The 42,996-nt window shown below is 38.4% G+C and carries 36 protein-coding genes and 1 other annotated feature (1 of these 37 cut by a window edge); of the genes, 9 read left to right on the top strand and 27 right to left on the bottom strand.

All coding sequences use genetic code 11. From position 1 onward, the window contains the following. Positions 1 to 61 precede the first annotated feature (61 nt). From A3H37_06050 to A3H37_06025, 6 genes are all read left to right on the top strand, one after another. Positions 62 to 1,411 (top strand): hypothetical protein, encoded by a 1,350-nt coding sequence (locus A3H37_06050; protein OGL48624.1) that lies wholly within the window; start codon positions 62 to 64, stop codon positions 1,409 to 1,411. A gap of 71 nt (positions 1,412 to 1,482) precedes the next feature. Further along, complete coding sequence (locus A3H37_06045; GenBank protein OGL48623.1) at positions 1,483 to 2,412, top strand: hypothetical protein; 930 nt, start codon at positions 1,483 to 1,485, stop codon at positions 2,410 to 2,412. A gap of 94 nt (positions 2,413 to 2,506) precedes the next feature. Further along, complete coding sequence (locus A3H37_06040; GenBank protein ID OGL48622.1) at positions 2,507 to 3,799, top strand: hypothetical protein; 1,293 nt, start codon at positions 2,507 to 2,509, stop codon at positions 3,797 to 3,799. Positions 3,800 to 3,880: 81 nt separating this feature from the next. Next, positions 3,881 to 4,128 (top strand) — a binding site (cobalamin riboswitch). Positions 4,129 to 4,223: 95 nt separating this feature from the next. Continuing rightward, complete coding sequence (locus A3H37_06035; GenBank protein ID OGL48621.1) at positions 4,224 to 6,242, top strand: hypothetical protein; 2,019 nt, start codon at positions 4,224 to 4,226, stop codon at positions 6,240 to 6,242. 226 nt (positions 6,243 to 6,468) lie between these two features. After that, positions 6,469 to 7,572 (top strand): hypothetical protein, encoded by a 1,104-nt coding sequence (locus A3H37_06030; GenBank protein OGL48620.1) that lies wholly within the window; start codon positions 6,469 to 6,471, stop codon positions 7,570 to 7,572. A 116-nt stretch (positions 7,573 to 7,688) separates the two neighbouring features. Further along, positions 7,689 to 8,483 carry a hypothetical protein gene (locus A3H37_06025; GenBank protein ID OGL48619.1) on the top strand — a complete coding sequence of 265 codons (795 nt, stop codon included), beginning with the start codon at positions 7,689 to 7,691 and terminating at the stop codon, positions 8,481 to 8,483. 49 nt (positions 8,484 to 8,532) lie between these two features. Here the strand turns inward: A3H37_06025 and A3H37_06020 are convergent, their stop codons facing one another. From A3H37_06020 to A3H37_06010, 3 genes are all read right to left on the bottom strand, one after another. Continuing rightward, positions 8,533 to 9,330 carry a hypothetical protein gene (locus A3H37_06020; protein ID OGL48618.1) on the bottom strand — a complete coding sequence of 266 codons (798 nt, stop codon included), beginning with the start codon at positions 9,328 to 9,330 and terminating at the stop codon, positions 8,533 to 8,535. 22 nt (positions 9,331 to 9,352) lie between these two features. Further along, entirely contained in the window at positions 9,353 to 10,333 is a 981-nt protein-coding gene (locus A3H37_06015; protein ID OGL48643.1) for a hypothetical protein, read from the bottom strand. A 182-nt stretch (positions 10,334 to 10,515) separates the two neighbouring features. Then, a complete protein-coding gene (locus tag A3H37_06010) occupies positions 10,516 to 11,451 on the bottom strand; it encodes a hypothetical protein (GenBank protein ID OGL48617.1) in 936 nt (311 codons plus the stop codon). 257 nt (positions 11,452 to 11,708) lie between these two features. On the opposite strand from A3H37_06010, the gene A3H37_06005 reads away from it, so the two are divergent. The 3 genes from A3H37_06005 to A3H37_05995 all read left to right on the top strand — a co-directional run bounded on the left by A3H37_06005 (position 11,709) and on the right by A3H37_05995 (position 13,903). Then, complete coding sequence (locus A3H37_06005) at positions 11,709 to 12,071, top strand: hypothetical protein (GenBank protein ID OGL48616.1); 363 nt, start codon at positions 11,709 to 11,711, stop codon at positions 12,069 to 12,071. Positions 12,072 to 12,075: 4 nt separating this feature from the next. Beyond that, on the top strand, positions 12,076 to 12,558 hold the full coding sequence (locus A3H37_06000) for a hypothetical protein (protein OGL48615.1): 483 nt from the start codon (positions 12,076 to 12,078) through the stop codon (positions 12,556 to 12,558). A gap of 199 nt (positions 12,559 to 12,757) precedes the next feature. Then, entirely contained in the window at positions 12,758 to 13,903 is a 1,146-nt protein-coding gene (locus A3H37_05995; protein OGL48642.1) for a 7,8-didemethyl-8-hydroxy-5-deazariboflavin synthase subunit CofH, read from the top strand. Here the strand turns inward: A3H37_05995 and A3H37_05990 are convergent. The 24 genes from A3H37_05990 to A3H37_05875 form a co-directional block, all read right to left on the bottom strand. After that, positions 13,869 to 14,204: a hypothetical protein gene (locus A3H37_05990; protein ID OGL48614.1), complete on the bottom strand. Its 336-nt coding sequence runs from the start codon at positions 14,202 to 14,204 to the stop codon at positions 13,869 to 13,871. The two genes, A3H37_05995 and A3H37_05990, sit on opposite strands and share 35 nt — an antisense overlap. A 57-nt stretch (positions 14,205 to 14,261) precedes the next feature. After that, complete coding sequence (locus A3H37_05985; GenBank protein ID OGL48613.1) at positions 14,262 to 14,654, bottom strand: hypothetical protein; 393 nt, start codon at positions 14,652 to 14,654, stop codon at positions 14,262 to 14,264. Positions 14,655 to 14,715: 61 nt separating this feature from the next. After that, positions 14,716 to 15,381, bottom strand: coding sequence for a hypothetical protein (locus A3H37_05980; protein OGL48612.1), 666 nt, complete (start codon positions 15,379 to 15,381; stop codon positions 14,716 to 14,718). Beyond that, positions 15,382 to 16,131: a hypothetical protein gene (locus A3H37_05975; GenBank protein OGL48611.1), complete on the bottom strand. Its 750-nt coding sequence runs from the start codon at positions 16,129 to 16,131 to the stop codon at positions 15,382 to 15,384. A gap of 24 nt (positions 16,132 to 16,155) precedes the next feature. Continuing rightward, positions 16,156 to 17,184, bottom strand: a complete 1,029-nt coding sequence (locus tag A3H37_05970; protein ID OGL48610.1) for a rod shape-determining protein — start codon at positions 17,182 to 17,184, stop codon at positions 16,156 to 16,158. 262 nt (positions 17,185 to 17,446) lie between these two features. Beyond that, complete coding sequence (locus tag A3H37_05965; GenBank protein OGL48609.1) at positions 17,447 to 19,648, bottom strand: 1,4-alpha-glucan branching enzyme; 2,202 nt, start codon at positions 19,646 to 19,648, stop codon at positions 17,447 to 17,449. A gap of 83 nt (positions 19,649 to 19,731) precedes the next feature. Then, the gene (locus tag A3H37_05960; protein ID OGL48608.1) at positions 19,732 to 20,097 is read right to left on the bottom strand and encodes a hypothetical protein; all 366 of its coding nucleotides are present in this window, start codon (positions 20,095 to 20,097) and stop codon (positions 19,732 to 19,734) included. Between the two features lie 60 nt (positions 20,098 to 20,157). Further along, positions 20,158 to 21,009, bottom strand: coding sequence for a hypothetical protein (locus tag A3H37_05955; protein OGL48607.1), 852 nt, complete (start codon positions 21,007 to 21,009; stop codon positions 20,158 to 20,160). Positions 21,010 to 21,435: 426 nt separating this feature from the next. Continuing rightward, on the bottom strand, positions 21,436 to 25,554 hold the full coding sequence (locus A3H37_05950; GenBank protein ID OGL48606.1) for a hypothetical protein: 4,119 nt from the start codon (positions 25,552 to 25,554) through the stop codon (positions 21,436 to 21,438). A gap of 158 nt (positions 25,555 to 25,712) precedes the next feature. Next, positions 25,713 to 26,093 carry a TIGR03987 family protein gene (locus A3H37_05945; GenBank protein ID OGL48605.1) on the bottom strand — a complete coding sequence of 127 codons (381 nt, stop codon included), beginning with the start codon at positions 26,091 to 26,093 and terminating at the stop codon, positions 25,713 to 25,715. Positions 26,094 to 26,292: 199 nt separating this feature from the next. After that, positions 26,293 to 28,743, bottom strand: a complete 2,451-nt coding sequence (locus A3H37_05940; GenBank protein ID OGL48604.1) for a hypothetical protein — start codon at positions 28,741 to 28,743, stop codon at positions 26,293 to 26,295. 312 nt (positions 28,744 to 29,055) lie between these two features. Then, positions 29,056 to 29,496: a hypothetical protein gene (locus A3H37_05935; protein ID OGL48603.1), complete on the bottom strand. Its 441-nt coding sequence runs from the start codon at positions 29,494 to 29,496 to the stop codon at positions 29,056 to 29,058. 231 nt (positions 29,497 to 29,727) lie between these two features. Next, entirely contained in the window at positions 29,728 to 30,981 is a 1,254-nt protein-coding gene (locus tag A3H37_05930) for a hypothetical protein (GenBank protein OGL48602.1), read from the bottom strand. A 175-nt stretch (positions 30,982 to 31,156) separates the two neighbouring features. Next, on the bottom strand, positions 31,157 to 32,425 hold the full coding sequence (locus A3H37_05925) for a hypothetical protein (protein ID OGL48601.1): 1,269 nt from the start codon (positions 32,423 to 32,425) through the stop codon (positions 31,157 to 31,159). Positions 32,426 to 32,432: 7 nt separating this feature from the next. Further along, complete coding sequence (locus A3H37_05920) at positions 32,433 to 33,920, bottom strand: lysine--tRNA ligase (protein ID OGL48600.1); 1,488 nt, start codon at positions 33,918 to 33,920, stop codon at positions 32,433 to 32,435. 199 nt (positions 33,921 to 34,119) lie between these two features. Further along, a complete protein-coding gene (locus A3H37_05915; GenBank protein OGL48599.1) occupies positions 34,120 to 35,184 on the bottom strand; it encodes a peptide chain release factor 2 in 1,065 nt (354 codons plus the stop codon). A gap of 77 nt (positions 35,185 to 35,261) precedes the next feature. Further along, entirely contained in the window at positions 35,262 to 36,059 is a 798-nt protein-coding gene (locus A3H37_05910; GenBank protein ID OGL48641.1) for a hypothetical protein, read from the bottom strand. 5 nt (positions 36,060 to 36,064) lie between these two features. Continuing rightward, positions 36,065 to 36,838 (bottom strand): di-trans,poly-cis-decaprenylcistransferase, encoded by a 774-nt coding sequence (locus A3H37_05905; GenBank protein ID OGL48598.1) that lies wholly within the window; start codon positions 36,836 to 36,838, stop codon positions 36,065 to 36,067. A 213-nt stretch (positions 36,839 to 37,051) separates the two neighbouring features. Continuing rightward, the gene (locus tag A3H37_05900; protein OGL48597.1) at positions 37,052 to 37,222 is read right to left on the bottom strand and encodes a ferredoxin; all 171 of its coding nucleotides are present in this window, start codon (positions 37,220 to 37,222) and stop codon (positions 37,052 to 37,054) included. 98 nt (positions 37,223 to 37,320) lie between these two features. Next, positions 37,321 to 37,878 carry a ribosome recycling factor gene (locus tag A3H37_05895; GenBank protein OGL48596.1) on the bottom strand — a complete coding sequence of 186 codons (558 nt, stop codon included), beginning with the start codon at positions 37,876 to 37,878 and terminating at the stop codon, positions 37,321 to 37,323. 1 nt (position 37,879) lies between these two features. Further along, a complete protein-coding gene (locus A3H37_05890; GenBank protein ID OGL48595.1) occupies positions 37,880 to 38,605 on the bottom strand; it encodes a UMP kinase in 726 nt (241 codons plus the stop codon). Between the two features lie 148 nt (positions 38,606 to 38,753). Beyond that, the gene (locus A3H37_05885) at positions 38,754 to 39,359 is read right to left on the bottom strand and encodes a translation elongation factor Ts (protein ID OGL48594.1); all 606 of its coding nucleotides are present in this window, start codon (positions 39,357 to 39,359) and stop codon (positions 38,754 to 38,756) included. A 17-nt stretch (positions 39,360 to 39,376) separates the two neighbouring features. Further along, positions 39,377 to 40,162, bottom strand: coding sequence for a 30S ribosomal protein S2 (locus tag A3H37_05880; protein OGL48640.1), 786 nt, complete (start codon positions 40,160 to 40,162; stop codon positions 39,377 to 39,379). A 215-nt stretch (positions 40,163 to 40,377) separates the two neighbouring features. Beyond that, positions 40,378 to 42,996, bottom strand: the 3' portion of a protein-coding gene (locus tag A3H37_05875) for a pyruvate, phosphate dikinase (GenBank protein ID OGL48593.1). Its footprint extends 234 nt past the window's final position; only the last 2,619 of its 2,853 coding nucleotides appear in the window; the start codon falls outside the window, past its right edge; its stop codon occupies positions 40,378 to 40,380.

Raw genomic sequence — 42,996 nt, 5'->3', positions numbered from 1 at the left:
TAAATATCTCAATTTTTTTTACCCAATTTTTATACGGTTGCTAACGTTCTGGAGAGTTTTAATGAGGAAGATATTTTTCCTGAGAGTAACTCCTTTTTTAATCTTTCTATTTCTTTTAAGCGGTTCAGAAATTTCTGCCAAAGAATATAGTTTGAATACAAGGTCAGTTTATGATTTCAATTCGATTCATTATAAATCAGGACGTGGTAACGACTATGACCACGATTTTTACCAGTATATAAATTTCAGCTCTGACGGATATGGTCTTGAAAACCTGACAACCTATTTTTCTATGCGCTACGAAAAAGACCTGGATGGCACAGAGCAGAGAAATTATTTTAAGGATATTACAGACACCTATGATTCCAATGACCAGTTCAAAATTTATAATGCTTATGCGAAACTGAATGATTTATTGAAAACCCTTGATTTAACCCTTGGGAGACAATATTTCTATGGCGCTGAGATAGCACATTTTGATGGCGGTAGAATTGATTTAAAAAAAATAGGTCCTGTTGATTTAAGCCTTTTTGGCGGAAGAAGGGTTACATTTTATGAACACCCTGAAAGATTTGGAATATGGGGAGCAAATCTTTCAGTTTACCCGCTTGAAGGGACAAAATTTACTGCGAGGATGGTAAAATACATAGACTTAAGCTCTGATTTTTCAATCTATCAGGACATAACCCCAGAAATTTATTTTTCAGGAACCTATTCTCTTATAAATAATGACCAAAGAGATTTAAAACTTAATTTAAATTACAGGTCTTATGATTTTGGAACTCAGGCAGTGATTTCCTATTACAGAAAGCTTGGCGGCAGCAGGGCTGATGATTTTGATTTTAATTACTCATCATCTAATAAAAGCGGGGGGAGGTATCTTGTAGAGAATTTTAACATTGGAGATTTGGACCCCTATCAGGAATATTACCTGCTCTTGCATCAGAGAATTTACAAAGGCTTGGGAGTTGGAATAACTTACACAAAACGGGATTTAATAAATAGTAACGAAGGAGACCAGTATAATAATTCCTTTGATGAATTTACTGTTGGTTTTGACTGGTCTGATTTTATTTTTAATGGAACTGACATTCTTGTAAACTGGAAATATTTTAAAAACGACAGACACACAAAACACTTTGAAACTGAATCTAATATATTTGAAGGACAGGTGGCACAGAGGTTGAGCGATAAATTATTTATTAGTGCCGGAGGCTTTTATAAGTTTTATGACTACAATAACAGGAATTTGGATACATTTGGATTCAATGGCGACATAAGGGCATACATTACGAAAAATATCGATTTCAGAATAAAATATGCTTATGAAGAGGATGACCCTGCTCTTTTGCCATTTTCACAGATTGATTACATACAGAATGTTACATTTGAGGTAGGGTTTAAGTTTTGAAAGTGATTAGAAAGATTTATGTTAGATTACAGGGATTAGATTAAAACGCAGGGTTAAACCGGGAGACTTAGATGTCAAAAAATTTAAAAATATTTTTACTGATAATTATTCCTTTTACAATTATTGCTTTTTGGTTTGTTTCTGGATGCAGAGAGGATGAGATGGGGTTAAACTTTTCCCATAAAAAGCATACGGGGGCGGAAGAACTAAATATCGCCTGCGATACATGCCATAAGATTGCAGATGACGGAATAAAATCTAGTATTCCGACTCATGAGGAGTGCAGCCAGTGCCATGATATAGATGAAAAACAACCTTCTGAGGAATGCCTGATATGTCATTCGAGGAAGGATAAAAAAGTAGAAGTCAGAAAAAAGATAAGTACTGTTGAAGATTTGATTTTCTCTCACCAGATACATATAGACCAGGGTTTTGAATGCGATGCCTGCCATGTGAAAATAAGAAAAACTTTGAAGTTTGTTATTCCTGATATTCCAAACATGGCAATTTGCATGAAATGCCACAAGGAAAAGGGAGGGTCGCTTGAGTGCAAAACATGCCATAAGAGGATAAGAGAAGGGACAATGCCTAAGTCTCACGGGCTTGCTGAGAGCCCGATTTCGCATAATGCAACATGGAGAATAATGCACGGTAGCGAAGTAGAGAAGGATGGAAAGAAATGTTATATGTGCCATCAAAAGTCAGATTGTGATGAGTGCCATACATCCCAGAAGCCAAAATCTCACACATTAACATGGAAACAGGAAGTTCACGGCAGGTTTGCAACAATGGACAGGTATAAATGCGTAGTCTGTCACGAAGCGGATTTCTGTAGCCGCTGTCATCAGGAAAGACCAACAAGTCATTATTCGTCAAACTTTATTCTCACCCATAAAAATGTTGCTGGGATGAATGCGAGGTCATGTGTTGTTTGCCATGAAAGGGATTTCTGCCAGAGTTGTCATAGAGGGAAGCTGAAGATTGACAAGCTGGTTAGGTAAAAAAGTTCGGAGTTTGGAGCAGAAGAATCAGGATTTTAAATTAAGGATTAGGAATTAAATATAGGGAATTACTAATGGCTTGGGAGAGTTTTTAATGAGCAGGGTTCTAAAACGTTTTTTAACTTTATTATCAATTTCATTTTTTATTTTTCTTATATCTTCCAATAGAAGTGTTAGTTCAGAAAACTATAAAACTGAAAACAAGGATAACACAAAAGCCCCGTTTTTAGGAAAAAAATATTTGGGAATTGATGTATGTGAAATATGCCACCCGGGAAAAATAAAAGGATGGAAAACAACAGCACATTCTAATGCTTTTAGCCTGCTTGAGGCAATTGGACAGGATGAAAACGATACCTGCCTGAGATGCCACACAACAGGGTTTAATGAATCTGTTAAAAACGGTGGATACGATGAAATACGGAGCAAGGAATTAATAAATGTTCAGTGCGAGGCATGCCATCAGGCAGGCGCATCTGTTGGGCATGGGGAAAGCAGGAAGTCGTCTTACAAATCAAGTATTATTGCTTATTCCAGAGCCTGTGGCTATTGCCATACAAAGACTGTCAAGGGGTCTCGTTCGCAAGGAGAGTTTGACCAGTGGAAAAATAGCAAGCACAAGAACGTTTCTGTTGGATGTCCTTCCTGTCACTTCCCTCATTCAGCAAAGAATACTTTTCAGCTAAAATTCTTCGGTGATATAAAGCTGGCTAACGGGACAGAAGTAAAAGCAGATATTGCGGCAATGTGCATGAAATGCCATAGCGATAAAATTAAAAATGCAGATATATCAGCAGAAGCTGAAAAGATGCCCCAAAAACCTCAGGCTGAGATGTTTAGCGGTACAGGCGGAGTTGAGTATGATGGAGAAACCTATTCAAGCTCATATCATACCACTGATAGTTTCAAAATCTCAGGCAAGGATGCAAGGGAGAAGTGCGTAACCTGCCACATGTATGATACTCCGGCAAAAGGAGAAGCAGGAAATAACACTGTTGGACAGCACAGTTTTGCTATGCGGGATAAGAATGATAACATCAATATAAAAGCCTGCCAGCAATCAGGATGCCATTCTGCATCATCAGTTCCAAATTTTGACAGAAAGGCATTTGTGGATTATGACGGTGATGGAACTAAAGAAGGGGTGCAGACAGAAATTGAAGGGCTTCTTGAGAAACTCAAAGGTGCCATAGTAGTAGGTGGCAATATAGTTTTTTCTGATTCCTCAGGAGAACCTGAATTTGAAGTTTCCAGCAGTGCTACTTCAGGCGAGAAAAAAGCGGTTTTTAACTGGCTTTTTATTTATAATGACGGGAGCAGGGGAATTCATAATACGGCTTATGCTGTCAAACTTCTTCAGGTGTCATACAAAAAACTGACAGAATAATCCCAGAGACAAACTTTTTATCAACAAATTATTTTTCCTCATTTTCTGTTTGACAATTCGTAAAGACTCGTTTAGAAAGTATCTCAGGAATGTTTTACAGGGTTCCTTGTTTTTTACAAGGATTTGAGGGAATCTCGTTAAAAGCGAGAGCGGTCCCGCCGCTGTAACTCCGATTCTGAGGTTTTAAAACTCGGAATGAATGCTTTATCCAGAAAAGCCACTATTCAGATAATCTGTTTAAACGTTTAGAAATGGTTTAAACGGCTGTTGATGGGAAGGCGGATAAGGTCGGAGAAGCCAGAAAACCTGCCTGTAGAACCTGTAACCTAATCATTCCTCTTCGTGGTAAAGAGGATGAGGGTAATATGCCGGGTTTTAAAAGGTAGATAATCCCCATCCTCTTGAAAGAGGGTGGGGATTTTTTTTGGGAAAATTAAAGCTTTCAAAAAATTTTTGCGTTTATGTCATCTTCTTCCTTCTAATGAAGCAGATTTTATTTGCTTCAGAACCAGAGGACCTCGGGGAGATAAAAGTAGTTGAATCCGGAAAAGAAGAGTCTGAGTTAACTGAGAAAACGCGTACTTCCTTTGTAACTGTTATCAGAAAGGAAGAATTAGACAGAGGGTTTAATGACCTTCCAGAAGTGCTTGAGAAAAGCGTTGGTGTAAGGATTAAAAAGTCAGGTGGGCTTGGAGATTTCAGCACTATTTCAATCCGCGGTTCTTCATCAGAACAGGTTCTTATATATCTTGACGGAATTTTACTGAATGAATCTCAGGGTGGCGGAGTTAATTTAGGAGATATACCGTTTTCCAATATAGATTCCATTGAGATTTATCGAGGCAGTTCTCCTGTGGTTTTTGGGGCATCAGGAATTGGCGGGATAGTCAACATAAAGACAAAATTCCCTGAAAAGAAAAGAAATATTTTTGCCCGGTTTCAGTATGGTTCTTTTGAAACATACAGGACAGATATTTTTCTCTCACACAAGCCAGGGAAATATGATTATTTTATAGGGATAGACTATACAGGCAGTGACAATGATTTTAAATTTGAAGATGACAACGGCACAAAATATAACAAGAGAGATGATGAAACAAAGAGAAGAAAGAATAACGATTTCAAATCTTTAAGTTTTCTCGCCAAGTTTGGATACGATTTTAACAGCCTGACAAGAATAAAACTTACCAACAACCTTTTCAGAAATTACAAAGGAATTCCTGGAATTTCAAATTATCAGTCAGAAAATGCAGACCTGAGGATTCTTGAGAACCTGAGCTCGATGGATTTTACAAAGGAGGCTCTATGGGTTGACCAGATGAATTTTTATTTAAATCTATACGGCAGTTATAAAAAGCAGGAGTTTGATGACAGGTTGGGAGAGATAGGCGTTGGAAGGCAGGATAATAAGAATGTAACGCGTTCTTACGGGGCAAACTTAAATCTGAAATATTTTCTTGATGAGATTAACACTCTGAATCTTCTCATCAGCTTAAAAAATGAAACATACCATCCTTTTGATAAATTCCGCAAAATTCAATCCGGAAAGAGTTCAAGGCTGACTTTTTCATCAGGAATTGAGGATGAAATTTCACTTTTCAATGACCATTTTATTGTTGTCCCAAGTTTCAGAAAGGATTTTATAAAGAATAGATTCAGGGGAGAGAATGGAGGGCTAATTTTTGCCAAGTCTGAAGATGATGAGAGTTCTGAGGAATATTCTACATGGCAGACAGGGTTTAAGGTGCCGGTTACTGAATGGTTTAGCCTCAGGGCTAATCTTGGAAGGTATTACAGGGTGCCTAACTTCTTTGAATTATTCGGTGACAGAGGAGGAATAATAGGGAATTCAAAGCTGGTTGCAGAAGAGGGATGGAACAGGGACATAGGATTCAGATTAGCAGGAGATATTTCAAATTATATCAAATCATTAAGCCTGGAAGCAGTATATTTTGAGAATAAAACTGAGAACCTGATACTTTTCATACAGAATTCACAAAGGACTTCAAGACCTGAAAATATCAGCAAGTCAGAAAACAGAGGATGGGAGCTAACCGGCTCTGTTCTATTGATAGAGCACCTGCGTCTCAGCACAAACTACACAAGGCAGGACCCAAAAGATAAGGGTAAGATTCCGAGCAGAAGGAATAAAATTCTGCCAGGAAGAGCAAAGTCAGAGTTTAACAGTGAGGTTGAGTTATTCAACAGTTTTGGGAAAATTTTTTATTCATATAACAAGGTAGAAAAGATTTACCTTGATCCGGCAAACCTTTTACCAATCAGGATAAGAGAGATTCACAACATTGGCATTTCTGCATTTTTTGAAAAAAAATTTTCAGCCACATTTGAAGTTAAAAACATCAGTGATAACAGAGTTGAGGATACAACAGGTTATCCATTGCCCGGAAGGTCCTATTTTTTAACGATGATGTGGAATTTTTAGAAAGGAGGCGATGAGCAGGATTATTAATTTGAAGGGTTTTAGTAATGTTTGTATCGCAATGTCATTGCGATGGAGCAGAGCCTGCCTACCGCAGGCAGGCGACCGAAGCAATCTCATTACAAATGAGAGCTGAGATTGTTTCGCTTACGCTCGCAATGACAAAAAGGATTATGACAAAACCTTAAATTGATTTTATTTTAACTTAAAAACTTTAAAGGAGAAGCTTATGCTTAAAAAATTATTAATTTATGTTTTTTTATTTACTCTCACTATTGGACTCTGTTATCAGTCAATGGAATCAAGTGAAGCCGGAGAGACTGCTTTTATTATAGCTACAGACTTTCAATCTGGCACTTTAGCTTCAATAGATACTAAAACAAAAAACGTATCAAAAGAACTGCTGCTTATAAATCCGGATTCTGTAGTTAAAAGTTACGGTAAATATTTATACGTGGTTCAAAGATTTGGTGGTGATAGTATTATAGTTGTTGACCCTAAAAATCCAGGCAATGTAGTTAAAGAATATTCTACAGGCAATGGCTCAAATCCTCAGGATATTGAATTCAAAAGCAGTAAAAAGGCTTATATATCGTTGTTGGGAGAGAATAATTTGCTGGTTGTTAATCCAAAGACAGGCAAAATTAAAAAGAAGATAGACCTTTCTGAGTTTGCAGATGAAGACGGACTTGTTGAAATGGGAGAGATGGTGATTGTGAAAAATTACCTCTATGTCTCGCTTCAAAGGCTTACAAATTTTTCTGCGGACAATACAAGTTTTGTTGTCGTTATTGATACAAAGAAGGATAAGATAGTTGACCTTGACAAATCCACTCCGGGGAACCAGGCTATAGAGCTTGAAGGAAGGAATCCTGGAAACATGGTTTATAACGAGAAAAGCGGAAAGATCTACCTCTCACTTTCAGGAACATATAACACCGGAGATGATTTTGGTGGGATCGAGGTAATAAACCCAGAAACTAATGCCTCAGAGGGAATTCTGATAAAGGATGAAGACCTGGGTGGGTTTACCGGAGCGCTCGCAATAAAATCTTCCAAGCGGGGATATATTGCGGTTTCTGATTCAAATTTTGTTGTATATTCTGTTATTCCTTTTAATCCATCAACAGGAAAAGTGTTTAAAAAACTTGATGACACTGGTTTAGGATATATACCAGCTTTAGCAATTGACAGCAAGGGATTCTTGTATGTCGCTGACCGTACAACTGAAAATCCCGGAATAAGGATTTTCAATACAAGAAAAAACCAGATTATAGAAGGACCAATTGATGTCGGGTTACCGCCATTCAGTATAATTTTTGTGAAGAATTAAGGTCAAATCCCCCTTGCCCTCTTTTCCCTGCCTGACGGCAGACAGGTAAAGGGGGGATGGTGGGGATTAAAAACAGAACAATAATGATTTCTTAACCCTGCAAAAAGTATTTTAAAATGAAAATAAAGTTCAATTTTGTTGGAGCATTGCTTAGTTCTCTGTTATTTCATGCCTTGTTTTTTCTCATCGTATTTTACATTTCCTCTCTGGTTCAGAGAATTATTCCAGATGAAAAATATGAAAATATCAAAGTTATTCTTAGAATTCCTGAAGAAACTTTATTATCAGGTTTTGAAGGGAGGAAAAACCTGAATAGCTATGAGGGGAGAAAAAGCAATGCTAAGAAGATAAGTACTGGAACACAGAACATTCTTAAAGTCACTGAAAGAACAGAACCAGAACCTGCTGAATTGGAAACTAAAAATAATGATGAGAAAAATATAATTTTAGAAAATCAGATTTTCTCAACCACTCCAATAAACTTTGCAGGAAATATTTCTGGCTATGGAACCGGAGGTACAGGAACAGGTTCAGGAGGTTTTGGAAACGGTAACGTTGCCTTAATAGGTAACGGCTATGGAGGAATTGGAAGCGAGCTTGGTAATAGCGGTTTTGAAGATGCTAAAAAACATTATAAAGAGCTGGTAACAAAACTTATATATGAAAAAAAATCATATCCAAGTCTTGCTAAGAAGATGAGGGCTGAAGGTGAAGTTGTAGTGCTTTTTAGCGTTACCCCTTCTGGTGAAGTTGAGAACATTCAACTGAAATCCCCTTGCGAATGGGAAATTCTTAATAATGAGGCTATTGAATGTATCAGAAGAGCTTCTCCTTTCCCAAAGATGCCTTTTGTTATTAAAGAACCTCTTTTTTTAAGTATAAAAATTGTGTTCGAACTGCAGCGAGGTTAATCTAATGCAAGATGCCAAGGCTATTTTATGGATAAATTTATAAAACAGGTCAAGTATTTTTATTGAGGGTTTTATTGTTTCCAATGATAGTTATTCTTGGCTTTGAGGAAAAGGGATTTGAATCGATGAAGGCATCAATTTCGTAAACCTTTTTCAGATTATCGTTTGTAATAACTTTATCAGGCGTTCCTTTGTCATGGATTGCCCCATTCCTGAACAGAATAAGCTGATTACAGTATTCAGAGGCAATGTTAAGGTCATGAGAAACAATCAGAACTGTTAGATTCCTTTCTGAATTAAGTTTTCTCAGTAATCTGTAACATTCTAATTGGTGTTTTAAATCAAGGTGAGAAGTTGGTTCGTCAAGAAGCAGTATTTCCGGTTCCTGGGCAATTGCTCTTGCAATCAGAACTCTTTGCCTTTCACCGCCACTTAATTTGTTAAAATATTTTTCTTTAAAGTGGCTAATATCAAGCAGTACCATTATTTTGTTAACAATTTCTACATCTTCTTTTTTCTCAAAACTAATTCCTCTTGTCTGAGGATACCTTCCCATCATAACTATTTCAAAAACAGTAAAAGGAATATTGGAGATATCTCTCTGTGGCACCACTCCTATTTTTTTTGATATTTCACTGCGTTTAATTGACTCTTTTCCAAAAAGCCTGATATTTCCTTCCAGAGGCTTGATTGCCTTATAGATTAATCTCAGAAGGGTTGTTTTGCCGCAGCCATTGGGACCTAAGATTCCAGCCATGTCTCCTTTACACACATTAAACGAAATGTTCTCAAGAACCCATCCGTTTCCATAGCTGAAAGAAACATTGTTTAGTTCTATTTGTTTCATTTTAGATTTTGTAATTTTTCCACTACAATATCTCTGTTCTTCCTTTTCTCAGCAAATAAAGGAAAAAGGGTGCTCCGATAATTGCAGTTATTACTCCAACAGGAATTTCTGATGGTGCCCTCAAAGTTCTTGCGAGCGTGTCTGAGAATAAGAGATAAATGCCGCCTGTAAAAAAAGATGCCGGAATCAAAATCCTGTGGTCAGATCCAAGTATTAGTCTTACAATGTGAGGGATGATAAGACCTACAAAACCAATCAACCCGCTCATTGAAACTACTGTTGCTGTAAGAAGAGAAGCAAGTATCAGGATTAACCTCCCATATACCTTTGCATTGACCCCAAGCTGCAGTGCGACTTCATCTCCGAGTGATAAAAGATTAAGTTTTCTTGACAGGAAGAATGAAATTATTGTTCCTGTCAGAACAACCGGAAAAACTACTTCCAGGTTTTTATATGAAGCCTGGCTCAAATCTCCCATTAACCAGAAAACAACGCTCTGAATTTCTCCTCTTGAAGCAATGGAAAGAAGAAACATTACAATGGCTGAGAAAAAAGCGTTGATTATTACTCCTCCAAGAAGCAGAACAGAAGCTGACATTTCTCCCCCGAGGGTTGAAATAAAAATGAGAACCACTACTGAGATAAGTGCTCCGGTAAAAGAAAAAACAGTCAGATAGATTCCATAGGATAGACCAAAAATAATTGCTATTATCGCGCCTACAGCAGAGCCTCCTGAAACTCCGAGAATGTAGGGTTCTGCCAATGGATTTTTAAGGATTACCTGAAAAAGTATTCCTGCGATTGAAAGGCTTGCGCCAACAAGGAAGGAGAAGATTATTCTGGGTATTCTGATTTCAAGAAGTATTATTTCCTTGTCACTCATTTGACCGTTTACTGCATTGCCAGTTAATCTTTTTAAAATTATATCAAAAGCTTCTTTGAATCTTATATCTGCAATACCTGAAACAGAAGAAAAAATGATGGTTAATAAAGAAATTATCATTAAAATTGAGATTACCAGCAATACTTTTCTTAAAGTTAAGACTTTCAAGTAGTTTCCACTTTTTTCATTTAAGTTGAAAACCTATATAAATACTAAATCCTAATATCTAAATTCTAAACAAATCCAAAATTAAAATCACCTAAATTCAAAACAATTTCAAACATTTGGATTTTTGATTTTGGTCATTGTTTAGGATTTAGTATTTTGAATTTAGGATTTAATGTTTTCCACGCTTCAGGATGGATAATCCTTGCAAGTTTGTCCAAGCCATCAACAATTCTTGGCGAGAGGCGGTCAGCCAAGTCAGATTCTATTTCAAATATTCTGTTATTCCTGTAGGCAGGAGTTGCTTTGACAGCAGGATTGTTTTTAAATTCATTAAACAGCTTTTTGAAATCTTCACGATGGTTTGAAACTATTATGACTTCAGGTTCTTTATTAACTATTTCTTCCATGCTTATTTTCGGGTATCTGTCTGGAGATGAGTTTTCTATATTTTCTCCTTTTGCAAACTCAATTAGCTCTCCGTGAAAAGAATTTTTGCTCACAGAAATCAGGGGTTTTAAGTCTAACAGAAACAGAACTTTTGTTTTTTTTACTCCATTGAGCTGTTTTTTAAGGAAGTTAAGTTTTTTCTTCATGCCAGCGACCAGTTCTTCAGCATTTTTATTTTTACCACATATATTGCCTATGTTGATTATTGAATCAAATATTGTTTCAATTCTCTGTGGACTGATTATGAAAATCTTTAACCCGAGCTCTGAAAGTTTAAGGAATGTTTGTTTGTTTTCTCCCTCTGTGTTCCATATAATCAAATCAGGCTTTAGCGATATGATTTTTTCAAGGCTTGGATTCAATAACATTCCGACTTTTTCCTTTGACTTTGCCTCTTCAGGGAAATTACAGAAATTTGTAACTCCAACAATTTTATCTCCCAAACCGAGAGCAAAAAGAATCTCAGTGACATTTGGGGCTAATGAAACGATTCTTTCAGGATTTTTTTCAAGGGTAACTTTCCTTCCAAGCTCATCTGTGAAAACCTGGCTGGCTTTGCCTGTTATTGATACTGTAACAGAAAAGAGGAGAAAGAATATAGGAATTAAGTAAAAATTTTTCATTTTTTAAAATCAACTTCTATAAAAATGCCGGGTTAGACTTCGTCGTGACAGCCTCATATTTTATCTTAGAATTTCAGTAATCTTTTAAAGGGAGGTTAATGTGGTGTCAATTGAAAAATATCTCCTGTTTTTTTGTAATAATATTTTCTGTTAAATATATTATTTAATTTTTTAATTATATCAATAAAAAGTCTTGACTTCTCGATGGTTTTTTAGAATTAAAGAAACAGGTCTTTTAATAAAAAGGAGGGAAATCAATGAAAAAAAATATATTTTTACCGGCACTTCTTGGTATATCATTAACTTTAATTATCCCTTTTAAATCGTATTCAGAAGAAGCTGTAACAGTGACCGGAGAGATTATTGACACATATTGCTATGCACTGATGGGAGTAAAAGGGGAAAGCCACAAGCAGTGTGCGGTTGACTGTATTAAAAAAGGAATCGCTCCAGGTTTGCTTGAAGACGGAAAAGACAAGATATATATACTTCTCCCAAATAAAGACAGGTCGCCTCTTCCGAATGCTGTAATTGAAAAAGCCGGGAAAAAGGTAACAGTTAAGGGTACAGAGCATAAGAGCGGCGGAGTTTTTTTTCTAACAGTTGATTCAGTAAAATAAGACAATGGCTGAGATTATTCCTGCTGGGATACAGCACCTTCAAAATATCCATCCAGTAACAGTCCATTTCCCTATTGCGTTTTTGATGGGTGCCGCGCTTTTCTATTTTCTTGCGTGGGTTTTAAAAAAAGAGAGCCTTGCTTATACCGGGTTTTTAATGCTCATTGTTGGAGCGCTGTCAGCAATTATTGCAGTTTCTACAGGTCTTTATGCAGAACCCGGAGTTATGATTTCCCGCTCAGTCCGTGCACGCCTTCTTGAACCGCACAAGAACTTGATGCTGACCACACTTGGCATCAGCATAATTTTAGCAGTATGGAGTCTGATTTCCCGCCCGTTTCCAAAGAAGGGAAAAACCATTTTTATGCTCTTGTTTTTGGCGATGCTTGCAGTAATGGGGATTGGCGCTGATTACGGCGCAAGAATGGTGTATGATTACAATGCAGGAGGAAATGCCTGTGCCCAGCCAATTGAATTCACGAAGTAAAAAATCTATAACTTCTTAGACAATTAAAGCTCCCCCATCACAACAAGAAAGTTGACCAAAAATGTAATCCAAGTGATAAAATCCCCCCAGTCCCCTCTTTGGCAAAGGAGGGTTAGGGGGGATTTACCTGACCACAGATGGTTTCAATAGTTTTTAAGTGTTATTGACAAACGGAAAAAATTTAAATATAAAAAGAACCATGGAAAAGAAAGAATCAAATATTAATGATATTCTGGAAAAAGCTGCTAAGTATGAAAAACTTTCTCTGAGGGAACTGGAGTATCTTTTTTCCATCAGCAACCCTGAACTAATGAACAGGCTTTTTTCTGCTGCTGACAAAATGAGAAAGGAGTTAGCTGGCGATGTCGTGACCTATGTTAAAAACAGGAATATAAATTTTACAAACATCTGCAAAAACAGTTGTGAGTTCTGCGCTTACAGAAGAAACAAAGATGATGTTGACAGTTACTTTATGGGAATGGAGGAGATTTTAGAAAAACTCAGCGAGGATGGAATTACTGAAGTATGCATTCAGGGCGGATTGAATCCTGATTTGAATTTAGAATTTTATGGTAACCTGCTTGCAACGATTAAGCTGAGACACCCTGATATACATATCCACGGTTTTTCACCAATGGAAGTAAAATTCATGTCAGAAATTTCAGGACTTGCAATAGAGGACGTACTAAGGTTTTTAAAATATTCAGGGCTTGGTTCAATGCCGGGGACTGCTGCGGAAATTTTAGTAGATGAGATAAGAGAAAAGATATGTCCTGACAAGCTGAAAAAAGATGAATGGGTAAGGATTGTAAAAACAGCCCATAACCTTGGAATCCCAACTACTGCCACAATTATGTTTGGTCATATTGAGACTGCATTTCACAAGGCAAGACACCTTGCGGTTTTAATGGATATTCAGGAAGAAACCGGATGTATTACAGAGTTTATACCGCTGCCGTTTATACCGTTCAATACGAAGCTGGCAGCCCGATACAGTCTTGGCATGGTTCCTGAAGAAGAAATTTACAAAATGTATTCCATATCAAGGATATACTTTGGGAAGATGATTCCCAATATTCAGGCAAGCTGGGTGAAAATCGGATTTGATGCAGCAAAAAAATCACTTTCTCTTGGAGTAAACGACCTTGGTGGTACACTTGGCGAAGAAAAAATATCAAAATCTGCAGGTTCAAAATTTGGCCAATGCGTTAAAGAAGAGGTTTTGAGAAAGATAATTCTTGAGGCAAGCAGAGTACCTCTCCAGAGAAATACGCTATACCAGTCTGTTGAAAAAGAAAAGGAGAATGAGCTCAGACTGCTTCCTCTTTCTCCCCTTTTTTCGTAAAAAACTCTTTTTCCTTTTTGATTGCCTCTTTACCTGCTTCTATGGCTTCAGCCCATATTGATTTTTGTTCCTGAAGTCTTTCTTTGCCGAGTTCTTTTACCTTACCAATCTTTGTTTTTGCTGTTTCGGTCATGCCACGGAGTTTGCCTTTGATATCTTCTGTTGAATCCATAACTTTTTTCCGTGTCTCCTCTCCTAGTGCCGGGGCAAGGAGTAGTCCCACGGCTGCCCCTATAAGGCCGCCTGCCAAAAAGGCAAAAAACATTCCGAGTGAATTGGATTCATTACGTTCGTTTCCCATTTTAGTTCCCTCCATTTTAAAATATCTGAAAAAACATTTTTTGTCCTGATGATTTTGTTACTTCTTTTTTGAAGAGAATCGTTTTTTAACTATGCCAAATCCTGCTTTAATTCCAATCCAGATGCCTGATGCAATAACTTTTCGTGCTAAACTTTTAGCTGACAGGAAGGAAGAAGCCTGAGACAGGTTTCTTACAGTATTTTCTATGGTTTTGAGAGCATTTGCTGTTGTTGTTATTCCGCTGTCTACCTGAGATGAAATATGCTGGATATTCTCAATTGTCTCTCTAAGCTTTGAGAGAAGTGGTGTGAGCTCTTCATCAACATTTTTTAAAACAGTTTCCACTTCTTTTGCACTCTTTCTGATCTGAGCTACCATTGATATCAAGAATACAGAAAGAGATGCAATTGCTATTGTAAGAATTACCAAACAGATTTCAGTTATTGTCAAAATAAAATCTCCTGTGAATTTTATTTTCGTATATATTCTTTCCAAATGTCAAGGTGGAAATTTACCTGATTTCTACCTCAGAAATTTCCTCGAGAAGAGAAATATCTTTTGAAAGGAGGGATATGTTTAAATCTTTTGGTGCCTGAATAATAGCATTTATTTCTACACTGTGCTCTTGCAGATTTTTTATTATGCGAATATTGCTTATTCCTATCTGGTATTTTACCAATATATGTTCAATTTTTCCCAAAATGCCCGGCGCTTCTTTGGCTGATATCAGAAGAGTTTTATCCGCCTTGCTTCCTATTAAAAGCTTTTCAACTTTGCCCAGAATTCCAAGAGTGACAATAATTATAAGTGTTGCGAGAACCGAGCCATAATAAAAACCAGCTCCAATTCCCATTCCTATGCCTGCTGTTGTCCAGAGGCTTGCTGCAGTGGTCAACCCTTTAATTGATGCCCCGAATCTTAAGATTGCTCCGGCTCCGAGAAAACCGACTCCTGTAACAACCTGCGCTGCAATACGGGTGGGGTCAGAGTTTTTTAAATTTCCAAATTCTTCTGCCATGAAGATTGAAACAAGGGTTATCAGAGATGCTCCGAGGCATAGAATTGTATGGGTTCTGAAGCCAGCAGGCTGGTTATGCCTTTCTCTTTCAAGACCTACTATGCCTCCCAAAATTGCCGAGGCAATAAGCCTTAAGGCAATATCATTGGACGAAAGCATCTACCTTTCTCCGAGCATTTCAAAAAGCAGGTGGTTTTCTGCTTTCAACCCTCTTATTCTCAGGGCTATTGACAATATATTTGAAACGATTGAAATAAACGTGATTTCATCTTCCTCAAATATTCTGCGTGTAGATGTTTTCATATTTATTACCCCTAAGACAAAATCTTCATGCAATATGGGGTATGCCAGCATTGCCTTGATTGAATCCTCATTAACTCCTTTGATTTTTTTACTCCTTTTGTCAAGGGAGATATCCTCAACAATAATTGTTTTTTTCTCTTTCGCAGCAGTTCCGGTTATTCCTTCGCCTATTTCAAGCTTCAGTGTTCCAACCAGTTCTTTTTTCAGCCCCCTTGTTGCTCTTAAAACAAGTTTATTTCCTTCAAGAATATATATTGAGGATACATCTGCGGCAAGGCTTGCGCAGATCTTTTCAAGGAGATTATTTAATACTGTATTGAAATCGCAATCAGAGCTTACCAGCATACTTATTTCTTCAAGTGATAATATTTCTACTTTTTCTCTGTTTGCTTTGTCCATGGTTAGAACATATCCCAAGTCTGACTTGTAAGTCATTGAAGATTGGATATTCTTTTTTAATTGCGGAGGAGCAAGAGTTCTGGTTTTTCCTGATATGAGTTCAAAATCTGAAAATCCACATGGGCAAATAAGTTTTGCCTTCCACTCACCAACATATTCTTTTTTCATTACTCTTCCACATTTTCTGCAACGGGTAAATTTTTCCATCTGCTTTCTCCTATATCCAATCTTTTAATCTTTAACCGAAATTTCTTTCAGAAGAGATAACTCATCAAGCATTTTTCCGGCACCAATGACAACAGAAGAGATTGGATCCTTTGCGGGGTTAACAGGGAGGCCCGTTTCTTTTTGAATCAATGCGCCTATCCCTTTTAAAAGAGCCCCGCCACCGGCAATTACTATTCCTTTTGTGATAATGTCAGCAGCAAGCTCAGGTGGCGTATTTTCAAGCGTAAGTTTTACTGTCATGACTATGTTGTTTAAAGTTTCTGACAAGGCTTCTTCGATTTCTTTCTCACTAACAAACAGGGTTACAGGAAGCCCCCTGATTAAATCTCTCCCCTTAACAGTCATGGTTTTCTCAAGGCTTCCTCCGCAAGCGCACCCAAGCTGTATTTTTATTCTTTCTGCTGTAAGTTCTCCAATCAGGAGGTTATGCTTGCTTTTCATAAACTGAATTATTGCCTCATTCAGTGCATCTCCGGCAATTCTTATTGACTTGCTGCATACAATTCCTGAAAGGGCGATAACGGCGACTTCAGTCATTCCTCCTCCTATATTTATAATCATGCATCCTGAGGGATCCTGTACTGCAAGCCCTGCGCCTATGGCAGCAGCCATTGGCTCTTCAATAAGATATACTTCTCTTGCTCCTGCTTCTTCTGCTGATTCTTTTACAGCCCTTCTCTCCACGGAAGTTATGCTGAGTGGTGTTGATATTACAACTCTTGGATAGACAAGAGTTCTGCGGTTGTGAGTTTCATGAATAAAATATTTCAGCATTTCCATTGTTGCTTCAATATTTGAAATAACCCCATCTTTAATTGGTCTGATGACATCAATGTAGGGCGGAGATTTGCCAAGCATCTCTTTTGCCTTTTTGCCTATAGCAAGGGTTTCCCCTGTTATGGAATTCTCAGCAATCACTGAAGGCTCGTTGATGATTATTCCCTTGCCTTTCATATAGACAAGGGTGTTGGCAGTGCCAAGGTCAATAGCGAGGTCTTTTGAGAAGAATTGAAATACTGAGCCAAAAGTCATAGAATTTTTATTAAAGGTTTAAATAAAAAAAACTTACTTTAAAAAAACTTCTGGCAAGCCATTTTTAGCCCGCAAGAAAATTACTTGTTTTCAACTATATATTCCTGACTAATTCAATAACATCTTAAAGCCAGAAAATCGGTTTTGTCAAGTGAATAGAGATTTGAGGTATGGATTGCTCCGATATCATAGGTAATTTTTGGATTTTCAAGCATTGTGATGACTCCTTTACAAGTTTCAAAGTTTCCTTAGACTTGAAACTCTAAAGCAGTTTAAATATCAAAGCTCCAAGAGGCGGGAGGTTTATTCTGATTGAATAATTCCTTCCATGCCACCTTATTGGTTTTGCATTGACACCTCCTAAATTGCCAACATTGCTTCCCCAGTATCTTTCCGAGTCGCTGTTAAGCACCTCTTTGTAATGACCTGATTTTGGAACACCGATTCTGTAGTTATATCTTGGTACCGGAGTAAAGTTGAAAACAAAGACAGTAAAATCCTCTATATCTTTTCCTTTCCTGATAAAGGAAACAATACTTCCTTCGTAATCTCCAAAGTCTATCCATTCAAAACCATGGGAATTGAAATCAATCTCATACATGGAAGGTTCTTTTTTGTAGAGGTCATTTAAATCTTTTATCCAGTTCTTAAATTTTTTGTGGGGTTCATACTGCAGCAGATGCCAGTCAAGACTCTGTGAAAAAACCCATTCAGACCACTGTCCGATTTCTCCACCCATAAATATTAGTTTTTTACCGGGTTGGGCATACATATATGCATGGAGGAGCCTCAGGTTTGCAAACTTCTGCCACATATCTCCGGGCATTTTGTTGAGGAGTGAGCACTTTCCATAAACCACTTCATCGTGAGAAAGAACGAGAATAAAGTTTTCGGTGAAGGCATAGAGAAGCGCAAAGGTGAGGTTATTTTGATGGTGTTTTCTGTGAATAGGGTCTTTGGAAAAATATTCAAGTATGTCGTGCATCCATCCCATATTCCATTTAAGGCTGAAACCAAGCCCTCCAAGATAAGTGGGGCGGGATACCATGGGCCAGGCTGTTGACTCTTCTGCAATGGTAAGAACTCCGGGGTGGTAGCGATGAACAACTTCATTAAATCTTTTAATTAATGCAACAGCCTCAAGATTTTCATTTCCTCCATACTGGTTTGTTATCCATTCACCTTTTTCCCTTGAGTAGTCAAGGTAAAGCATTGAGGCGACTGCATCAACTCTCAGTCCGTCAATGTGGTATTTATCAAGCCAGAACACAGCGTTTGCTATGAGAAAATTGGCTACTTCATTTCTTCCGTAATTAAATATCAGCGTTCCCCATTCTTTCTGTTCACCCCTGCGGGGGTCTTCGTGCTCATAGAGGGCAGTACCATCAAAATAGCCAAGCCCGTGTGCATCCTTTGGAAAATGCGCGGGAACCCAGTCAATGATTATGCCGATTCCGTTTTGATGGCACTGGTCAATAAAATACATAAAATCTTCTGGCTTCCCAAAACGGCTTGTACAGGAATAATAACCTATTGTCTGATATCCCCACGATTCATCAAGGGGATGCTCGCTTACCGGAAGAAGTTCGATGTGTGTATAACCCATATCAAGAACATAGGGGATTAATTCATCGGCTAATTCCCTGTAAGTAAGCCAGCGGTTGTTTTCTTCGGGCACTCTTCCCCATGAGCCTAGATGGATTTCATAAACCGAGATTGGAGAGCTAAGCCAGTCTTTTTGCTTTCTTTCATTCATCCATTTCTCATCATTCCATTTGTATCTATTGATGCTATGAACAACTGAAGAGCTCTTTGGCCTGAGCTCTGAATAAAAAGCATAGGGGTCTGCTTTTTCCTGCAAATACCCTTTGTATTTTGATTTAACTTCAAACTTGTAAAGGGTTCCTTCATCAAGCTCAGGAATGAAGAGTTCCCATATTCCGCTTAATCCTCTTGAACGCATTGGATGCCTTCTTCCGTCCCAGTTGTTGAAATCACCTATGACACTTACTCTCAGTGCGTTTGGCGCCCACACAGCAAAAAAAACACCTTTTATATTATTAATGGTCATTAGGTGGGCGCCGAGTTTTTCGTATTTTTTGTAGTGTGTGCCTTCGCCCATAAGATGAAGGTCAAAGTCTGTCAGAACAGGGAGAAAAGAGTAGGGGTCATGAAAGATACTGACTGAGCCATCATGGTTTATTTTTTTTAATTTATAAGGGAAGACCTCTTTTGCCTCATAAATGATAACTTCAAAAAACCCTTCTTTATGAAGTTTGTTCATTAAATATTCTTTGTTATCTTTGGCAGGGTCAATGACTGAAACTTCTTTTGCTTCAGGAAGAAATGCCCTTACTGCAACAACATCATTTTCGTCAACCTCGACAGGATGAGCGCCAAGGACATGAAAAGGGTCTGAGTGGGATGAGTGGAGTATTAGGTCGATTTGGTGTTTTAGGTTCATTGTTCGTTTTTAGTAATTCGTTGCTCGTGACTCGTGGCTCGTTTAATATTAGTTTGTTTTTGAGGAAATGAAATGATAGTTATTCACTTAATATGAGACAATGTATTAATAAGTGCTACGAGCATACGGCTTTCATGGTTTATATCCTCTGATAATTCCTCTAATTTTTGTTTTGTTATATAATTCCTTTTATTAGCAATTATAAGCTGTGTGTCTAACTCTGCACAGGAACCTAATGATATATAAAGAAATTGTATATATTCTTTAGTATGGTTTCTTACAAATCCTTCTGCTATGTTTGAAGGAACAGATACAGCTGCTTTTCTCATTTGATTAGACAAACTATATAATTCATGACTTGGGAAAGTATCTGTTATTGAGTATATTTTATCAGTAATTTCTATTCCTTTTTTCCATACATTTAATTCCTTATAATCTTTTACTTTCAATCTTGACAACCCTTCTTCTTACGAGTCACGGTTCACGAGCCACGAGTCACTATCCACGAATCATACCTTGCTCCAGTCCACCTCTTTAACGCAATCCTTTAATGACCTGAATTTCAGGCCAAAGGTGTTCTTTACATCTGTAATGTCGCAGACTGAATCAGTTTTCATTCTCAGAAGAAAATCCTTTGGCATTCCTCTTTTTTCTGCTTCTTCAAGAGGGGTTCTTACAATATGGACATTTCTGTTAAAAAATTCCTGATAAAATTCAAGAATCTGGTTAAGTGTCATCTGTTCAGGACCTCCAACAGGGAAGGCTTTATTGTATGCCTTTTTGTTTTCAACTGCTTTTGCAATGCAGGTTCCAAGGTCATCAATATGAATTGGCTGCACCTTCATCTCGCCGGTTCCGAGTATTTCAAAGGTATCCTTGCTTTTCATCTCTTTCCCGAAATACCAGATATAATCAGTCATAAACCCTGAAGGTCTGAAAATTGTGTAATTCATTCCGCTATCTCTTAAAGCGCACTCCATGAGCCACTTTGCCTGATGGACTTTTCTTGGGGCATCTTCTTTTGTGGCAAGCGCAGAGACATAGATGAACTGCTCTGCGCCCTGTGCCTTTGCCTCATCAAGAAGGTTTTTATTCCCCTGATAATCAACATCCATATAGGTTACATTTTCTGATTCCCTCTGCAGCCCCACTGTGCTGATAACAGTTTTGACTCCTTTTAAAATGCCTGACAGGGATTCCTTTTTTGACATGTCGCATACTGCGGTTTTCTCAGCAAGACCCTCTATTGTTTTCAGTTTGTCAGCATTTACATCAATAGCAATAAACTTCAAATCCTCTCTTTTAAGTGCTCTTGCAACAGCGCCTCCGAGTGTGCCTGCTGCACCGGCTAATAGTATCATTATATACCCTCCACAAATTTAATATAATTTTTAAAAATTCACGGGTTAATATAAGCACAGTGAAAAAATAAAACAACCATTAATTTATAAAATTAATTTATAAAAAAATACTGCTGAATACTCCAGAGCTTGCTGGGCAGATGAAAGCAGCTTTTTCCGTTTATCACAGGGTTATCTTGTGTCATTCCCATCCCGTATCAAGTACGGGGCAGGAATGACGGACAAGAATCTAAGTTTTTAGATGCCAGGCAGCTTGCAGGTTGTCCGACAATGTCATTGCGAGGAGCGAAGCGACGAAGCAATCTCAAAAATGTCATTGTTATTAAAGAGATTGCCACGCTCCCTTTGGTCGCTCGCAATGACAAAAAAGGAATTGTCGGACAGGCAGCTTGCTGCAGGGTAATTCACTGAAATTATTGGAAGGTTCTACTGAATCTTGCGGATAGTATTATCAGAATAATCAGATACGAATAGATTTATCCCGTCTGTGGTTATACCCCAAGGATAATAAAATCTTGCTGCTGAGCCTGTCCCATCTGCTGAACCCATATTACCTGCTGAGCCGGCAATTGTTGTAACAGCACCTGTAGATATAACAATCTTGCGGATAGTACTATTGGGAGAATCAGATACAAATAGATTTGTCCCGTCTGTGGTTATATCAGGAGGATAATAAAATCTTGCTGCTGAGCCTGTCCCATCTGCTGAACCAATATTACCTGCTGAGCCGGCAATTGTTGTAACAGCACCTGTAGATATAACAATTTTGCGGATAGTACAATTGGTAAGATCATTTACAAATAGATTTGTCCCATCTGTGGTTATACCCCTGGGATAATTAAATCTTGCTGCTGAACCTGTGGCATCTGTTGAACCACTAAGACCAGCAGAACCTGCAATTGTGGTAACAGCACCTGTAGCTATAACAATCTTGCGGATTGTATAATTTTTGCCATCAGTTATAAATAGATTTGTCCCATCTGTGGTTACACCCCAAGGACGATAAAATCTTGCTGCTGAGCCTGTCCCATCTGTTGAACCACTAACACCAGCAGAGCCAGCAATTGTTGTAACAGCACCTGTAGATATGACAATCTTGCGGATTGTATGATTATAACTATCAGCTACAAATAAATTTGTCCCGTCTGTGGTTATACCCTGAGGATAATTAAATCTTGCTGCTGAGCCTGTCCCATCTGCTGAACCAAGAGACCCTGCTGAACCTGCAATTGTAGTAACAGCACCTGTAGATATAACAATCTTGCGGATTGTATGATTATTGCTATCAGGTATAAATAGATTTGTCCCGTCTGTGGTTATACTAATAGGACCATAAAACCTTGCTGCTGAACCTGTGGCATCTGTTGAACCAAAAAGACCAGCAGAACCTGCAAAGGTTGTAACAGCATTTGCAAGGTTAAGTGGATTGCCCTGTATAGAGCCACCCATGAGGTTTTTCTGAATCTTGCGGATAGTGTGATTATTGCCATCAGCTACGAACAGGTTTGTCCCATCTGTGGTTATGCCCATTGGATCATTAAACCTTGCTGCTGAGCCTGTCCCATCTGTTGAACCAATAATACCCGCAGAACCTGCAATAGTGGTAACATTTCCTGTTGATATAACAATCTTGCGAATAGTGTCATTACCGGTATCAGCCACGAACAGGTTTGTCCCATCTGTGGTTATACCATAGGGATACTTAAACCTTGCTGCTGAGCCTGTCCCATCTGTTGAACCAAAGCTACCCGCAGAACCTGCAATTGTAGTAACAGCACCTGTAGATATGACAATCTTGCGGATAGTGTGATTACCGTAATCAGCTACGAACAGGTTTGTCCCATCTGTGGTTATACCAATTGGATTATTAAATCTTGCTGCTGAGCCTGTGCCATCTGTTGAATCAGCAAGACCAGCAGAACCTGCAATAGTGGTAACATTTCCTGTTGATATAACAATCTTGCGGATAGTGTGATTACCGGTATCAGCTACGAACAGGTTTGTCCCATCTGTGGTTATGTCCCATGGATACTTAAATCTTGCTGCTGAGCCTGTGCCATCTGTTGAACCACTAAGCCCTGCAGAACCTGCAAAAGTTGTAACAACACCTGTAGATATAACAATCTTGCGGATTGTGTGATTCCACTCATCAGCTACGAACAGGTTTGTCCCATCTGTGGTTATACCACGAGGATTATAAAATCTTGCAGATGAGCCTGTGCCATCTGTCGAACCAGAAATACCCGCAGAACCTGCAATAGTGGTAACATTTCCTGTTGATATAACAATCTTGCGGATAGTGTGATTATTGCCATCAGCTACGAACAGGTTTGTCCCATCTGTGGTTATGTCAATTGGAGACGAAAACCTCGCTGCTGAACCTGTGCCATCTGTTGAACCACTAAGACCAGCAGAACCTGCAAAGGTTGTGACAGTATTTATAAGGCTAAGAGGATTGCCTTGTATAGAGCCGCCCATCAGGATAGTTGTTGTAGTGGTTGATGTGGTGGTAGTTGTAGTTGTTGTGGTCGTGGTCGTTGTGGTTGTAGTAGTGGTGGTAGTTGTCGTTGTTGTTGATGTTGTTGTGGTTGTTGTTGGCAATGGCGTAGAATTTCCTGCCCGCTCAACGGCATTAACAAACAGCCTTGAGTAATTTGAATCAGAGAGCTCGATATTAGAAATCAATGTGGAAAAACTGATTACTCGGCCACTGCCATAGGTCCAGCCCACAACTCCATTACCGCTTTGCCCTCCTGAGTTGCTGCTATTGTAAAAGACCGTTGCTCCACTTTTAGCAGTAAGCTTTGATTCAGAACCCTGAATAGTGTTCATTGGAAAACTAAAAGATAAAGGGAGTCCATTATCAAGAACAGAATCTGCTGTAGCCTGTGTATAAGTAGAAGAGGTTGCACTGTTAAACGGTCCACCATCTGCTGGGATAATTGGGTCAAGACCTGTATGCTTTCCTCCTGCATCTATGTTCCAGATAGTCCACTCTCCAGTAACCAAGCCCCCGCCTCCGGAAACATAATTAATAATGGCAGTCTGGCCAGAAGTTGGCATGCTGCCGCTTGAGCTCCAATTATAGTTGTTAAGGAGAACAACCACATTAAAATTGTTGAGGTTAACCTGTGTACTATCCCACTGCCCGGGTTGAACACCAAGTGTTGGGTTATGACCACGTGCAGTCATGGCATTTGTAACTGCCTGGTCTGCTGTGGTGTTTCCCCCACTCATCACATAGACAGAAAGAGGCGCACCGCTAAGTATAGTTGTTGTTGTCGTTGTAGTTGAAGTAGTGGTCGTAGTTGTGGTGGTGGTTGATGTAGTGGTAGTTGTTGTTGTAGTGGTTGTAGTTGTTGTCGTTGACGTAGTCGTAGTTGTTGTCGTTGACGTAGTCGTAGTTGTTGTCGTTGACGTAGTCGTAGTTGTTGTCGTAGTAGGTGGAGCCTCTGTTGTTGTAGTAGTCGTTGTTGTGGTCGTAGTTGTAGTTGAGGTAGTAGTTGTCGTTGTTGTAATGATTGGACTGACTGTGATAGTAGCTGTTGCTGACTTTGTCGGGTCAGCTTCACTTACAGCCTTAATTGTCACTAAAATGGGTTCAGAAACATCAGGTGCTTTATACTTGCCATTACTGCTGATTGTCCCTTTGGAATCATTATCATCAACAATTGACCATGCAACTAAAGTAATAAAGGCTCCTGTGACAGTTGCTGAAAACTGCTGGGACAGCCCGCTTTCTAAACTCGCTGTTTCAGGTGAAATTATTACTCCAACTTCGCTGTCAACAGCTTTCATATATATTGTTACTGGTTGGGGCTTTTGATCAAGAGGCACAGCCTCGACATCCTTTATTGTCCCCCTGTAGAGAACATTTTTCTGTGATGCGTCAAGACCCTCAAGGGTGATGGTATAGATTCCGTCAAGGAGGACATCAGAAAAAGTAATCTCCCTTTTTGCAACATCAACAGGATCAGCCGTGAAATCTCCAAAATTATTACCAGAGGTATCAGAAGCCTTTCCCTGCACCCATTTTACATCTTGGGGGATTTCATCCTGCAGGGCTGTAACCTTGCTGTTTTTGTGTACCCACTTTGCCTTAAGATAAAATCTGCCCCACCTTACTTTTTTAGGAAAGATTCTTGCATGGGCTGGCTCAATGTTGTAATTTCCATTAATCCCATTAACAGAAATTGTTACTGAATTCGGACTAGGGATTTTGGAAGGGGCTTTGTACAGACCTTTTCCGTCAATAACTCCATAAATATCATTTCCACGCTCAATGCCATTCACACACCATACCAGAGTTTCACCGCTTTGAATAAGCTTACGGCTTCCTGTTCCTTTAATACGGAACTTTTTCTTCTTTCCTATCTTAACAATGACATTGTCCGGGGATATTTTGAAATCTGTATTTACTTTGACGGGGTTAATGGATTTCTTAAAATCAGTACGGGCATCTTTTATGAAAATAGTAAGAAGTGAGATTAAGAAAAGTAGAATCAAGGAAATTGTTAATTTGCTTATTTTTTTTTCTGCTAACATATCATTGTTACTAAAGGAAGATGTTTTAAATAATTTTTATTTAAATGAGACTTATAGGAATTATTTTTAGCAATGGTTAGATATCTTGTCAATATTATTTAAAAGAAGTAGGAATAGTTTTTTTAACAATTGGTGTTAATAGAATTTTAAGAGATAAACTATATTATTCTATTCAGCAATGGTCCTGAAAAAAAGGCGAGGAGCCAGAGGATATAAGCAAACTTGCTGTAGCGGTGAAAATACTTTGCTGCTTCTTTGTTTTCCCTAAGCCAGACTGATGTAGCCCAGATGGCGTGAATACCCATTACTATCAAGGCTGATATTCCGAGGATTCCGTGTATGGGCGATACTCTGCCTGTAGTGTTTAAAAACATGCCGCCTGTTCCAATGAGGTCTAATGTGAATCCTATAAGAAAGGCTGCAATAAAGATGCCTTTTAGCTTTTTTGTTATCTGCTCTCCCCACACTGCATAGGAATAGGAAATCAGGGCAAGGGTTATTGCTGTTCCTGAGAAATATATTAAAAAATTCGGTTTCATTTTTTGTTATTTTTTAATGGTCCCTGGTTGTTTGTGCAAATAGGGGACATTGGCGCAGAGAGTGCATTCATTTTATAAGTTCCTTTAATATTTCATCGCAGGATTTATCCACTCCTCCTGAAGAGGCTATTCTGTTAACGCAGGAAGTTGTCACACCGAATAATGTCAGGCACTCTCTGCACCAACATTCCCTTTTATTTTACTTTTTACTCCTCAGATACTTCTTAAAATCCAGTTCCTCAACAAGCCTTTCATAGTTTACTGGCATTGACTGCATCATCAGTGCATTTTTTGCAGGTTTCTGGGATATAGTCTCAAGATAGAGCTTTATCCCGTCTTTCCTAGTCCTCACCACAATCTCAACAAATTCTACATTTAGACGGATCCTTGACCTTGCAATTGTAAAGATAATATATTCTATAAAATCCTCTATTACCATCTCCTCTGTGGTGTTGCCGAAGATCTTACTAGCGGAAACATACTCATTAAATATCGATGCAATCTTGTCTATCTCATTCTGAGCCTCAGAAGCCTTTAGTCTCACTCTCAAAATTTCCACCACTGGAAGGGTTGACGGATCAGTTTCGAGGATTTTAACATCAATCGGTTCCGTAAAAGGAGTTGGTATAGAAATCTGTTTTGGAGGTTCTACCTTTTCTTCTTTAAATGAAATCTCTGTGACAATCTTAACTTGATCACTTTTTTCTATTCCCTTTACCATCTTACAAATATCACAGATTTCAGCAATTGATCTTCCCCTGTACTGATCGCTTTCATTAGTAAAGACCACTCTTAAGATTTCCTCAAAATTCGTTATCCCTTTTACTGATTTATAGATACCATCATCTCGCATAGAAACAAGCTCTGATTCCTTATTTGCGATTAGCCTGATCTCTGATGAGGTCTTTTTTGCCAATATGGCATTCCTTACAGCATCGTTTACTAGGAGTAGCTCATGGATTGCTGTCCTTCCACTATAGCCAGTATTATTGCAAGCCTTACATCCCTTGCCCTTGTAAAATTTAAAATTTGCTGCCTCATCAGGGTCTATCTGAAATGTAGTAAGTAAATTCCTCTCTGGCACATACTCTTTCTTGCATTCATTACAGATTACCCTCACAAGTCTCTGGGCAACAACTGATACTATTGTTGATGAGATCAAGAAAGTATCTATTCCCATATCCATGAGTCGCAAGAGGGCTCCTGTAGAGTCATCAGTATGAAAAGAGGAGAATATTTTATGCCCGGTAAGAGCAGCTTGTATCGTTGCCGCAGCAGCATCTGCATCCCTTATCTCTCCTACCATTATTACATCTGGATCCTGTCGCATTATGGACTTTAAAAAATCGCTGTAAGTAAGGCCGAGCTTCAAATCCATCTTTCCTTGAACCACTCCATCTATGGTATATTCTACTGGGTCTTCAACAGTTATTATCATCTTTTCCTTGCTGTTTAAATAATTAAGGGATGCATAAAGAGTTGTAGTCTTACCAGAGCCTGTTGGACCAGTTACCAAAATTATGCCTGTTGGGTAATTTAAAATTTTCTCATATTTTGTCATGTTCAAAGGAGAAAAACCTAATTTTTCAAGATCCATTAGATGAGTCTGTCTCTGAAGGATTCTTATTACTACATTTTCTCCAAAGAGTGAGGCATAGGTTGAGATTCGCAGATCCACAGGTTTCCCAAGTACTTTTGCCTCAACCCTCCCATCTTGATGGCGTCTGTGCTCTGCAATATCAAGCCCACATAATGCTTTAATCCTTGAGGAAATGTAAGGACCCAAGCCTACAGGGAGATCTGTTTTATTATGAAGGATTCCATCAATCCTAAATCGCACCCGCACTTTTGATGATTGAGGTTCAATATGAATATCAGATGCCCCGTGTTTTACTGCTTCAGTTATTATGTAATTGATTACCTGGACGGTCCTGTCAGCATCAGAGTAGAGATTCATATCCTTTATGATAAGGGCCAGTTCTTTTGCCTGTTCTGAAAAGAGTTTTTCAGAAAGATCTATTTTCCCTAGCTCAACTTCCATAAATAAGGGCTTAAAAGCATATTCTATATCCTCCTTCAAGGCAATTGCAGGTAAAACCTTACATTTAAAATGAGCCTCTAAATTTTTTATGATATCCCCTGCTAATGGATCAGCGAAGATAACTGTTACCTCGTTATTATCATCTTTATAAATAGGAATCATATGGTTTGCCATTAAAAATTTCTTGTTTAATCCGGTAAGCAAACTTCTGTCTATAAGGCTCGGGTCAGGGATAATTCTTGGGATATCCAGATGGTTGCTCAAAGCTTCTATCAGGTGCTCCTCAGTAATCATGCCCCTCTTAACCATGAGCTCCCCTAACCTTATCTTCTTTTCTTTCTGGTGAGCTAAAACCTCCTTTAACTGATTTTCATTTATAATGCCTAGGGCCAAAAAGGTCTCGCCTATCCTCATATTCTTACGATATTTCTTAAGGAGAGCTTTTAACTCGTGCCTTGAAAGATATCCAGATGCCACACAGATTTCACCAAGAGGAGTATAGGAATCTTTTCCCTTCTGGAATTTTATGACTTCTGCAAGCTGTTCTTCTGTGAGGATACCCTCTTTTATAAGTATCTCACCCAGCCTTAGTTTTTCTTCATCTGGCATTATTCACCCCAAGTTACTATAGTGAACGGCATAAATAAGTTGACATGTTTCCGTAGGGCAACCCTTCAGGGTTGCTTATAGCAGGGCTAAAACCTTGCCCTACGCCTATTTGCTTTTAGCGTTTACCATAATATCAAATTGCTATTAGGATTTCAATAGTTTTATGAGAGCCTGTGATAGCCTAATGAAAATGTCAGTGCTAACTGCCGAGTAAGGTAAATAGGGGACGTTGTTGAATACTATCACTTTTCATTTTTAGTTCCCACATTTTGGATAGCCTTAACAATATTTATAATATCCCTGCCCTAAATCTCAAGCAATTAAAACAAGCAAAGAGTTCCGGAAGCATCTAATCCCGCTTGTTCTGGCATGAGCAAGCGAGTATCTCTTTTCACAACCCCGAAGAAATTGAACGTGTTCTTTAAAAACAACGCCCCCCTTTCTCCTATAGATTTCGTCATTACCCTGTCGAGAATAGACTATCTTTGTTCCATCTGGAGAAATTTGTGGGTCATAGTAGCTAATCCATGGTTCTGTACCTAAAGGAATTTCTGAACCACCTGAACTTAGAATTTTGTATAAATGGAGATTATTGTAAGCATCAGGTCTTTGATAAAATATGAAATCTCCTGAAGGAGACCACTTGGGAGCATAGTGATTAGCATTATTAGAAGTCAGTGCAAGCTCAGATGAAGAAATAGCTGGAAGAAAAATTAAAAAAACAAGAATAAAACCAAATGCTCTTGCATGCATTAAAATATACCCTTCTCAGAATAAGACTAAAAGGATATTATAGCCCTACGCAATTTTTAAAAATGGATTGCCTAAATTAAAGCCAAAGTGTTGATAAACAAAGAAGCGGATTGAGAGTTATCAATAGAATTACTTTTGTCAACGAAAAAAGTGAGATGCTATTTATCAATGTATTCCAAATAAGATGTCCACTATCAGTTTTCAGCAGGCAGTTAAAGGTTTAAAACCTTACTACTCATACCTTAGTGATTCAACAGGATTGAGTCTTGATGCAAACCAGGAGGGATAAATTGTGGAAAGAAAACTTAAAACTATTGATGAAACAGCAATCAGAATAACAGTAAGAGTATCCATTAAAACAGGGATTCTGGTGATATAAAAAATTGTTTCGTCCAGTTTGACAAACTGATATTTTGCAAGCAGCAACGAAAGAGTTACTCCTGCAATTACTCCAAGAGATGTTCCTACAAGTCCTGTAATTACTCCCTCTATCATGAATATTTTCATTATTTCATTTCTTGTTGCGCCAACTGACCTTAATATTGCAATTTCTCTTGCCTTTTCCATTACAATCATGATGAGCGTGCTTGCTATGTTGAAAACCGCGACCAGTATTATCAGAAGAAGAATGGCAAACATTGCTGTTTTCTCAAGTTTGAGAGCTGAAAAAAGATGTTTGTTCATTTCCATCCAGTCCCTTACATCATAAGAATCGCCGAGTTTTTTTCTAATATCTGAAGCCATTTCATTGGCTTTGAAGATATCTGCAACTTTTACTTCAATTGCTGATGCCCTGCCTTTCATCTGGAAAAAATTATCTCCGTCATCAAAATTTATATATGCAGATGCTGAATCGTGTTCATACATTCCGGATTCAAATACTGCTCCAAGATAAAACTCTTTAATTATTGGAATCATTCCAACAGGGGTAGCTCTGCCAATCGGTGAAATCATTTTTATGCTATCTCCCTGGAAAATATTAAGCGCAGAAGCAAGTTCTTTACCAAGAATAATATAATGTTTTTCTTTTTTTGTAATCTGATTGTCTGTTGTGGGAGCAGACTTTTTCAAATAATCATAGCTTCCCGTTTTAATTGTTTCTATGAGTTTTTTATGATGGAGTTTGTTGTCTATATCTATCCCAGTCACTTCTGCTCCAAGGGAACTGGAGCCTGAGGCGAGCATAACCTGTCCCTTTATGACTGCTGATGATGAAATGACCCCTGCAGCTTCCTGCAAATTGTCTGTTATTTTCTGATAGCCATAAATTGGGCTTTCATCTTTTTTCATAATTATTATGTGGGGTTTTGCTGCAAGAATTTTTTCTCTCAAATCGTTTTCAAATCCGTTCATAACTGAAATAACAATTATCAGAGCCATAACCCCGACAGCAATTCCTGCTACTGAGATAATCGTTATAGTTGAGACAAATTTTTTTCTTCTTTTGCCTTTAAGATATCTTGTTGCTATGAAAAATTCGTACATAAGTTAGTGAATAGTGAATAGTATATAGTATTTATAGTTAACGTCATAAATAAGTAGACATATCTCAATCCCTATCGTATGGGATGTTACTTATGTCGTTCACTTATAGTTAATAGTGAACAATGAATAGTATCCATTTTTACTATTCACTATTCACCGACGACTGTTAACTTATTCATTCATACCTCAGTCCTTCAACTATGTTAAGCCTTGATGCCTGCCATGCAGGGAAAAAGGTAAACAGGAAGCATATTGCCAGCGAATATGCTGAAATAATTAAAAATGTTGCCGGGTCCATTATCACCGGAAGGGTTTTTATGTAATAGATTGTATAGTCTATTTTGATAAACTGGTATTTTTTTAAAACCATGCACGCAATATAACCGCCAATATCACCGAGAAGGGTTCCCGCAATTCCAATCACTGCGCCCTGAATGATGAATAATTTTCGTATATTGTTCCTTGTAGCCCCAATTGACCTTAAAATAGAAATCTCTTTTGTCTTTTCAATAACCATCATTATCAGAGTGCTTATTATGTTAAATGCAGCCACTACGATGATGAGCATTATGATTATGAAGAGAATTATTTTCTGTATCCAGAGAGCTGTAAAAAGATTCCTGTTCATTTCTTTCCAGTCCCTGACCAGATACGGGAATTTCAGCCTTGAGCGGACATTGCGGACAATTTCATCGCAAGAGTAAGGGTCATCAGTTTTTATTTCAATCCCTGAAACTGAATCATTAATCCCGAGAATGCTCTGTGCATTTTCAAGAGAGATGTAGGCAAGGTTCAAATCATATTCATACATTCCTGAATCAAATATTCCAACGATTTTAAATCTTTTAAACCCTGCAAGGGAGTTCTGAAGGCTTCCTCTTCGATGCGGGGTTATCATTGTAAGAAAATCGTTTAACTTCACATTAAGTTTTGAAGCCAGTTCCTTGCCAATGATTATGCCATCAAATTCCCCTGAATCCCCCTTTGATAAAGGGGGACTAAGGGGAATTATATCTTTATTAAAGGGCAGTGAGAAGGAGACTCTTTCTATTTTTGCAAAGTCTTTTATCTGGCTTATATAGGAGGCTGTGACCCCTCTTAAAAAAACTCCTGATGTTTTCCCTCTTGAAGAGAGCATTGCCTGAGAATAGACAAAGGGATTTACCTTTTCGATTCTTTTATAATTTTTCAATAAGTCAATGATGCTTCTATACTCTTTTATTGTACCTTCACGGTTCTGTTTTAAAATGACTATATGGGAGTTGACTCCAAGAATCTTTTCCTTCATCTTTTCTTCAAAACCATTGATGACAGAAATCACAATTATAAGAGTCATGACTCCCAGGGTAACGCCACCTATGGAAAGAAAAGTTATCAGGGAGATGAAATTATTTTTTCGCTTTGCCTTTAAATATCTGAGCCCAATGAACAGTTCAAAAGCCATAAAAGCTCTAACTTTCTTTTCTCATTTGAGGGAAGAGTATTACATCTTTTATCGAGTTTGAATTTGTGAGAAGCATTATCAGGCGGTCAATCCCGATTCCTTCTCCTGCGGTGGGAGGCATTCCCTGTTCAAGCGCTTTCAGATAGTCTTCATCCATCATATGCGCCTCCTGGTTCCCTGAAGCTCTTTCATCCATCTGTCTTATGAAACGCTCCCTCTGGTCCTGCGGGTCATTCAGCTCGCTGAATGCGTTTGCAACCTCTATTCCAGCAACATAAAGCTCAAACCTTTCCACAAGTTCAGGGTTATCATCTTTTTTCCTTGAAAGGGGAGATATATCAAGGGGAAAGTCATAGATGAAAACCGGATTAATCAGCTTGGGCTGAACAAGCTCCTCAAAAACTGTAAGGATAATCTTTCCCTTTGGGGCTTTTTCATTAAATTTTATTCCAAGCCTTTTTGCAGCTCTGGAGGCAGATTCAATGGTTTTAAATTCTTCTCCTGCAATGCCTGTGAATTTTTCAATCGAACTGACCAATCCTATTCTTTCCCATGGAGGAGTTAAATCTATGTCATATTCGCCATATTTGATTTTAGGTGTTCCAAGAACCTTTTCAGCAGTGAGGGAAATCAGTTTTTCTGTAAATTCCATCAAATCAAGATAAGTGGCATAAGCCATATAAAATTCCATCATTGTGAATTCCGGATTATGCTGTGTTGAGATTCCTTCATTTCTGAAGTTTCTGTTTATTTCATAAACCCGTTCTATTCCGCCTACTACCAGACGCTTCAGGTATAATTCCGGGGCAATTCTGAGAAAAAGCTCCATTCCAAGGGCATTGTGATAGGTCTTGAATGGTTTTGCAGCAGCACCTCCGGGAATTGACTGCATCATTGGTGTTTCAACCTCCAGAAATCCTTCACGGTTCATAAACTCACGCAAAGAACTTATTATACGGCTTCTTTTCTCAAAAACAGTTTTTACATCTGAGTTGACAATTAAATCCACATATCTCTGCCTGTATCTTATCTCAATGTCCTTTAACCCATGCCATTTTTCCGGCAGAGGCCTGATCGATTTTGACAGAAGCTTGAAGAAAAATCCCAGTATTGTAAGTTCACCGGTTTTGGTACGGAACACCCTTCCTTTTATGCCTATGAAATCCCCGATATCCAGAAGCTTTTTGAAAATGGTATAATCCCTTTCACCAAGGTCATTTTCCCTAACCATAATCTGCATTTTCCCTGAGGAGTCCTGAATGTGGGCAAAGGTTGTCTTTCCCATCACTCTCATTGTAATAATCCTTCCTGAAATCTGAGCTTCTTCACTCAGCTTTTCAATTTCTTCGCTGTTTTTTTCACGGTATTTAATCATAATATTATTTATAGTATGAGCAGGCTTGAAATCGTTTGGATATGAATTAATACCGAGAGCCTTTAGTTCTTCAATCTTATTTTTTCTCTGAACAATTAATTCATTTTCTTCATTTTTCATTGTTACACCTTATAAAATTAAATACTAAATTCTAATATCTAAATCCTAAACCCCGTTAGAAATTAAAATTTCTAAGCGGGGTAAACAAATTCAAAATTCAAATTTTCAAAATTCAAAAAATTCTTGGACTTCTCATAACTCTGTTTTGGATTTTGGTCATTTGATATTGTTTAGTGCTTAGAATTTAGAATTTTAAATTTTACTTCCCGCCTCTCATCAAATATGCCTCTATGAATTTGTCAATATCTCCATCAAGCACCGCATCAGCATTGCCTGTCTCAATTTCAGTCCTGTGGTCTTTTACCATACGGTAAGGATGAAGAACATATGAGCGTATCTGGCTTCCCCACGCAATATCTTTTTTCTCTCCGTGTAATTTTTCAAACTTGTTTTTTTCTTCTTCAAGCTTTTTTTTATAGAGCTTTGACCTGAGAATCTTTAAGGCAGTTGACTTGTTTTTGTGTTGCGAGCGTTCATTCTGGCACGAAACAATAATGCCCGATGGAATATGAGTGATTCTTACTGCCGAGTCAGTAACATTTACGTGCTGTCCTCCTGCCCCTCCGGAGCGGAAGGTATCAATTTTCAAGTCCTCATCCTTTATGTCCACAACAATTTCATCATCTATTTCAGGAATTACAAATACTGAAGCAAAGGATGTGTGTCTCCTTTTGTTGGCATCAAAAGGTGAAATCCTGACAAGCCTGTGAACACCTGCTTCAGCCTTTAAATTCCCATAGGCATACTCACCTGTTACAGTAAATGTTGCGCTTTTGATTCCTGCTTCTTCTCCCTGCTGAGTTTCATTGATTTCAGGTTTAAAGCCATGCCTTTCAGCCCATCGAAGATACATTCTCAGAAGCATCTGTGCCCAGTCCTGCGATTCAGTTCCTCCGGCTCCCGGATGAATTGAGACTATTGCATTATTGTAATCATTTTCTCCGGAAAGAATTGTCTGGACTTCAAACTTTAAGACAATGGCTTCCATTTTATCAATCTCTGTTGCAATGCCCAGAACAGTGTTCTCATCATTTTCTTCTTTTGCAAGTGTGTAGAATTCCTTCAGGTCTGAGAAATTTTTCCACATATCTTCCCATGACTGTATTGCCTTGGAAAGGATTTTGCGGCTTGCAAGCACTTCCTTTGCCTTATTTTTATCAGCCCAGAATTCAGGATTTGATGTTTCTTTTTCAATCTCTTCTAATTTTTTTTTCTTTTCCTCGAGGTCAAAGATGCCCCCATAGCTTTTCGATCTTGTCTTCAAGCGTTTTGATTCTTTGTTCTATTTCCCATTCCATTGGTTTCCTCCATAATCTGTAAAGGTAAAAGTTTCAAGGGGTATTATCTAATCAAGAAATATTTGATGTAATAGTACCACACAGGTGCAGCAAATAAAAGTGAATCTATGCGGTCAAGAATTCCTCCGTGACCCGGGAACAGGTTTCCAGAATCTTTTATCCCGGCAGTTCTTTTTATAAGGGATTCAAACAAATCTCCAGTTATTCCTGCCAATGATATTAATGTGCCGAAAATCAGGCAGTGTAAAATAGAGAATTCTCCGCGGAACCACCAGAAGGATGCGCCTAAAATTCCTGCTAGAACCCCTCCTATTGCGCCTTCAATTGATTTATTAGGGCTTATAGCAGGAGAAAGTTTGTTTTTCCCCCATTTCCTTCCAATAAAATAAGCTCCGGAATCAGACCCCCATATGATTATAAGCAATATATAAATATAATTTAGCCCGTTATCAAGATTTCTTACAAGGATTAAATATCCTCCAAGAACTGATGCATAAATCAATCCAGAGACAGTAGCAGCAATACCAAAAAGGCTGTCTTTTAAACCATCTCTGTCAAAAACCCTTGCAATTGAAGTGAATATAACGCTTAAAGTTATGGTCAGCAGTATTTCAGGGAGTCTGTTTTTGTAAAACAGATACGAAATAAAAATACCAAACAAGATTCCCAGATATTTTTGGACCTTAATGCCTGTCTTTGAAAAAATATTGTAAAATTCTATGAGCGCCAGAACCTGGGCTGCTGTAACAAGCAGGAAAAAAGCAATCCTTTCTCCTTTTTCCAATATAAGGAGTATGGCTGGTATAAGAATCAGTGCTGTTAATATTCTCTTTGAAGGAATTATTTTCAAAAGAGCATTACCCTCTTTTTTTCCTTTAATTGCTCGGCAGTGAGTCCAAATCTGCGTTCTCTGCTCTGGTAATCAAGTATGGCTTCAAAGAGGTGTACCTTGTTAAAGTCAGGCCAGAGGACAGGAGTAATCCAGAGTTCTGCATAAGCAAGCTGCCAAAGCAGGAAATTGCTTATCCTCATTTCTCCGCTTGTTCTTATCATAAGGTCCGGGTCGGGAAGGTCTGATGTATAGAGATTTTTAGAAAAGATTTCATCGTTTATCTCATCTATGCCAAGAGTTTTCTCTTTTACTTTGTTTGCTATTTTTTTTACTGTATCAATTATCTCTGTTCTGCTTCCATAGCTCAATGCAAGGTTGAGTATCATTCCGTCATTGTTTTTAGTCTGTCCGGTGACAAAATCCAGAGTTCTTTTTACATCAACAGGCAATCTTTCTGTTCTGCCAATGGAGATAAGCCTTATATTGTTGCCCATCATTTCTTCCAGTTCATCTCTCAGGAATTTTTTCAGAAGTATCATAAGCGCGCTTATTTCAGTCTTTGGCCTGTTCCAGTTTTCCTGCGAGAAGGTGTAAAGAGTCAGAATCTCTATGTTTAACTCCCTGCAAGTCATAACAACATTTCTTACAGTTTCTGTTGCTCTTCTGTGGCCTTCAATCCTGTTAAGCTTTCTCATCCTTGCCCATCTTCCGTTGCCATCCATTATGATAGCAATATGTCTTGGAAGCTTTTTGGGATCTATTTTTTTTAAAAGTTCTTCTTCGCGCATAACTACATTGCTTCAGTCGCTTTGCTCCATCGCAATGACATTGCGACACAGACTGAATGACATCATATTGTGTTTTTCCAACAGAATGTTTAAGTTTTATATGCTATAATAATAGCTTGTTTATTTCAACTCTATTCAGTAGAAATAAAAAAATTAGGCCGAAAAATCATGTTTTTGATTCTCGACCTAATTCTTGTTTTAAGAAAATTGACATTAAGCCGCCGGAGCTTTTATTGCATCAACAGGGCATGCTTCAACACAGGTTCCGCAATCAGTGCAGTTGTCGTCAATAATGTATTTGTTCTCTCCTGCTTTTATTGCCTCTGATGGGCACACCTCAGCACAGGTTCCGCAAGCAATGCACTCATCATTTATTGTATGCATCCAGTTTCACCACCTTTAGAAATAGCTAAGTTTAGAGTTACTGTTATTTTCAAGGGCTTTTTTAAATTTAATGCGGTTACACAGAGTAGCCTTTAAACTTAAAACTTTAAAATTTCTTCTTCCTTGCTCTTTACTGCTGATTCAAGGCGTTCCATGTATTTATCAGTAATTTTCTGAATTTCAGTCTGGGCTTTGTGTGCGTCATCCTCAGTTATTTTTTTTTCTTTCTGCAATGACTTTATCTTTTCATTTCCATCCCTTCTGGCGTTTCTGATAGAAACTCTCTCTCTCTCAGCATTCTTGTGCACTACTTTAACAAGCTCGCGTCTTCTTTCTTCGGTCAGCTCCGGAATCGGGAGCTTTATTGTTTTCCCGTCGTTTGCAGGCGATATTCCGAGGTCAGATTTTAGAATTGCTTTTTCAATTTCTCCAAGAGCACTTGGATCCCATGGCTGGACAACTATTAATCTGTTTTCAGGAACGGAAACTGTTGCAAGCTGATTTATCGGTGTCAGGTTGCCGTAGTAACTTGCCTTTATTCCATCGAGCAAGGCGGCATTTGCCCTTCCTGTCCTTATTGAAGCAAAATCGCGGTGAAGGGCAGTTAAGGCTTTTTTCATAAGTTCTTCAATTTCTTTATAGATTTCCTGAATCATATTAGCTCCCTGTTACAACTGTTCCGATTTTTTTTCCCATAACTGCTTTTTTAATATTGCCATCCTGGTTCAGATTGAATACAATTATAGGAAGGTTGTTATCCATGCAGAGAGATATTGCAGTAGCATCCATTACTTTTAAGCCTTTTTCAAGAACCTGAATATAAGTAAGCCGAGGAAATTTTTTTGCAAGACTATCTTTCATCGGGTCAGCGCTGTAAACTCCGTCAACTTTTGTTGCTTTAAGAATCACATCAGCATTTATCTCCATAGCCCGCAAAGAAGCTGCTGTGTCTGTAGTGAAGTATGGGTTTCCAGTTCCTCCGGCAAAGATTACAACTCTGTTTTTTTCCAGATGTCTTATTGCTCTTCTCCTGATATAAGGTTCTGCCACTTCCTTCATTTCAATTGCTGAAAGGACTCTTGTATATACTCCGAGTTTTTCCAGTGCATTCTGAATGGCAAGAGCGTTCATCACTGTCGCAAGCATTCCCATATAGTCTCCTGATGCCCTGTCTATTTCCTGTACAGTAAGTTCTACGCCTCTGAATATATTGCCTCCGCCGACTACTATTGCAATCTGCGTTCCAAGTTTATGGACTTCTTTTATTTCATTGGCAATCTTTTTCACTATTTCTATATCGATGCCATACCCTTTTTTTCCTGCCAAGATTTCTCCTGAGATTTTCAGAAGAATGCGCTTATATTTCATCTTGTTATTTTTCATAATTGAAAACCTAAATTAAATTCTAAATCCTAATATTTAAATCCCAAACAATATGAAAATTATAAATCACAATGTTCTAAACTGTTTTTAATTTTGGCTATTTGAATTTGTTTAGAGTCTTGAATTTAGGATTTATAGTTTCCCTTTTTTATCCCTGATGGTCTTCTCCCAGGTGGAATCTCACAAACCTCTTTATGCTGATATTTTCACCCAGCTGGGCTATTTTTGATTTAATCAACTGCTCAATAGTGAGTTCAGGGTTTTTTATAAATATCTGTTCCTTAAGGCACACAGTTTCATAATATTTATCAAGTTTTCCAAGCACAATTTTTTCTATTACATTCTGAGGTTTTTTCTGGTCCTTTATCTGCGCTTCGTAGATTTTTTTCTCGTTTTCAGTCTCCTGCCCAGAAACTTCTTCTCTGCTTACATATCTTGGGTTTGCAGCAGCAATCTGCATTGCGATATCCTTAACAAGGAATTTGAAGTCCTCGGTTTTTGCGACAAAATCTGTTTCGCAATTAACCTCAACAAGAACCCCGATTTTACCTCCTGCGTGGATATAGGAACCGATTATCCCTTCCTTCGCGACCCTTGTTGCTTTCTTTGCCGCAGAAGCAAGCCCCTTTTTTCTTAATAAATTGATTGCTTCATCTAAATTTCCTTTGCTTTCCTCAAGTGCCTGTTTGCATTCGACTATGCCTGCACCTGTTTTTTCTCTCAAATCTTTAACCAGTGTAGCTGATACCTGCATAATTCCTCCTAGAATCCTCAGGTTTTCGTCTTATCTTTATGATCGCTCATTATATCGATTTCTTCGCTTTCATCTGTTTCAGGGTCTTGAGCCATAGGTACTATTGGTTCAGTTTTTCCAGACTCCCGATCTATGGCAAACTGTTTTCCTTCAATGACAGCATCAGCTATTTTTGATGTAATAAGTTTGATTGCCCTTATAGCGTCGTCATTTCCAGGGATGATATAATCAATCAGGTCAGGGTCGCAGTTGGTGTCTACCAGTCCCACAAGAGGTATTCCCATTATTTTGGCTTCATTTACTGCAATTCTTTCCTTTCTCGGGTCAACTACATAAATAGCTGCGGGATGCTTATCCATATTCTTCAATCCGCCAAAATAACGCTCAAGTCTGATTCTTTCCTTTTCGAGTTCTATCATTTCTTTTTTGGAAACAGCCTGATAAATACCTGTGTTCTTCATTTCTTCCAGTTCTTTTAATTTTTTTATGCTTTTGGAAATTGTCTTAAAATTTGTCAGGCTTCCTCCAAGCCACCTTTCACTTACATAACCCATACCGCAGCGGGTTGCTGCTTCTACTATTGATTCTGATGCTTGCTTTTTTGTTCCAACAAACAGAATTTTTTCACCAGAGGCAACAAGATCTCGCACAAAACTGTAAGCTTCCCTGAAAAGCCGTACAGTTTTTTGCAGGTCTATGATATAAATTCCGTGCTTAGCACCATAGATATATTTTTTCATTTTGGGGTTCCATCGTTTTGTCTGATGCCCGAAATGAACCCCTGTTTCGAGCAGACTTTTCATTGAAATGATGCTCAATATTTTCTCCTTTTAAGTTTGGTTAAACCTCCACTTTTCTCATCTCCTCCTAAAATCCTGATTCTTATCAGGACACCTCTTTAAGAGGATCAAAAAGTGTGTGTATTTTAAAAACTTTCACTCCCTAACATGTAAGATATATTTTTGCAAGGGAAAATTTGTATTGTCATTTCTTTCGGATTTCAGGTTAATTCCACAGTTCAATCACCTTCTCTTTTTGAAACCTTCTCGGATAAAGCAATTCGGGCAGCAGCAAGCCTTGCAATAGGCACTCTGTACGGGGAACAGCTTACATAATCAAGCCCTATCTTATTAAAAAATTCTATTGATGCAGGGTCTCCTCCGTGTTCTCCGCAGATACCTACTTTCAGATTTTGCTTTATTCCTCTTCCTTTCTGAACTCCAATCTTTATAAGATGTCCAACACCTTCAACATCGATGGTTGCAAATGGATCCTTTTCCAGAATTCCCATCTGCTGGTAAACTCTCAAAAACTTTACCACATCATCTCTTGAAAAGCCGAAAGTTGTCTGCGTGAGGTCATTGGTTCCAAAGGAAAAGAAATCTGCTTCTTGCGCAATCTCATCTGCAGTGATTGCTCCCCGCGGAAGCTCTATCATGGTGCCGACAAGGTAATCTATCCTGACTTTGTTCTTTTTCATTACCTCTTCTGCGACAGAGACAACTATTTTTTTCTGGGCTTTCAGCTCCCTTACATGGCCTACAAGGGGAATCATTATCTCAGGTATTACTTTTATCTTCTTTTTTGCAAGTTCACAGGCTGCAGTAAAAATTGCTTCCGTCTGCATTTTTGTAATTTCAGGATAGGTTATTCCGAGACGGCATCCCCTGTGACCAAGCATCGGGTTGAACTCGTGGAGTTCAGTAACTTTTGCCAGCAGTTCCTCAAGTTTTTCTATTTTTGCTTTATTCTTTTTTGCATTTGAGGCTTTCAGCGTAGCAATTTCTACCATCAGTTCTTCTCTCTTTGGAAGGAATTCGTGTAAAGGCGGGTCAAGTGTCCTTATTGTAACGGGATATCCTCTCATCTCCTTGAAGAGTCCATAGAAGTCACTCTTCTGCATTGGCAGGAGTTTTTTTAATGAATCCATATAATCCTTAATTGCTTCACTGTATGTTGCTTCTGCCTTTTTCAATTCATCCTTGAGTTCCTTGTTATTTTGGTTTGATCCTGTTTCTGATGTCCTCTTTTTCAGGGACTCAATTATATTGACTCCTTCCTGTCCTTTTGCTGCGGATAGTATCATTTTTACAACTATAGGAAGTCTTTCCTTTGCAAAGAACATATGCTCAGTCCTGCAAAGCCCTATACCCTGAGCGCCAAAGGCAAATGCTGTCTTGGCATCTCTTGGGATATCTGCATTTGCTCTGACTTTGAGTCTTTTTGCTTCTTCAGCCCATGATAAGAGTTTATGGAAATTCTGATAGGTTTGGGATTTATTGGGTTTAATCTTTTCTGTAACCACCTGAATGATTTCAGAGTCAGTGGTTGGAAGCTGTAAAAGTATTACATCTCCGGTTGAACCATCTATTGAAATATAATCTCCTTCTTTCAGCTTTTTTCCGTCAACAATCAGGGTTTTTCCTTTTTCGTTTATGATGAGATTGTTGCATCCCACAATGCTTGGCTTTCCCATCTGCCTTCCCACAACAGCAGCATGAGATGTCATTCCTCCGGTTGCTGTAAGGATACCCTTGGCAACATTCATTCCGTGAATATCATCAGGAACGGTCTCATTCCTTACAAGGATAACATTTTCTTTCTTTCTAGCCCATTCAACTGCATCGTCTGCAGTAAAGACTATTTTTCCTGTTGCTGCGCCCGGGGAGGCAGGAAGCCCTTTTGCCGATAGTTTTGCTTTTGCCCTGTGTTTTGGTTCAAAGACAGGATGGAGAAGCTGGTCCAGTGAGGCAGGTTCCACTCTTAAAATAGCTTCTTCTTTTGTAATCAGCCCTTCTTCAACCATATCAACAGCTATTTTTATTGCTGCAATAGCTGTTCTTTTTCCGTTCCTTGTCTGAAGCATGAAAAGCTGTTTGTCCTGAATGGTAAATTCAAAATCCTGAACATCACGATAATGCTTTTCAAGACGGTCTGTGATTTCCTTTAATTGCCTGAAAACTTCAGGCATTACTTTTCTTAAATTGGATATTGGCTGAGGAGTGCGGATTCCTGCAACCACATCCTCTCCCTGGGCATTAATCAGAAATTCTCCGTAGAATTCATTTTTTCCTGTTGCAGGGTTTCTTGTGAATCCTACGCCTGTGGCTGATGTTTTGCCGAGGTTTCCAAAAACCATTGCCTGCACATTTACCGCAGTTCCAAGGTTTTCAGGGATATCATTTAATTTCCTGTAGGTTATTGCCCTTGGATTGTGCCATGATTTAAAAACTGCATCTCTTGCCATAGAAAGCTGTATATGGGCATCCTGAGGAAAAATTATGCCTACTACCCTTTTCATTTCTTTTTTATATTCAGATGTGAGGTCACTTAAGGCTTCCCACGAGAGGTCTGTGTCGAACTTGGCGCGGCATTTCTTTTTCTTTTCAATAAGAATATGTTCAAAGACATCCTTGCCAATGCCGAGGACAACATTCCCGAACATCTGAATGAATCTTCTGTAGCTGTCGTAGGCAAATCTTTTATTGCCTGTTTTCTTTGCAAGCCCTTCTACTGTTTCATCATTAAGCCCGAGATTAAGAATAGTATCCATCATTCCGGGCATTGAAAACTTTGATCCTGAACGAACAGAAAGAAGCAGAGGGTTTTTGGGGTTTCCGAGTCTTAAACCCAGTAT

The sequence above is a fragment of the Candidatus Schekmanbacteria bacterium RIFCSPLOWO2_02_FULL_38_14 genome (genome assembly GCA_001790855.1).
Lineage (GTDB): Bacteria > Schekmanbacteria > GWA2-38-11 > GWA2-38-11 > GWA2-38-11 > 2-02-FULL-38-14-A.
The sequence above is the reverse complement of the archived record's forward strand: the minus strand, read 5'-3'. Positions and strand labels throughout refer to the sequence as shown.

Excerpts from the sequence above, each read along its gene's own strand:
- A3H37_06050 (OGL48624.1), top strand. The coding sequence starts at position 62 with ATGAGGAAGATATTTTTCCTGAGAGTAACTCCTTTTTTAATCTTTCTA.
- A3H37_05955 (OGL48607.1), bottom strand. The coding sequence starts at position 21,009 with ATGATACTATTAGCCGGTGCAGCAGGCACACTCGGAGGCGCTGTTGCA.
- A3H37_05975 (OGL48611.1), bottom strand. The coding sequence starts at position 16,131 with ATGGAAAAATTTACCCGTTGCAGAAAATGTGGAAGAGTAATGAAAAAA.
- A3H37_05880 (OGL48640.1), bottom strand. The coding sequence starts at position 40,162 with ATGAAAAGTCTGCTCGAAACAGGGGTTCATTTCGGGCATCAGACAAAA.
- A3H37_05995 (OGL48642.1), top strand. The coding sequence starts at position 12,758 with ATGGAAAAGAAAGAATCAAATATTAATGATATTCTGGAAAAAGCTGCT.
- A3H37_05980 (OGL48612.1), bottom strand. The coding sequence starts at position 15,381 with ATGCTTTCGTCCAATGATATTGCCTTAAGGCTTATTGCCTCGGCAATT.
- A3H37_05885 (OGL48594.1), bottom strand. The coding sequence starts at position 39,359 with ATGCAGGTATCAGCTACACTGGTTAAAGATTTGAGAGAAAAAACAGGT.
- A3H37_05890 (OGL48595.1), bottom strand. The coding sequence starts at position 38,605 with ATGAAAAATAACAAGATGAAATATAAGCGCATTCTTCTGAAAATCTCA.
- A3H37_05905 (OGL48598.1), bottom strand. The coding sequence starts at position 36,838 with ATGCGCGAAGAAGAACTTTTAAAAAAAATAGATCCCAAAAAGCTTCCA.
- A3H37_05990 (OGL48614.1), bottom strand. The coding sequence starts at position 14,204 with ATGGGAAACGAACGTAATGAATCCAATTCACTCGGAATGTTTTTTGCC.
- A3H37_05900 (OGL48597.1), bottom strand. The coding sequence starts at position 37,222 with ATGCATACAATAAATGATGAGTGCATTGCTTGCGGAACCTGTGCTGAG.
- A3H37_06030 (OGL48620.1), top strand. The coding sequence starts at position 6,469 with ATGCTTAAAAAATTATTAATTTATGTTTTTTTATTTACTCTCACTATT.
- A3H37_06020 (OGL48618.1), bottom strand. The coding sequence starts at position 9,330 with ATGAAACAAATAGAACTAAACAATGTTTCTTTCAGCTATGGAAACGGA.
- A3H37_05925 (OGL48601.1), bottom strand. The coding sequence starts at position 32,425 with ATGGCTTTTGAACTGTTCATTGGGCTCAGATATTTAAAGGCAAAGCGA.
- A3H37_05970 (OGL48610.1), bottom strand. The coding sequence starts at position 17,184 with ATGACTTTTGGCTCAGTATTTCAATTCTTCTCAAAAGACCTCGCTATT.
- A3H37_05930 (OGL48602.1), bottom strand. The coding sequence starts at position 30,981 with ATGTACGAATTTTTCATAGCAACAAGATATCTTAAAGGCAAAAGAAGA.
- A3H37_06045 (OGL48623.1), top strand. The coding sequence starts at position 1,483 with ATGTCAAAAAATTTAAAAATATTTTTACTGATAATTATTCCTTTTACA.
- A3H37_05920 (OGL48600.1), bottom strand. The coding sequence starts at position 33,920 with ATGAAAAATGAAGAAAATGAATTAATTGTTCAGAGAAAAAATAAGATT.
- A3H37_06015 (OGL48643.1), bottom strand. The coding sequence starts at position 10,333 with ATGATAATTTCTTTATTAACCATCATTTTTTCTTCTGTTTCAGGTATT.
- A3H37_05950 (OGL48606.1), bottom strand. The coding sequence starts at position 25,554 with ATGTTAGCAGAAAAAAAAATAAGCAAATTAACAATTTCCTTGATTCTA.
- A3H37_06000 (OGL48615.1), top strand. The coding sequence starts at position 12,076 with ATGGCTGAGATTATTCCTGCTGGGATACAGCACCTTCAAAATATCCAT.
- A3H37_05945 (OGL48605.1), bottom strand. The coding sequence starts at position 26,093 with ATGAAACCGAATTTTTTAATATATTTCTCAGGAACAGCAATAACCCTT.
- A3H37_06025 (OGL48619.1), top strand. The coding sequence starts at position 7,689 with ATGAAAATAAAGTTCAATTTTGTTGGAGCATTGCTTAGTTCTCTGTTA.
- A3H37_06005 (OGL48616.1), top strand. The coding sequence starts at position 11,709 with ATGAAAAAAAATATATTTTTACCGGCACTTCTTGGTATATCATTAACT.
- A3H37_05895 (OGL48596.1), bottom strand. The coding sequence starts at position 37,878 with ATGATTCAGGAAATCTATAAAGAAATTGAAGAACTTATGAAAAAAGCC.
- A3H37_05940 (OGL48604.1), bottom strand. The coding sequence starts at position 28,743 with ATGCCAGATGAAGAAAAACTAAGGCTGGGTGAGATACTTATAAAAGAG.
- A3H37_06040 (OGL48622.1), top strand. The coding sequence starts at position 2,507 with ATGAGCAGGGTTCTAAAACGTTTTTTAACTTTATTATCAATTTCATTT.
- A3H37_05965 (OGL48609.1), bottom strand. The coding sequence starts at position 19,648 with ATGAACCTAAAACACCAAATCGACCTAATACTCCACTCATCCCACTCA.
- A3H37_05935 (OGL48603.1), bottom strand. The coding sequence starts at position 29,496 with ATGCATGCAAGAGCATTTGGTTTTATTCTTGTTTTTTTAATTTTTCTT.
- A3H37_06010 (OGL48617.1), bottom strand. The coding sequence starts at position 11,451 with ATGAAAAATTTTTACTTAATTCCTATATTCTTTCTCCTCTTTTCTGTT.